General features: G+C 46.2%; 37 protein-coding genes. 2 read left to right on the plus strand and 35 right to left on the minus strand.

Annotated features, from left to right (window positions below; translation table 11 throughout):
- Nucleotides 1-698: 698 nt before the first annotated feature.
- The 35 genes from AC58QO_RS32910 to AC58QO_RS33080 all read right to left on the minus strand — a co-directional run bounded on the left by AC58QO_RS32910 (nt 699) and on the right by AC58QO_RS33080 (nt 43378).
- Nucleotides 699-1391: a GntR family transcriptional regulator gene (locus AC58QO_RS32910; protein ID WP_497273003.1), complete on the minus strand. Its 693-nt coding sequence runs from the start codon at nt 1389-1391 to the stop codon at nt 699-701.
- A 143-nt stretch (nt 1392-1534) separates the two neighbouring features.
- Nucleotides 1535-2572, minus strand: coding sequence for a DUF6786 family protein (locus tag AC58QO_RS32915; protein ID WP_497273004.1), 1038 nt, complete (start codon nt 2570-2572; stop codon nt 1535-1537).
- Nucleotides 2573-2638: 66 nt separating this feature from the next.
- Entirely contained in the window at nt 2639-3439 is an 801-nt protein-coding gene (locus tag AC58QO_RS32920) for an SDR family NAD(P)-dependent oxidoreductase (protein ID WP_497273006.1), read from the minus strand.
- Nucleotides 3436-4110: an SDR family NAD(P)-dependent oxidoreductase gene (locus tag AC58QO_RS32925; RefSeq protein WP_497273007.1), complete on the minus strand. Its 675-nt coding sequence runs from the start codon at nt 4108-4110 to the stop codon at nt 3436-3438. The genes AC58QO_RS32920 and AC58QO_RS32925 overlap by 4 nt, the downstream gene beginning before the upstream one ends.
- A gap of 14 nt (nt 4111-4124) precedes the next feature.
- On the minus strand, nt 4125-5366 hold the full coding sequence (locus tag AC58QO_RS32930; RefSeq protein ID WP_497273009.1) for a dihydrolipoamide acetyltransferase family protein: 1242 nt from the start codon (nt 5364-5366) through the stop codon (nt 4125-4127).
- 7 nt (nt 5367-5373) lie between these two features.
- Entirely contained in the window at nt 5374-5583 is a 210-nt protein-coding gene (locus tag AC58QO_RS32935; protein ID WP_497273011.1) for a tautomerase family protein, read from the minus strand.
- A gap of 27 nt (nt 5584-5610) precedes the next feature.
- Nucleotides 5611-6078: a VOC family protein gene (locus AC58QO_RS32940; protein WP_497273013.1), complete on the minus strand. Its 468-nt coding sequence runs from the start codon at nt 6076-6078 to the stop codon at nt 5611-5613.
- Between the two features lie 38 nt (nt 6079-6116).
- Entirely contained in the window at nt 6117-7097 is a 981-nt protein-coding gene (locus tag AC58QO_RS32945) for an alpha-ketoacid dehydrogenase subunit beta (RefSeq protein ID WP_497273015.1), read from the minus strand.
- A gap of 21 nt (nt 7098-7118) precedes the next feature.
- Entirely contained in the window at nt 7119-7946 is an 828-nt protein-coding gene (locus tag AC58QO_RS32950; protein WP_497273017.1) for an SDR family oxidoreductase, read from the minus strand.
- Between the two features lie 13 nt (nt 7947-7959).
- Nucleotides 7960-8871, minus strand: coding sequence for an SMP-30/gluconolactonase/LRE family protein (locus AC58QO_RS32955; RefSeq protein WP_497273019.1), 912 nt, complete (start codon nt 8869-8871; stop codon nt 7960-7962).
- Nucleotides 8872-8895: 24 nt separating this feature from the next.
- Complete coding sequence (locus AC58QO_RS32960; protein WP_497273021.1) at nt 8896-9972, minus strand: aldose 1-epimerase family protein; 1077 nt, start codon at nt 9970-9972, stop codon at nt 8896-8898.
- 18 nt (nt 9973-9990) lie between these two features.
- Nucleotides 9991-10938, minus strand: a complete 948-nt coding sequence (locus AC58QO_RS32965) for a thiamine pyrophosphate-dependent dehydrogenase E1 component subunit alpha (protein WP_497273023.1) — start codon at nt 10936-10938, stop codon at nt 9991-9993.
- A gap of 11 nt (nt 10939-10949) precedes the next feature.
- The gene (locus AC58QO_RS32970) at nt 10950-11717 is read right to left on the minus strand and encodes an SDR family NAD(P)-dependent oxidoreductase (protein WP_497273025.1); all 768 of its coding nucleotides are present in this window, start codon (nt 11715-11717) and stop codon (nt 10950-10952) included.
- A gap of 31 nt (nt 11718-11748) precedes the next feature.
- Nucleotides 11749-12531 carry an MBL fold metallo-hydrolase gene (locus AC58QO_RS32975; protein ID WP_497273027.1) on the minus strand — a complete coding sequence of 261 codons (783 nt, stop codon included), beginning with the start codon at nt 12529-12531 and terminating at the stop codon, nt 11749-11751.
- 26 nt (nt 12532-12557) lie between these two features.
- Nucleotides 12558-12983 carry a dimethylsulfonioproprionate lyase family protein gene (locus AC58QO_RS32980; protein WP_497273029.1) on the minus strand — a complete coding sequence of 142 codons (426 nt, stop codon included), beginning with the start codon at nt 12981-12983 and terminating at the stop codon, nt 12558-12560.
- Between the two features lie 12 nt (nt 12984-12995).
- On the minus strand, nt 12996-13967 hold the full coding sequence (locus tag AC58QO_RS32985; protein WP_497273031.1) for a C-terminal binding protein: 972 nt from the start codon (nt 13965-13967) through the stop codon (nt 12996-12998).
- A 31-nt stretch (nt 13968-13998) separates the two neighbouring features.
- Entirely contained in the window at nt 13999-14790 is a 792-nt protein-coding gene (locus AC58QO_RS32990) for an SDR family NAD(P)-dependent oxidoreductase (RefSeq protein ID WP_497273033.1), read from the minus strand.
- A 102-nt stretch (nt 14791-14892) separates the two neighbouring features.
- Nucleotides 14893-15741 carry a carbohydrate ABC transporter permease gene (locus AC58QO_RS32995; protein WP_497273035.1) on the minus strand — a complete coding sequence of 283 codons (849 nt, stop codon included), beginning with the start codon at nt 15739-15741 and terminating at the stop codon, nt 14893-14895.
- A 9-nt stretch (nt 15742-15750) separates the two neighbouring features.
- Entirely contained in the window at nt 15751-16632 is an 882-nt protein-coding gene (locus AC58QO_RS33000) for a carbohydrate ABC transporter permease (RefSeq protein WP_497273037.1), read from the minus strand.
- A 90-nt stretch (nt 16633-16722) separates the two neighbouring features.
- Nucleotides 16723-18147, minus strand: coding sequence for an ABC transporter substrate-binding protein (locus AC58QO_RS33005; RefSeq protein WP_497273039.1), 1425 nt, complete (start codon nt 18145-18147; stop codon nt 16723-16725).
- 525 nt (nt 18148-18672) lie between these two features.
- Nucleotides 18673-19308 (minus strand): thioredoxin domain-containing protein, encoded by a 636-nt coding sequence (locus tag AC58QO_RS33010; RefSeq protein ID WP_497273041.1) that lies wholly within the window; start codon nt 19306-19308, stop codon nt 18673-18675.
- A gap of 69 nt (nt 19309-19377) precedes the next feature.
- Nucleotides 19378-22167, minus strand: a complete 2790-nt coding sequence (locus AC58QO_RS33015) for a GH36 C-terminal domain-containing protein (RefSeq protein WP_497273043.1) — start codon at nt 22165-22167, stop codon at nt 19378-19380.
- Nucleotides 22168-22374: 207 nt separating this feature from the next.
- Nucleotides 22375-24519 (minus strand): hypothetical protein, encoded by a 2145-nt coding sequence (locus AC58QO_RS33020; RefSeq protein WP_497273045.1) that lies wholly within the window; start codon nt 24517-24519, stop codon nt 22375-22377.
- A gap of 264 nt (nt 24520-24783) precedes the next feature.
- The gene (locus tag AC58QO_RS33025) at nt 24784-25029 is read right to left on the minus strand and encodes a hypothetical protein (protein ID WP_497273047.1); all 246 of its coding nucleotides are present in this window, start codon (nt 25027-25029) and stop codon (nt 24784-24786) included.
- Between the two features lie 153 nt (nt 25030-25182).
- Entirely contained in the window at nt 25183-25329 is a 147-nt protein-coding gene (locus AC58QO_RS33030) for a hypothetical protein (protein ID WP_497273048.1), read from the minus strand.
- 15 nt (nt 25330-25344) lie between these two features.
- Nucleotides 25345-28314 (minus strand): alpha-galactosidase, encoded by a 2970-nt coding sequence (locus AC58QO_RS33035; RefSeq protein WP_497273050.1) that lies wholly within the window; start codon nt 28312-28314, stop codon nt 25345-25347.
- An 831-nt stretch (nt 28315-29145) separates the two neighbouring features.
- A complete protein-coding gene (locus tag AC58QO_RS33040; RefSeq protein WP_497273052.1) occupies nt 29146-31194 on the minus strand; it encodes an alpha-L-rhamnosidase-related protein in 2049 nt (682 codons plus the stop codon).
- A 99-nt stretch (nt 31195-31293) separates the two neighbouring features.
- Complete coding sequence (locus AC58QO_RS33045) at nt 31294-32841, minus strand: type 2 periplasmic-binding domain-containing protein (RefSeq protein WP_497273054.1); 1548 nt, start codon at nt 32839-32841, stop codon at nt 31294-31296.
- A 61-nt stretch (nt 32842-32902) separates the two neighbouring features.
- A complete protein-coding gene (locus AC58QO_RS33050) occupies nt 32903-33760 on the minus strand; it encodes a carbohydrate ABC transporter permease (RefSeq protein ID WP_497273056.1) in 858 nt (285 codons plus the stop codon).
- Complete coding sequence (locus tag AC58QO_RS33055; RefSeq protein ID WP_497273058.1) at nt 33754-34713, minus strand: ABC transporter permease; 960 nt, start codon at nt 34711-34713, stop codon at nt 33754-33756. The genes AC58QO_RS33050 and AC58QO_RS33055 overlap by 7 nt, the downstream gene beginning before the upstream one ends.
- 594 nt (nt 34714-35307) lie before the next feature.
- A complete protein-coding gene (locus tag AC58QO_RS33060; RefSeq protein WP_497273060.1) occupies nt 35308-36804 on the minus strand; it encodes a response regulator in 1497 nt (498 codons plus the stop codon).
- Nucleotides 36779-38569, minus strand: coding sequence for a cache domain-containing sensor histidine kinase (locus tag AC58QO_RS33065; protein WP_497273062.1), 1791 nt, complete (start codon nt 38567-38569; stop codon nt 36779-36781). Before AC58QO_RS33065 ends, AC58QO_RS33060 begins: the two co-directional genes overlap by 26 nt.
- Before the next feature lie 90 nt (nt 38570-38659).
- Complete coding sequence (locus tag AC58QO_RS33070; RefSeq protein ID WP_497273064.1) at nt 38660-39685, minus strand: GDSL-type esterase/lipase family protein; 1026 nt, start codon at nt 39683-39685, stop codon at nt 38660-38662.
- A 91-nt stretch (nt 39686-39776) separates the two neighbouring features.
- Nucleotides 39777-41450: a glycosyl hydrolase gene (locus AC58QO_RS33075; protein WP_497273066.1), complete on the minus strand. Its 1674-nt coding sequence runs from the start codon at nt 41448-41450 to the stop codon at nt 39777-39779.
- Nucleotides 41451-41650: 200 nt separating this feature from the next.
- Nucleotides 41651-43378, minus strand: coding sequence for an FAD-dependent oxidoreductase (locus AC58QO_RS33080; protein WP_497273068.1), 1728 nt, complete (start codon nt 43376-43378; stop codon nt 41651-41653).
- 128 nt (nt 43379-43506) lie between these two features.
- Here AC58QO_RS33080 and AC58QO_RS33085 point away from each other — a divergent pair, with 128 nt between their 5' ends.
- Nucleotides 43507-44400, plus strand: a complete 894-nt coding sequence (locus AC58QO_RS33085) for a helix-turn-helix domain-containing protein (protein WP_497273070.1) — start codon at nt 43507-43509, stop codon at nt 44398-44400.
- A gap of 132 nt (nt 44401-44532) precedes the next feature.
- Nucleotides 44533-46107, plus strand: coding sequence for an MGH1-like glycoside hydrolase domain-containing protein (locus AC58QO_RS33090; RefSeq protein WP_497273072.1), 1575 nt, complete (start codon nt 44533-44535; stop codon nt 46105-46107).
- The last annotated feature ends 320 nt before the right edge of the window (nt 46108-46427 follow it).

Consider the following 46427-nt stretch of genomic DNA (forward strand, 5'->3'; position numbering starts at 1 on the left):
TCATATAAGAAATACTTACCGTCGAATGAGAATCCCATTGTAACCAAAGAAATTTCGGAAATATTCGTCATCGAGGGTATGTGTTTTTTAAGACCAGATAAGTTCATGAATCTGTCCCTTTCCTTTGTGATGTTGATATTAATAATAGAAACTATTTCCAGTTAATTATACCACGAAAAATAAACTAACCATTCAACTATCCTGCCCGTTAGCGTAACAAGGCTGCCGTTCATCACGGCAGGCTTTCATCACGTGTTTTATTGCTCTATCAGTTCATCGTTAGTTCAATAGTTGAATGCTACTATATATACTCTATTATGGATTTGAATGCCTGATACTCTTGGCAAGAACATTACAATGAGCAGCCACATCGAGATATGGCTAGCTTCGTAAATGTCTTGTTTATTATCATCATAGAAATATAAAGGATGATATCCTGCGAATAGACGAGCTTACGTGAGGAATTTAAATCATACCGAGGGAGAGTGTGAAAAATGCTTTAACCTGATCCCATAATACAAAAAAACCGCGATTTACGCGGTGATTACTGAGATAATGCTTTTGTCAGCCCACAAAAGCTTCTCGTCTTATTGAAATGTCATTTCTCATAATTATATGTTCTTGTCCTCTTACAGAAAAAACAAGCAAGTGCCATCAAGGGAATTCTTTCGTACCATGATGACACTTAATTCTGCAGATCAAGCTTCACCTTCTGCATATATTTTATCCATGCGTACCATGATGATATCCTTGGACTTGGAGATGTGAGCAATAAGCTCATCCACGCAAGCCGGGTTTTTCTGAATGACCAAATCCGCTAATCTTCTGTGATCATTATAGAACTCTTCGAAACTACTACTTGTCATATTCGTAATTTCAAGTATCGCTTGAAAGACATTCGCCATCGAATTCCAAGCCACTAGCATTGGATTATTATCCAACATATTAATCAAACTACGGTGAAATTGGATATCCAAAAAAGACGTTTCCGAGCTTAAAATTTCTGTGGTAAGCGATTTTTTGCGATAAGCATCAAAGGTTTCTAGAATATCAAGCAACGGTCTGTAATTAAAGGAAGTGCTTAAAAGAATCAATTCAAGTACTCTTTTCTCGAGCATCAGCCGTAAATCAAACAGATCAATAACGTGCTGGACAGAGAATCCTACGACCTCCGTGCCTCCGTTAGATAAGTTAAGAACGAGACCTTCTTGAGCTAGAATTTGAAAAGCAGTACGGACTGGAGCTCGGCTAATGTCCATGCTTTTGGCTATCGTAGCCTCAATGAGCCTTGAGCCCGGTTTATATTTTCCAAGAATGATATCTGTTCGCAATCGTTTGACAATCTCTTTGGTATGCATAGCTCTCGCTAACGGTTCGTCATATTTATTCATTTTGTATTCTCCCCATGGACAAATTCAGACGTACGAATACATTTCATATTCTCATGTTAGCAATATCTGTTAACTATTGTCAACATTTTCAATGATTTGTACATCATTTTCACATTGTGCCAATTTAACAAAATGAACGCTTCTTAGGCAAAACAATGTCCTAGTAAAAATCTGGAAATCCTCGCAATAACATCTTTTTCCCCATGATAAAACCATACTTGGCTCTGATCATTGAGTTTTGAACCCTTATTTAAGTGGAAAGCTGGTGAATGATATTCCAACTCCCCGAAATAGCCTAGAGATCCATCATCTTTATAGCACTGTGCACAATACCCCGTATCCTGTTGGTCAACCAGGGTTACATCTGGATAATAACTCGAAGGATTCACTGTAAAATTGCGAACAATAAGTGAGCAATCATGCGCGTTATTTTCCATGTAATACCCTAACCTTCCTGAGGCATAGGCCGCTTTAACGGATATTTTACGCCGCTGGCTTCCGTTAAAACACATCTTTATCCCAGTTGGCATAGAAATCACGCCGTCTTTGTATTCATCCTGTACAAAATCTGTAAAAGTAGCTTGTGCATGCGTAGTAATCAAAGCTGTCCCTTCAAAAGGGACTTGCATAATGCTCCATAATGAAACGTTAATATCTTCGCCGGCATCCAAGCGTGTTATTTCATTCATCTGTTCGTATCCGATAAAGTTGTAAGCTAAAGGATCTTCTTGCCTAGGCAGCTCTCTTAATGGATCTGGAATTAAACGCAAGGTTTTCCGCATGTACAAATGTAATGAGGCATGAGCTCTAAAGGCATTAACTTCGCACGCCTGCCCAAGCGTTACTTCCTGATCTGAGACCTTAAGAAATTGATAGCAGCCAGGGTCCATGCCCCGCTGCACGTCATAGCTGCCTATTTGTTCAAGACTTGGAACATGGAACTGTATTTCGGGGCTTAACCAGATTCGATCCCCGCCCCTATTCCAAGCGTCCTCCGAGATTTGATGGATATCCGAATTCGTCCAAAGAAAATTTGGCCCATCCTGTTCTGCAAATACACCAATTACCCTTGCGCCATGCTCCAAGACAATAACTTGTGCTCCTGAAGAGGCACCCAAAATTTGATATTGAAGCTTAGCAAGTTCAAGCTGCTGTATAAGCGATTGTGCATCCATGATCATCTCGGGTGATTCCTTTCTAAAACAATTTCCTTATTCTCGTTCTACCTCGTTCCTATTCTTGTGAACTCACTGAGCCAGAAACCCACCATCTACCGCAAGCAGATGCCCCGTCACCATCGACGCTTCCTGCGAAGCAAGGAAAACCGTTGCACCGACGATTTCATGCGGCTGCCCCATCCTTTTCAAAGGGACTTTACCTATCGTCCGATTATGCAACTCCTCTTTGGTCGGTTTCCGAGTAGAGCCGCTATACAGCGTATCGATGTTCTCAGATAACGTTCCCATAGGCGTTTCGAACCAAGATGGTGTAATTCCGTTCACGGCAATATTAGCATCTGCCCACTCAACAGCGAGCGTACGTGTCAGTGCGGCGACTGCACCTTTACTCGCTGCATAGGCAATCGATTCTGGGTTTCCAGTACAAGCGAAGATTGAAGCCATATTGATAATGCGTCCTCCACCTTGGGCGATCATCACCTTGCCGACGGATTGACAGGCATAAAATAATCCATGTAAATTAATATCCAAAATGCGGTCAAAAACCGCATCATCGAATTCCTCACTAGGGTAACGATGCGTAATGCCTGCCGAATTCACGAGAATGTCGATAGTGCCGAATTGTGCCACGACCTTTTGCGTCAAGATTTCAACAGAAACATTCGAAGTAATATCCACCTGCTCGAATATAGATTTTCGTCCCAACTGATGGATGGCTGAAAGGGCAGCTTCGGTGTTTTTAGGGAAAACATCCGCTAGAACCACATCTGCACCTGCCTGTGCTAAACCAAGCGCCTGTGCTTCTCCCAGCATGCCGGCTGCGCCGATGACGAGTGCTACTTTTCCGGTAAGGTCAAAGAAAGGACTCATTGCGAAATGTACCCCCCATCTACTGCGATAATTTGCCCTGTTATCATACTGGAGGCATCCGAAGCCAAATGGAGAATGGTACCGACCAGCTCATTCGCTTCGGGTATTCGTCCAAGCGGCGTGACAGCATTGATTCTTGTCGGCGGGAATGAACCGCTGGGCAACGTTGAGGCAACAGCGTTCACGCGAATTCCCCGCCCTGCCCACTCCACTCCTAGAGTACGTGTAATCTGATGAATAGCCCCCTGACTTGCTGCAAAGGCCGCTGCACCTGGGGATGCCACCAAACCTGCGACGGATGTCAGCAAAACGATCGATCCTTTATGCTGTAGATCCAGCAGATGCTTGCCGACTTCCTTGGCGTAAAGGAACTTGCTTTTGACATTGTGCTGAACAAGCACCTTCCACTGTTCCCAAGGCATCTCAGCGGCAGGTGCTGCCGCAAACATGTCACCTACATGAATCATGGCATCAATATGCCCATTTTGTGCAGCCACAGCTGTAACTTGCTCCGCAATTTCCGCAGCAGATACCCTATCCGGTATCGCAGTTATGATCGCTGCTTTTGCGCCCTGCTGCTGAAAGGCATTAGCAACTACCTCGCTAATAGCACAGCCGCCAACCACTAGCACGATGCGATCCTGCCATTCGCTTTGCTCACTAGCCATCATTCCTAAGCCCTCCGTTACCATAATATCCAAGCATCACTTTGCATAATATCAGTGAATGTTCGTATAAACTTAGCAGCCTCGGCACCGTCCACAACCCGATGGTCAAATGTACCTGTAACTGTAATGGCCGAACGAACCTCCAGCTTCCCATCAATCACCATAGGTACCTGTCGAATACTGCCAATGGCGAAAATACCCGCTTCAGGCGGATTAATAATGGCTTGAAACTCATCCACATCCAGCATTCCTAGATTGGAAATCGTGAACGTACTGCCTTGAAGTTCGTTACTTTTGATCATTTTATGACGAACATTAGCAATAACTTGGGCACGTAATTTCGCTATTGTAGACACGCTTAATTGATCTGCGTTGTGAATGACTGGAACCACTAGTCCACCACCAGTGGACACCGCCAAGCCAATATGGATGTGCTCATGTTCGAGAATACTACAATTCTCCTCCATCGGATGGCCGTTGAATGAGGCATTGATCGTGGGATGCTTGCGTAACGCTTGTGCAGTCGCACTGATCACAAAGTCCGAAAATGAAAGACGAACACCGCTTTTCTCCAGACTAGCTTGAATCGCTTGTTTCATTTGCAAAAGCTTCGAAACATCAAACGTTATCTTCACACTAAACTGTGGAATCGTTATTATGCTCTCCACCATACGCCGAGCAATCGTTCGTCGCATTGTGTTTATCGGCTGCTCTTTGCTTAATTCTTCTGCATCCAATGGCTTAGCTAATGTTTGCTCGTTGAAGGCAACTTTCGCAACGCTTAGGTCTGAAGAATTCTCCACAACCCCCGTCAGCGCAGCCGCCCGCTCCAAATCGGCATACACAATTCGGCCTCTCGGGCCCGTCCCAGACAGTTTCGTATAATCGACACCTAGCTCTCTGGCTCGTCTGCGGGCTGCTGGCGAAATCGCAATACGCAGTTTATCTACATACGAAGATAGTGTTTCCGTATCCGTTGGTACTTCTCGTCCGAATCCCATTGTTGCCCCCATTTCAGCCTTCGATGACGCCAAGGTAGCAATCGACGCTCCCACCTTCACGAGGTCTCCTTCTCGCACTAACAGCTTACCAATGGTGCCATCCCCCGGCATTTCCAGCTCAACGACGGTTTTATCGGTCTCGACTTCCGCAATAATCTCGCCTTTCTTGACATAGATGCCCTCGCCTATGAGCCATTTTTGAATCCTGCCTTCCTCCATGGACAATTCCATTTTGGGTAGGGTGATTGATTCTTGCATAACGTCTTCAACCTCCGTCCCCATTCTTATTCCGTGTGTCCTGCACCAGCTCGCCAGCGATGCTGAAGAGATCATCTTTCAGCTCGATCAATTCGATCCGTACGTAATCCGGTGTGACCTGAAGCGAGTCGCACACGGCCTTCGTCACATTAGCAACGAGGCGCCGCTTCGTATCCAGATCACGTCCTTCAACCAGCTTAAGTGTTAGATAAGGCATAAGCAGTCCCTCCATTTCGTCTAGAAATTACATCGTTTGACGACGTGGCTGTACGATTTCTAAGGTAATCCCGTCAGGATCAAGGAAGTAGCACGTGAAACCGCCTTCGTTGCGCCCGGCCGTAATGGCAACAGGCTCCGATTTAAACCGAACGCCATGCTCCGTTAAGAAGGTATGCATACTGTGAATATCATCCACAATGAACGCCAAATGAGCAGCGCCGGTATGACAAGTTTGCACATCGAGCTTCTGACCAACTGGCGTGATATATTGATTCAATTCCAACAAATGTTTGGATGGTCCATGATCTACACCTGGAATGCCCAGCATTGCGGCATATAAATCGGCATCGGGATAGCCAACGAATTTCCGCGTATAATCATTGGATTGTCTTTGTTTATGCAGCAGCTCAAAACCCAATAATTCTGTATAAAATTGAATGGAGCGCTCAATATCACTGACGGTAAATGCGGTATGAAAATGACCAATAATCATAAAATGACATTCGCCTCCCTTCTATGAATGCCTGTTACTTAAACCTCTGTCCGCTGCTTCTTCACCATCTCCACTATATCCGCTACCTGAGGCAAGGTCTGCCTCTCCAGATTGCGATTAAATGGAATCGGAACGTCTTTCGTCGCAACCCTAAGAATCGGAGCATCCAAATAGTCGAAAGCTTCCTCTTGAATCAATGCGCAGACCTCTGCACCCCACCCAAAGGACCTATGGGCCTCATGCACAATGACAACGCGCATTGTTTTGCGAACGGACTTAAGTATCGTTTCTTTATCGAGCGGATCGAGCGTCCTTAGATCGATTACCTCTGCCGAAATACCTTCCTGCTCAAGTATTTGAGCTGCTTCCAGCGCATAATCAACCATCCTGGATATGCTGATCAACGTAACATCTGTTCCGCTCCGTTTCACATCGGCTAGACCAATGGGGACGATATAATCCTCTTCCGGTACATGCCCTTTCTTCGTGTACATCATCTTGTTCTCCACGAAAAGCACAGGCGCGTTCTCTCGTATGGCCGCTTTCAATAACCCTTTGGCATCGTAAGGAGTTGATGGAACGACTACCTTAATCCCCGGAATGTGCGCAAATAGCGTTTCCAGACTTTGTGAATGCTGCGCACCATTACCTCGGCCTCCGCCGCCTTGTGTTCGAATGACCATCGGGACACTCGTCTGTCCACCTGACATGTACTTCATTTTTGCCGCTTGGTTCAAGATTTGATCCATTGCCACTAAGGTGAAATCAATCCACATAATTTCAATGACAGGAATCAGCCCCGTCATGGCTGCACCGACCCCCGCTCCGATAAAGCCCGATTCCGAGATGGGGGTGTCGCGTACGCGCTCTTTCCCAAATCGTGCTGCCAAATCCTTCGTTACTTTGAAAATACCGCCGTAATCGCCAATGTCCTCTCCCATGAGAAAAATGCGGCTGTCACGGGACATTTCCTCGATAAGCGCCTCATTTAATGCTTGCGCCATTGTCAGTTCTCTCACGTGGATTCTCCCCTCACAGCCCTATTGAAACGCCATTGTCGTCCATGGAAAAATAGGCTTCTTAGGGCCTTCGCCGATTTCATAACCACCCGTAGCCAAAATCTCTGTCCCTGTTATAAAGCTCGCCCATTCACTGGCAAGAAACAGTACAACCGTTGCAATTTCTTCCGGCAAGCCGCCTCGTTCCATCCATTGCAATGTTTCGGAGTATGCCAAGAAAGCCTCTGGATCCTTCTGCATGCTCGTCGTTTTCTCAAACATTTCGGTGCAGATGTGCCCAGGCTTCACTTCGTTGACTCGCACACCGTTCCTAGCTTCATCGATCGCCAGTGATTTCGTGAGCAAGGAGACGCCGCCTTTCGTCGCACAATACGTTGCGGCCCCTTCATCGCCTGTAGTCCCCAGTACGCTGCCGATGTTGACGATATTGCCCTTCGACGTCCGCAAATAAGGCATCGCATATTTACATCCGGCATAGTAGGCGACCAGATTCGTTGCCAGAATTTCATTGAAATCCTCTACCGAAACTTCATCTATAGGACGCTGCAGCGGGAAATAACCGGCGCAATTCACCAGTACATCGATGTGCCCAAACTTTTCCACTGTGAAGTCGATGAGTGCTTTCACATTCTGGTGTCGAGAGACATCGCATTCATAAAATGTACAACTGCCAGGCCCTCTTTCCGTCAGATCACCCGCGACCTTCATCCCAAGATCGACTACGCGATCTGCACCGACTACGTGCACGCCTGCATAAACGAAAGCCTCCGCGCAGGCTTTGCCAATGCCCATCGAAGTTCCTGTAATAATGGCTACTTTCCCTTTCATGCCTTCTTCAATTGATCTCATCTGGATTCACTCCTCACTTGGAAATGGCAATATCCGCTACATGCTCAGGTCGACCTTGAACTCCGACTCGATACCGATAGACGGGTCCACCAATGTCTGAAGCATCAAAGTCATATCCGGCAGGCGCAACAGGCAACGTAACACTTTTCGCCGCTGTCGTGACATAGATATCCCTGAAGTCCTCGCCTCCAAAAACAAGCGAAGACGTCTGCTTAGCCGGCACTTGAATGACCCGATCCACTTGGCCCGCTGTGTTGTAACGCACGATACAGCTGCCATACCACTGTGCAGACCACACGAAACCTTCGCTGTCCACCGTCAGCCCATCCGGGATACCTTCATGCTCTGGCACTTGAACGAAGATGCGGCGATTAGAGACAGTCCCACTGTCCAAATTGTAATCATACGAATAAATCGTACGTGTAACCGTATCCGTATAATAAAGAATTTTATTATCAGGCGAGAATCCCAAGCCGTTCGATAGGTGAATCTCTTCATCCAGAATGCGAATGGAGCCATCCTTGTCAACGATAAACAGCTTACCTAGCTCATAGTCAGGACTGTCAGGCCCATAGAAAGTCGTGCCAAAAAGAAATCTCCCCTTCGCATCTGCTGTCGCATCATTCGATCGCAGCCTATGCCCTTCGAACTGATCGGCAAGCAACAGGAAACCGTCTCGTTCATTCCAGAGATACACGCCTTGATGCGTCGCACACACTAATCCGCCATCGCTATTCATGGTGAAGCCGCTGACATTTTTCCCTTCGCCAGCTTGAACGACGGAGCCATCCTTGGGATCGTACCTGAATAACTTCGCGGCTAGCATATCGGTCCACCAGAATTGCTCTTTCTTCTCATCCCAAATCGGACTTTCTCCGCAAAGATAAGCGGCATCCGAAATGATTTCGTAGTCTTCCTGACCCATGGCGATTCCCCTTTCTTCCATCCATTACTCAGAAAGCTTTTGGATAAATTGCTCAAATGCTCGAATGTCCGCTTCACCATCCAAGACACCTATCTCAAGCTCGAAGTGAAGCTTCTCAAAAGGAGCAATCACCTTCAGCGTTCCGTGTTCCTTCTCATAGGATCTGCCCATCACAAAACAGGTGGAGGGCATAATGCCGAGCGCGTAATCGCCAGAACGCATGGATTTCCACTCGATCAAATTCGGTAGTGCTGCTGCGTTATATTTGATATAAACGCCCAAGCCTAAGTGTTCGTTAATGACAGCTGCTCCGGTCTGACCATTCTGTTGATTGACTGTCGTATGTTTAAAAACGTGTTCCGTAAAGCCATCAATGGGTTCTGTAATTTGGTTATGTTGATCTAGTGCTGAATGGGAAAGTGGATCTCTGGCCACGGTTTCTGAAAGGGGAAGTAGGAGTCTGGCATCGTCGTCCAGAATGGGGTAACCGACATTGACATGATAGAGCAGCATTAAGCTTTGCTCTTCAAAGCCTTGGTTTTCAATCACATCATGAATGTGTATGGATTTCGCTGAGGTCTGAGTTTGAATCGTTCTCGATAAAACTAAATGTTCATTAAAGATAGCCGCTTCCGTCATTTCTCCGGAAAGCTTTAGGACATAATTGTCGTCAACCCACTCTGTGGCAGCGCTTACTTTATCAGCTGGCGTGTTTTTTAAATTACCGTGAAATACCTGATTTAAGCCGTTATCTACCACTGCGGTACCGACATTGCGTAAGCCGCACGTGTACAGCATGCCTCCTGAAATAGAACGCATGAATTCGGTTCCATTCATGTCGGCCAAGGCCGGAGATACGATGCCCGACTTCGGTACATAATTCAAGTTCATGCCTTTATACTTCATGCTAACGATATCCAGGCATTTGCTTTCGAGCACGGTGAATTCCAACCCCGTTCCGTTGGTCACCTGATGAGCTTTCACGCCATCCGCCTTGCCTCCGTTATACGTGAAGGGCTGTATGCTTGCCAATTGAGACATATGACCAACTCTTTTCAACAACGCCTTCCGGTCTAGTTGTTTTCCGAATAGTTCTGCCATCCTGCGCTCCTCCTTGATCTACACGACATCCGTGTAAATGTCCTCGTACTCAGGCTCTGGGCTATTACGTGCAGTGTCTGCGGCATCGCGCACCTTGGCTGCAATCTCCGAACGCCAAACATCCAGTTGGCTCACTGATAGGCTGCCATGCTCAAGGAGCTTTTCTCCAGCCCGCTTGATCGGGTCCTTCTCACGCCAAAGTTGAACCTCAGCTTTACTGCGATAGCTCTCGGAATCGCCGTACATATGGCCCTGCAAGCGATACGTATGGGCTTCAATCAAGGTAGGCCCGTTTCCGTTTCGCGCACGTTCCACTGCTGTGACTGCTTCCTTATACACGGCCTCCGGATCATTGCCATCGACGGACACGCCGGTTATGCCAAGTGAGATGGCACGACCAATGAAATCCTCTACCTTGACGGAATCACGAATCGGTGTCATTTCTGAATACTGATTGTTTTCACATATAAAAATCACAGGTAGATCCCATAAGGCCGCTAAGTTAAGCGCTTCGTAAAGCGCACCTTGGTTCATTGCGCCATCTCCGAAGAATGTGACAGAGACTCGATCCTCGTTCAGCATTTTGGCTGAAAGAGCACCTCCAACTGCGATAGGAACGCCAGCTCCGACAATGCCATTGGCACCAAGGATGCCAATCTCTGGAGCCGCAATGTGCATTGGACCGCCCTTGCCTTTACAGTAGCCTTCTGCTTTGCCAAGGATTTCAGCAAAGAGCTTCTGTGGATCAGCACCCTTAGCCAGATGCTGTCCACGTCCACGATACGTCGTCGTTATGTAGTCATCGGGTTTTAGGGCACTGCAGACACCTACAGCAACTGCTTCCTGACCGATATAGGAATGATACGATCCGCCGACAAGCCCTTCTTTATATAACTCAATCGCTTGTTCCTCAAATTCACGGATCAGCACCATCTTCTTGTACAAATCCACTAATGAATTCGCCATTGTGTCACCCTCTAATCCACTTGTTTTAGATAGAATTGAGTGCTCGAGCCGCCATCTACGGTCAGCACCTGACCTGTTACGAAATTCGACTGCTCGGATGCAAAAAAAGCAACAACCGTCGCCACATCGATCGGATACCCAATTCTTCCTGCCGGAATTTGCTTGCCGATTAGAGCTACGTCATGATTGGGATTCAAATGATTCTTCTCCACATCGGTTGCCCCAGGTGAAACAGCATTGACTTGAATGTTCAGTGGGGCTAACTCAAGCGCCAATTGCCGAGTTAAGGCATTCATCCCGCCTTTGGACGCCGCATAAGCCCCATACTTCGTCATTGTCGTTTGCGCATGAACGGAGCTGATATTAATAATTTTGCCTGAACCTTGTTTCACCATTTCTCTTGCACAGGCTTGTGCGCAAAAGAAGCTGCCCTTCAAATTCGTGTCTAGCGTCTCATCCCAGCTCTGTTCCGAGACTTCGAAGAAATCAACAATCGGCACGACAGCGGAATTATTGATCAGCACGTCGATCCGGCCGAATTCCTCTTTCACCTTCTCGACCATGGCTAGAATCTCAGAGACGGAAGAAACGTCAGCTTTTATTGCGACAGCCTTTCTTCCCAGGCTCTGAATCTCTTCCACAACCGCGAAAGCCTGCTGTTCACTGTTGCGGTAATTCACAGCCACATCTGCGCCGCATTCAGCTAAGTGGATCGCAATCCTTTTGCCAATACCAATGCCTGCTCCCGTTACTAAAACAACTTTATTGGACAAATCCATCGCTTACACCCCAATTGGTCAATATGACATGTTATAGGATAAAAATTTCGCCGGTACTTAGAAACATAGGTTTCGTTTGTGGTATTTGCGCATTTACTTCGTTCAGAAATAACAGCGGATCACCGCCTGAATTTCCAGGAAGCATCCAGAAATGACAAGGCACCGCATAGCGAGGCTTAAAAATCGAAACAGCCGAAACTGCATCAGTTTCGTTCATGTTGCCATATTTCCCATTAATCGGGGCAATTAAGAGATCCACTTCGAACTGGCGGGCTATGTCCTGAAATTCCGCTTCACGCAAGCACGTATCGCCCATATGGTAGACCGTTTTACCAGCAGATTGTACGATAATGCCGACTGCATCCGGCGCACTTTCGCCATGATCTGCGAAAACAGACGTAATCGTGATGCCATCCACTTCATACTGGGAGCCAATAACTAGCGAGTGACATCGATCCTCTGCAATGCCAAGCTCCCTCAGCATCTTGATCGAATATGGCGGCGCATAGAAAGGAAAATCATCCGAGGTAATCGATTTAATGCACGGAACGTCGAGATGATCTTCATGTTGGTGGGTTAATAGATAAGCGGAGATGGGAAGCTGTTCCAATTCATCTGGCGATAGCAATGAGGGCATCAAACGCTTAAACGAAACCCCGATCACTTCCTCACAATAGTCTGTAAGATAGGGATCAATGACTATATATTGGCCTTTGTCCGTTTTATAAATATAACTAGCTTGGCCTAATGCGCATACCGCAAATTGCCCAGGAAGCACCTCTAGTTTTTGAATTTGCTGCAATAGATTAATCATGGATTGCTCCTTTCCTTCAGGAGAGTCTATTCCTCGTGGATCGTTTTGTACGACTTGCCCCATTCGGCAATTCGTTGATCATACACCGGATTGGCACCTTTCTCCGGATGCTGTGACCACACGGTGAAAATGACTAGTTCCTCGGTATCGCTCTTATTCGCGATGGCATGCATCGTTCCTGCTGGAATATGAATGACATCTCCGCTGGAGACGTCGTACTCAACACCGTCCAATCGAACCATGGCATCCCCCTTCATAATGAGATAGACCTCATCGTAAGGCGGATTATGCTTATGGTCGGTATGCTTGCTCCCCGGCGAGATAAAGCCCATATTAATTTGCACACCTTTGGTCGCTGAGTTGGTCTGATCGATCAACATTTTGGACGTATAGGTTTTATCCACGAACAACGGTTTCACTTCAGCAGCTTTGACAACCGTACCTTTTGGCATCTCAAACACTCCTTATTTAGCGGATAGTTGTATGGAATTAACAATCGAAGGAACTGGCTTCCCATCTAGATAATCGATAACGCGTGTAACGAGCAAGTCGCGCAGCTTAACTTCGGCTTGCACCGAATACCAAGCAATATGGTTGGTTACAATCGCTCGGGGATGATGCAAAAGTGGATGGTCGCTTGATGGAGGCTCAGTCTCCATGACATCCAGCGCAGCGAAAGAGATCGTGCCTTCATCCAGTGCGACAAGTAAGTCCGATTCATTAATTATAGGACCACGGGAAACGTTTATGAGTGCGGGCTTGCGCTTTGTGAGCATCATGGAATCTTTATTAAAGAGGTGTCGCGTTTGCGCTGTTAATGGACAATGTATGGAAAGGATATCAGATACTTCCAGTAGATGATTGAAAGAAACCAACTGCACGCCTGCGGGCAGGTTTTCCTGTTTTAGATAAGGATCATAGATGACAATCTTCGTACCCATCGGTGCCATCGTTTGAATAACTTTCATGCCAATTCTGCCCGTTCCCACAACGCCCAGTGTGATATCCTTGATCGATTGAATCGGCTTCAAATCTTTCACTTTTCCCCATACTCCTTGCTTCGTTAAGAGAGCAGAAGTAAAGAGTTTGCGGTTCGCAGCCAGGATAAAGCTAACTGCATGCTCTGCCACCTCGTCCACGCAATAATCCGGAACGTTGATGACGGCGATTCCAGCATCCGTGGCTGCTTGCACATCGATATTATCGACGCCGACACCATATCGGCCGATGACCTTGATCCGAGGTAAACGGACAATGAATGGCCCTGTCACCTTTTCAAGATTAACAATAAGTCCTTCCACATCAGCCAGCTGATCGGCCAACTCCATCGGATCCTTGCACGTGTAGTAAGTAGTTTCGATGTCTGTCCCTTCGAATAAAGCCAGTTCCCGCTGATCTTCAAAAATATCAGCACCAATGATGGCAACCTTACGCACGTTCAGCTTCCTCCCATCTATAGATTCAAGATTATAATTTATGGTGAAAAGAGGGGATAATTTCCGGGCCATGGTAGGCCGAGTAACCGCCATCAACATAGAGAACGGAACCTGTAATGAAGCTGGCTTTGCTGGAGGATAAGAATATGGCAGCTTCGGCAATATTCTCAGGCTTTCCTAATTGACCTTGCGGGGTTCTGCGAATCATATCGTCCTCACTTAGCACACCTTCATCGAACGCATAGCGCATTCCCTCTGTCTCGATGTATCCTGGTGCTATGGCATTTACACGTACACCGTCATAGGCCCATTCGCACGCTAGCGTTTTCGTAAAGCTATCCACCGCTGATTTGGAGGTTGCATACGGGAGACGATTAGATATGCCGCCTAAACCATGAATGGAAGAAATATTAATGACCACGCCCGATTTCTTCTTCAGCATGATCTTGCCTGCTTCCTTCGCACACAAGAACATAGATTTAATGTTCGTATCAAAAACAAAATCCCACTCTTCCTCCGTAAACGTCACAATTGGCTTGCGAATTGTAGATCCTACATTGTTCACTAGAATATCCACAGTTCCAAAGGTATCTATAATAAACGAGAACAAATTTTCCACCTCAGCCTTGACCGAAACGTCTGTCTTACAGGTGACTGCCTTACCTCCCAGGCTTTCAATTTCAGCTTTCGTCTTGTTGGCAGCGGCCTCGTTCATATCCGCTACAACAACTGTCGCCCCCTCTCGGGCAAACGCCTTCGCGGCTGAACGACCGATTCCATTTCCGGATCCTGTGATCACTGCAATCTGATTGCTGAATTCCATTTCCTTCATTCCCTTCCGCGAAGATAAGTTATATTTGTATACAATTTATAAACTTATCGTACAATGTATTATTTTTGTCGTCAACATAATTCTTCTTTCACCTTATCCTTTAATACCAGCCGTGACCATACCCTCCATGATCTTCTTTTGCATGATAAAGAAAAAGATCGCTTGTGGCAGCAGGATCATGACCACACCTCTCATCATCGCCCCATAATCAGCTGAGAATTGGTCCTTGAAAAAGGCTAACGCCAGCGGAATCGTATACATTTCCTTGTTATGCAGCTGAATGGATGCAATGGGAAACTCATTCCACACGCCTAAGAAACTAAAGATGAACAAGGTTACAAGAACGGGCATAAGTAGAGGCGCCTCTACTCGAAAAATTAACCGAAATAGGCCGCAGCCATCAATGATTCCCGCCTCTTCCATTTCTAGAGGAATACTTTTCATCCCGCCTACCAGCATCAATGTCATAAAGGGAATACCACCTGCAATGTAAGGAAGCATTAAGCCCCAAATGCTATCAACACCAAGCACACCACCTGATATTTTGCCCATGAATAAAGCTAAATTGTAGTATGGCATCAGCAGTGTCAGCACGGGAATCGCACTTGCCGAAAGAAATAAATAATAGACGAGATCCGTAATCCGACTGGATTTATGGTATAAGCGCGCAATCGCAAATGAACTGAAGAACATGAGAGCAATCTCGATAAAGGAAGTAACTATGGCCAGCATTAAACTATTCATAAACAATCTGGCAATATGTGCTTTCTGGAAGGTATCCGCATACAGGGAAAAGTCGAATTTCTCCGGCATTACGAGCGGATTGCTGAAAATTTCACTGTTATTTTTGAAAGACAATACGACGCCCCAGAAAAATGGCACAATCATCACCAAAGAGACAAGGAGACCGAGTATAATCAACGGTATTTGATTTCTTTTCATCACATTCACCTAATCCCCAACCCTTTTACTAGAAAATGCTAATATTAAGATCGAGAAAAGCATCACGAACATAAATAAGATCGTCGCTAGCACAGAGCCTTTGCCAAAATCATATTGAGTGAAGCTTAATCGGTATAAGTACGTGGTGAGAAGATGAGATTGGTTATTCGGACCGCCATTCGTTAGTATGAGCACTGTTTGAAACGAGTTGAAGGCATTGATGACGATCATTACTGCGCATATTTTCATCGTTTCTTTTAGTAAGGGAATGGTGATGTAGATGGTTTTTTGAAAACGCGTTGCGCCATCCATGATGGCAGCCTCAAAGCTCTCTTTGGGTACCATTTTCAAGCCAGTCAGGAACAACAACCCGTAGAAGCCCACTGTTTTCCAAGTGTCGACGACGACGACGGAGTATGGTGTAAGATGTTTTCCGCCGATCCAACTTAATGCCCAACTGTCCAATCCGATTTTCTCCAGCGTCGCATTGATAAGGCCAATACCCGGATCAAGCAGGAACAGCCAAATAATCGCGATCATGACGCCTGATAATAAATAGGGAATGAACGTAGCTACTTTGACGAATGAGTTGCCTTTGAACCGTGCATTCAGTAGAAATCCTAGCAGGAGTCCTAACGGCATCAAAAGCACTAACTCACCGATAACCACAATAGCGGTGTTCCAAAACAGCTTATGGACGATCTCATCCTGCAAAATACGAGACCAATTATCCAAATAGACGAAGCCTTTATCTTCAAAAAATGTCTTACTTTTAAAACTGGTTATGAAGGTGTCGACGAGTGGAAACGCGGTGTAGAAGACAAAAATGATGAATACAGGAAAAATAAAGGCCGCCTTAATCCAGCTCTTACTGAACAAATACAATTTCATCCACCCGCTTCCGCAGCAGTATGCCCTGCACCGGCGCTTCACGTCACATGCTACGCCAGGCAGGGCGATATGATAAGCTAGTTTCCGTGTTTATTTTTTATGCGCTTTCCAATCTTTAATCGTGTCAGCTTGGATTTTATCGAGCTTTTTGAGCTCAGCCGGAATATCTGCTGTTTTCTTACTGCCATCGATTAAGGCATTAATAAGTCCGCCCTTCGGTGTGCCGAATTTGCTTCCATATGCCTCCCAATTCGCATCCCATGTCAAATGGAAGGAATAATCCGAGGTGAGGTCAATGTGTGCATTCGGATCAGCAATTAATTTTGCTTGGTCTTGAATGATTTTGCCATAATCAGACAGGTTTGCTTTAACCGTTCCTGGCAGGTTAGCGCCGGCTTTCAAGGAAAGCTTAAAGCCTTGTTCAGTAAAGCGGAATTTGTTCAATGCAACGATCGCATCCATTTTATCCTTATCTTTCGCTGTATTCGCCGAGACTGCATAGCCGTTCGTTACGCCTCCTGGGACGCGTTTCTGGTCGGCAGTCGAATTCGGGAATGTGATGCCCCATGTATACTCCGTATCCTTCTCAACTGGTGTACCTACAACTTTACCCAGTTGGTCTGATGGAATCGAAATCATCGCCGCTTTGCCTGATGTAAACAATGCAACGCCTTGCTCGAAGTTCATCGTACTATTGTGCTCAGGGAACGCTCCTAGCGCAGCTAGCTCACCGATTGCATTGTAAGCGCCAACAACTGGAGATTCAGAGAATTTCATTTCACCCGTATCAAATAGTTCTTTCTTCTTCTCATGGATGCCCCATTTCGTTAACCAATCCTCAAAGCCCCATGTTGGCCACGGATCTTTTGTTCCTTCAGCAATCGTGACAACGCCGTTTTTCTTAAACACTTGAACAGCTGCTTTCAGCTCATCAAAGGTTGTTGGAATTTTCACACTGTATTTATCAAATAAGGCCTTGTTGTGCAACCAAGCTTGCACTTGCATTTCTGCTGGGAAACCTACTATTTTATTATCTTTAGTTGTTAAATTCACTAAAGCCGCTGGTGTTAGCGCTTTCTTGAAATCGGCATCGTAATAAGCCGTTAAATCCGCGACAGATTTGCTTTGAGTAAACGCATCTGTTATTAGTGTAGCATTCCACCAGAACAAATCTGGCAATGTATTTGACTTCGCCATGATGGCCAGTTTTTCTTGATACGACTCATGGTCAAACACTTGCGTTTCAATCTTCACATTCGGGTTTTGCTTCATGAACTCCTTGATGACAATGCCCATCATATCTTTATCGCCGTCGCCGATAAAGGTGGCATATGTAAGCTTGACTTCCTTCGCTGGTGCTGGCGTTGCTGGAGCAGGTGTAGCCGTCGCCGCTGTCGTTGCAGGTGCTGGGGTAGCTGAAGCGGTAGTTTCTGTTGTTGTACTCTTGCTGCATGCCGATACAATAATCAGCATGGAAGCCAACATTGCAGTAAATGCAAATCTACTTTTCTTCATTTTTAAACCCTCCTGATTACTTTTATATAACCACAATAACATGAAGTTATTGGAATTATTAAGATAAATTTTAAATATTCAAATAATTAAATGTAAGCCTTTACATGATTGGTGAAATAGGAATACATGCTGTTAATTTGAGTTGGATCTGTGGTGGCATCTGGGAATGGAACTGAGTTGAATCTCGGATGAATGTTAGTACAACTGAGGTATATTAGATGGGTTGAATTGGGTTGATTCTTTGTTCGTTGAGGCACAAGTAGGATGATGACTTAGACTTGGAGGAGGAAATCTTCTAATGTCGACCGCGGCGGTTATGTAAGCTCTTTCATCTAAATTTAGTATACAATCTTATTTTATTGTAGTCAATGAATTTAATTTGTTTTAATTGTTAAAAATTTTGTTTACTTTTTATCATAAAGGTAGCCCCTTTCGCGTACAGAGTTGTACGTTTCCGCAGGCTTCAGTGACTCTCTCTTCACCCCCATGTGTAAAAAAACTTCAATGATCACTTACCCTTGCGCTTTACTTTCTGCTGCCTGAATCCAAAGCTTCTTTAATCGTCTTTTGAAAGGAGGTGTAATCATTTCCGATAAACTTCTTGCCATTGATCACAAAAGCAGGTGCCTCCGTGACTTTAAATTGTTCTGCAAAAACGGTATCCTGCTCCACTTCCTTGAGATAGGTACCTTTCTGCAAATCAGCTTGTAACACCTCTGTCTCCTTCAAAATCTGATTCGATTGGACGAGTTTCAGAATGAAATCAGCCGTTGCCCAATCGTTGTTGGCATCTTGCTGATGCTTATAGATGAGGTCCATATATGTCCAAAAAGCTGCAGCATCCTGATGATAAATCGATTCCCCAGCTAAAGCAGCTGGAACCGAGCCCTCAATAATCACATCATTCATGAAAAAGAATTGGACGATGCCTTTGTCGATATAATCTTTTTTCAGCAGCGGTAATAAACCTTCATTCACAGATTTGCAGGCTGTGCACTTGAAATCGCCAAACTCAATTATTTTGACCGGCGCACTGCTGTTCCCTAATGAGGGTTGGTTTTCATATGAAAATTTTGGCGCTTGAGAATTTGAAGCCATAACCGTAATGACGGTGATCATTGTAATAACCAAACAACCAGCAACAAGGAATATTCTTCGCATAGGCTCTCTCCCTCTGTAGCCCCCTCATCCACCAATTTGCCGTAGATGAGGAGGCTCCAACACTTCAAATTAATTAATCCAAATAATTTCAGAAGCGTAATCGCCTGTCATGCCTGTTACGTTGATGCCTGTGTTCATCAAGTCAGCGCCTGTCATGCTTGTGTTTTGTGAAGTTCTGTCTTGGAATGTCAATGTGTAAGTTGCTGCTGGGTTGAGGCCTTTGAATTTAATGACTTTGGAGGTAGGTGCGCTCGCACTCGGGTGGAACAGCAGCACAGAACCTTTGTTCAACGACGTATTAAAGAACTGCATGCCATCCCAGTTAATACCGTCTGCAATCGGCAGGATGTGATACACGTCAGCCCCTCTTAGGATTGGTCTTTGCTTTGATTTATAGAGGGCAATATTCGTCTGATAGACAGCAGGCTGAACCGTTGATGCATTCGCTGGGTTGCCATACATCCACGCTGATAGGAAGCCTGTGCGGAATTCGTAATTTGCGAAAGTTGGCGTATTGATCGTATAGTCCAGATTATCTGCTTTCATTTGAATCGGGTTAATCATAAAGGAATTGGCATAGAAAGCCCTCCTGTACTTCTCCACGGAACCTGGTGAGTTGCCGGAATCTTCCGTTGTCATGACCGTTTGCCGCTGAAGAAGATCAAAGGATTTCTTCGACCCGCCCGCGCTGCAATTTTCCCAACGGAAATTAGGACGGTTCGCAATCATATAATCTAGCACTTCTAAGAAGCCTTCGTGACTTAAATAATTGTTTGTGTTCTCCCATTCCATATCACTGCGCCAGTAGTCGTAATGATAGTTGTCATATCGCCATAACAAGGCTGCTTTCTGTGCATCTCTGCCCGCTTGCGTAGCCAAATCGTTATGTTGGAAGCGATTGCCCATATAGAGAGAGAACTGCATACCTTTATTATGAATCGTGGTACCCAAATTAAATCCATTGGGCCAATTCGTTGTGTTTGGCGTCCACGCCCATCCAAAGTGTGGATCCGTATAGACATCACTCGTCCACCAGGCATCCTCTTTCGCCAGCTCAACGCCCCAAGCATCGATGGGATCCGTCGTAAGGAAGGCATTGATGGAAGCTTCACTATAAAAATTCACATCGAATTCCACTAAGGGCTCATTCGCGTTAGCCTTTAGCGTCGGTGTCATTTTGTAATTCCAGAACCATTTTTTCATCGCATTACTGCCTGTGTCCGTGTCCCCCTTATATGTCCCATAGAACATCCCTGGTACGTTTAGAATTTTACCTGTTGGCTCGCTAAATGAACCTGAATCTCCCAGATAAAACTGATTGCGGATCTGGAGTGCATTACCCGCTGTCGTGTTAATAATTTGCCCAAAATCCATGGTATAACCGATATAAAGGCCATGTACGCCGCCTCGATCCAGCATTTCAAAAGGCAACACATATGGACCTGTGTTGAAATCATTCGCCACAGTGGAAGGCACATGCGTGCTTGCTCCAAACACATCCTGGTACACCCCTGAAGCACTTGGATTTACACTTGCGCGATCGTAACGGTTTAATGTAACGGTGTTATCCGCTGTAACTGCAAAATCACTAGCTAACACATCTGCATGGTTATAGGTCACATTGCTGCCTGTATTGTTTTGAACAGTCACTTGATTTTCAACAGGTCCTACGCCTGAACGTGCCCACCAGATTGACTTAAGTTCCAAAGCTGGCGAAGTGCTTGTAAATCGGAGGGTAACCTTCGTTCCGTCTGTCGTATTTACAGTCGCATCCTGATAAACCCAGTTCACCGTGTAGGCAGTTGATCCTACTGTCACCCGATTCATAAGGGGAACCACTGTCGTAGATGGCGTCCAGTTCCAGTTTTGGGTTGGATTTTTGAGAAGCGTAATCGCAGGTTGATTACCTGCTAGCGTTAAGGTGAGATTCGTATCCGATGTATTTAAATTCCAGGTCGGAGCAGCTGTTGGGGAACCGTAGATGAAGGCATCGATAGCTGAGTAATAATTCAACGTGTTGGCGGGATTCCTTGTATTGGTCACTACGATTCTAATTGTGTGGCTGGCATTTGTCAGCGACGTGTTACTGTACAGCACCTGCTGCATGCGGAGTGTGCTGGCGTACATATCAACCGAGGCGACTTTTACCCCGTCAATGTAGACGTCAGAGATGCCGCAATCCACATTCTTCGGACCTATCCATTGGATCGTTGTACCTGTAAACGAAAATTGCGCATAATTGCCGTTCGTGTTGGAATAATGCTGATCATTGCTGACATAACCAGCTGCTGCCGCTGAGGTCCATGCCCCAGAATACGTAATGCCTGCATTAGTGTTATTGATTGTTGTGAGCGATGTCGGCGGTGCGACGGAGTCATATTCAAATGCATCAATCGAGGAATAGTAGCCGGAAGATGACACATTTTTGGTATTGGTCACGACCACCTTAATAGTATGACTGGTATTGGTAAGCGACGTATTGCTGTATAGCACCTGTTGCTTAAGCCAGGAGCTTGCATACATATCTACTGATGCAACCAAGCTACCGTCGATGTATACCTGCGAAATACCGCAGTCCACATTCTTAGGACCGATCCATGCGATGGATGTCCCGGTAAACGTAAATTGCGCTTCATTGCCATTCGTGTTGGAATAATGCTGGTCACTATTGTAATAACCGACAGATACCGTAGCATTATCGTACGTCCAAGCACCTGTATAGGTGATTGCCCCACTGTTATCATTTACTTTCGTAGGGGCTGCTGAAGCCTTTGTCATCCCGAATGTTAGGACGATAAAAATAAAAGTTATGAATATTGCGAGCAATGTGACATTCCTCTGGCTTAATCGTATGTTCACTAGCCATTCACCTTCCCTTTTGGATGTATGGAGAACATTTCATCTCAACTCATCTTCCCACGGACTGAATTCAAGTTGTTACTGTTCCAGCACCATTCCCATAAGAAGCTAGAGTCTAATCCTACACATACGCCAGAAATGGAGCTTCCGATTAATCCCCTCCTCTCTACCAACCTAGTAACCACCCCCTTTCCAATGAAAATGATGCTACAGACTTTCTTCTACTTGAATCTTCACAATGCCATGCCCCATAGGTGGAATCACTAGATTCACATACACTTTCCCTTGCGAATGATGAAAAGCAGCCCCAGAACCCTCCAATTTCACCAGTCCATTTGGTAATCCAATCTCGGCAAGCCTGAATTGAAATTGTCGCTGCACTAGCTTATTTTCCAAATTAAAGATATTGATGACGCTTGCACCTGAATGGGTGTGAACATGAACCGTCTCTTCCAAACCATAGAACTGTCCCTGTGCATAAAATGGCTTTAAGGACAAATAAGTTTGCATCGCCTTCTTCTGAGCTTCCCATACCTTGTCATCCTTAGACTTCCCTCCAACACCCAAGTGACGGCACGTACTCGCATACCACCAGAACATAAGCGCATGCTCATTGTCTTTCCGCAAATCAATATGCAAATACATCGGAATGCTGTAAGCTAGATTAAAATAATAGAGCGCAGCTGCACGCTGGGTAAGGATATCGTCCATGGGATCAATCATGTACTCATAACCCCATAATTCGTCTAGACCGCCTGGCTTCGCATGCATGAAATACGTCGGAACATAGCGAGGTGTCCCAGGTCCAGTCATTGGATCATGCTGCTCAATGATCACTTCGGGATAGTCCTCATGTACACGCTGCGTGATATGTAAAATAGTATCCAAATGCTCTTGGTGTGTCATTGGCAGCGAATGACCGTGCGAAGGATCCCAGCAGTCCCCGCAAAACCAGGAGCCGTCAAACAACAAAAGATAGGCGCCATTCCGGCAAAGCTCTTTCAATCGCGTTATTTTCGTCTCCATATATAGCTTGCTTCCGCTGCACTGAACATCAATGAATAAATCATTGTGCGTATGGGTGACCCGCTCCCCATCCTTCTTCATCCTTCTTGCTTCCCAAGGGTACGCATCCGCATCGCCCCAAGGGGCTAAAGGGATGTGCAGCGCCAACTTCATCCCGTACGTGTCTTGAAGCCACGCTGCAAAACTGCTTTGTGAGCCCAATCGATCCTCAGCCCAAATGTTAGAGCTGAACGCGGTATCCCAACCCGGATCCAGATACAAACATTCACAGCCGAGCTCTTTCGCCTTCTCTGCCTCGATTTCCATATCCCGCTTCTGAAAATAGCGCTGCCGATTCTCGGGTGAATCCTCTGTCCACCAGAGCAAATTATCATAAAGCTCATTCCAATGTACAGGCGGAAGATATCCTTTAGGCGTGAGATGGCTTTGGCTCTCTGTAAACCTACGGAACGCAGAGTACGCGTCCTTCCAATCGCCATTCATCAGGTGATACCGGGTTTCCCCGAAGGAATAAGCTTCACCTGGCGCTAGCTGTGCCGCTCCTTCTGGATCTCCCAGTTTCCACCTTCCCGCGCCGCCGAAACGCAAGGTATTGGCCACACCTGTTTGGTCATCCCTATCTAACGGCTCAATCAACGACCATTCCATAGCATCAGGATTGTATTTGCTGATGAGCAGTGCATGGCCGTCCCGATACCAAGCCCACCCTTCTGCTCCCCATGTAGATGTGTATTGCAGATTGTAATCCGGGCTCCGCTGGGCCGAGAACCAGTTGGGCTGTGTCGCGATGTCCCACGCAGTATAGTCGCATAGCTCGCCTGTCTCAGGATGCCTACGGTAAGGCACATTACAAAACCGTTCTTGCCCCAAATCTACAAACGAACCACTGCCATCCTGAATTCGCTTCGTAAATCCGCAGGCGAAATCACCTGTATGCACCGTTTCGTCAGTAACATTACGTAGTGTAACCGTCTCTATAAGCACATCCGGCTCATGAAATGGCAACCGCCATGTCTGCATGATCTCAATAGACCCTGCTTTGCCGAACAGTACTACCTGACACGTTCCGTCTGATTCTGTCGTTATCAGCGGTTCCCCTAGCTGGACAGGCTGATGTGCAAAGCGCCACGAATAAGCACCGTCCGCGTACACACGGCCAGTTTGTAAATCTCGCATTCCACTAGGATTCATTGTTCCGTGAGTTGCAATTACAATCTCTATTCGACCATTGGTCAAAACCAATGAACCTTCTGTTGCTTCCTTGTGAATGCGAGGCGCATCTTCCCTGCCATGTACACGCCCTTGTCTTTCTCCAACAACATCCATCTCTTCTTCCTCCCATATGTGTAGCCACCGCGCAGAAATAAAGCGCAGCCTTATCCAAGCTACGCTTCACTTCCTAACAACGCGGATGTTTAAATTGATATGTTTCGCTTCGTTAATCCACAATGCCCAAACTGTCTAATTCACTGTCATAATTCGCAGGCAGCGTCGTTACTACAGCCGCGTCTGATTTCGCAAATGCCGCCATTTTCAGCAGCATGCGATCTGCGAGCGGATTGCCAAGGTTCCCGATCAGATCGAAGGTATTTACAGTGAGGAATACGTAATGGTTCCACTGTTATCATTCACCTGTGTACTGGTAAACGTGTCATACTCAAACGCATCTATCGAAGAATAAAACCCGCTGGATGCGCTGTTCTTCGTATTCGTGGCTACCACTTTAATCGTGTGAGAGCCGCTAGAAAGTCCGCTCTTCTGGAAAAGCACCTGCTGCTTCAACCAAGAAGATGCGTAGAGATCAACCGTGGAATCGTAGACGCCGTCAATGTACACATCGGATTTGCCGCAATCTACATTTTTCGGACCTTTCCATGTGATCGAAGTTCCCGTAAATGTAAATTGTGCAAAATTACTGACGGTATTGGAGTAATGCTGATCATTATTAACATATCCTGATGCGCCAGTCGTATCGTACGTCCACGCCCCTTAGTAGGTAATCAAACCACTGTTGTCATTCACAACGGTTGGTGATGCGTAGGTAGAAGCAGGCCTAAACAGCACCAGTGTGAACAGGATAGCGATCATAAACCCGAAACCAACAGCTCCGCTTTTCCTACCTTTCAGCATTCCCATGCGTGACTTTCCTCCTTATTTGATCCAAATAATGTCGGAAGCTTTGGCCGTACCTGTAAACGTAACGTTCAGGCCTGTCGTCATCAAGGTTGCACCGGTTGCTGTTGTGTTTTGAGTCGTTCTATCATAAAACTCCAGTGTGTAAGTCGTAGTCGGATTCAATCCTTTGAATTTAATGTTCTTGGTGTTTCCTCCCGCATTTGTCGGCATGAAGAGAAAAACTGCTCCCTTAATCGTATTGCTTGTGTTTGGATCAAAATATTGAACGCCATCCCAATTCGTGCCGTCCGGTCTTGGCAGGATGTGATACAGATTCGCATTTCGTACGAGCGGTTTAATATTCGTGTTATATAAGTTGTAATACTCATTCATGAAGCCCAGCGTATCTGTGGTAAAAGCGCCTGAAGCTCCTGCTGTAGATTCAGAGTTATGAGGTACGCCTAATAGGAAGCTTCGAAAAGCATAATCCTTATCTGTACCCGTTCCCCAGGTGCTATTGATGTCTCCTGGTTGCTGCAATTGCAAGGATGGAATGGCGTACGAAGAATCGTAGAACACTTTCCGATTGGATAAAGGATCATACACGTCCGTTGAATAGACAACACTGGATCGTTTAAGCGTTGCATAATCCTTCATGTTGCCGCCGGCGTTACAATTTTCATATCGGAAATCGGTTTTGTTAAGATTCAGATAATCCAGCAGCTCATAAAAGCCCGTGGCATTCCAGTACATTGTATCTGTCCCATATTTATGGCGATTGATCTGGTTGCTGGTATACGCAATCGGCTCAAAATCGTTACGGAACGTATCTACATGGAACGCGTTCATGACGGACAGAAGCTTCGTCTGCAGCCAAGCTACAGCCGATGTATTGCCGAGATCGACGGAGTTTCCATAGCCGTCGATGTTTCGATTTGAGAACCAGCTTGGTTGTGCATTAGGCCCCATGGAGGTAAGAGCGCCAGGATCATTGTTCAGTGCGTCGTGGAGCAGGAAATATAAAGTGAACTTGAGTCCCTTGGTATGCATGAGCGACCCCGAACCCGCCAAGCTTCCACTTGGCCAATTCGTGGGATTAGCCCGCCAATCCCCTTCGTGGTTGGCTACCCACCACCCGTAGTCCTGAACGATCGATTGAATACCGTAGCTTGTCGGTGTTGGGGACGAATTCAAGTAGGTTGTTAATGGAGCTTCATATTGTGCGCCATACGGATAGTACGCTGCATGCGCCGCTCCATTCGGTGCATTGACTTGCACAAACGGCTCAGCCGTGTTGTTTCGCATTTCGGCTGGAATGAGATAATTAAATTGCCACTTCTTAAAATTGTTGGAGCCATCATCCACCGAGCCGGCGTAGGTACCAATATAAGCTGTAGGTACATTAAAAACACTCCCGATGGGAATATCGGTTTTAAAATCATTATGGAGCCCTGCTTTAATTCTCGTTGTTACCGGAGAGGTCCCAGACGCCGTCACATTAATTCTGCCATGCGGCCATTCCCAGGCGACGTACAACCCGTGATTACCGCCATTGTCCAAGTAAACGAGCGGGATATTATCATCATCTCCAGCACTATTCGCTTTGGAATCTGTTAACGCGGAGTAATCAGAGCCATTGGTCAGCGTATGCTGATGAACACCTGTCGCATTCGGCGCCGCCGCATCTTTATTAAACCGCCATAACACAGGATCCGTGCTGCCCTTCACTCTGACATCCATCGATTCCTGCGGATAAACGGTAATCACACTTCCAGTATTATTCAGCACGGTCATCGTATGGGTGACAGGTCCAACCCCCGGCTTAGCCCACCAAATGGACTTGAGCTGCAGGGAAGGCGTCGTGCTATTATAGGTTAGTGTGACCTTTGTACCCGATGTCGTATCGACCGCTGCACTGGCATATACCCAGTTAGGTGTATACGAGGTCCCTCCAATATCTACTCGACTCATCAAAGGAAGCGTGCTCGCAGTCGATGTCCAGTTGTAATTCTGGGTCGGGTTTTTGAGCACTGCGATCATTGGACCGGCATCCGTTTCACTTAATGTGATTGCTGTGTCTGAAGTGCTGAGGTTCCATGTTGGTCCTGATACCAATGGGACAAGTTGAATATCATCGAACCAGATGGCATCGGTCGGACTATTGTCCGTGACGGAGCGAATGGTTATCGTTGTGTTGGAACCAGAGTTCCAAGTGTCCTCGCTATAGATCCATTGGCCTCCACCTCCACCGGCGGAAACTCCGATCTGCGTTTCGCCTGCCATGTCGTTCATATCCACATAAGCGACGCCATTATTATTATTCTTATAAATCCATACGGAAAGTTTATAGGTTGTATTGGCTAGAACGGTGACACTTCTGCTTGTTACGGAGGTTGTTGTGGCTGTTGATTTAAGGGAGTAGGAACCTTCGTGCGCTCTGTCGCTGGCTCTTGTGTGATTGGTTCCTTGTGACCAGCCTGTTGCTGACCCACCTGTGCCTGATTCGAAAGAAGCATTCGTAACGGCATTCACGACATTATCATATTCAAAGGCATCAATTGAGGAATAATAGCCGCTTGCTGAAGCATTCTTGGTATTCGTTACCACGACTTTTATCGTATGTGAACCACTGCTTAGACCTGTTTTACTATACAACACTTGCTGTTTCAGCCACGTTGGCGCATACATATCCACGGTAGAATCGTAAATGCCGTCAATATACACATCGGACTTACCGCAATCCACGTTCATCGGGCCAATCCATTTAATCGACGTACCTGTAAACGTAAATTGCGCATAATTAGTAGTTGTATTAGAATAATGCTGATCATTGCTGACATATCCACTTGAGCCTGTTGTATCGTAGGTCCATGAACCCGAATAGGTAATCGAGCCGCTGCTATCATTCACTTGTGTCGGTGCAGCAAATACCTTACCTACTGGTAAACTCAGAAAGGTAAGAAATACAGTCATCATCATAGTGATCGCCATTAACACACTTTTCATTCGCCTGTACCTCATAAATTATCCCTCCATGAAATGAGTGAACTTCTTTTTTATGTTCATTTTCTCCTTTCTCAGATTGTGTCACGCTGAAATGTAAGCCCTTTCAAAAATTCTAATTTTAGTATACAATTAAAAAATATTGTGGTCAATTGGTTTTAATTGTAGAACAAACATCATAATGGAATAGCTAACAGTCAAAATCTTTCATTAAAAAACCTTCAAGTTTTAAGCCGTTAAATAACGCTAGCTGGGGGTAGAACGTTTCTGCCCGTGCGACTTGTATCCCGAGAGCTATTCAGTTCATTCCCCCTACTTATTCAAACATGTTTGGGATGGTTTGGACATACAAAAGGTTAAATAGGCGTTCACCTAATAGAGTGAACGCCTACTTAATTTCAGAACTACCGTATAGGAAATGTCTCTCATTTGGTAAATCATTAGGTGCATGCAACGTCAAATATAGTTGCTGATCGAGTGTGCGAAACATCATGCTGTGCCCGCCATCTTCAAAGCTTGATCAAAGCTAAATCGCCATTTTAGAATGTAATGTCTTTGTCCGTTATTTCTCAATTATTAGGAGGTATACAAAAAAACGTATTCCGAAAAAACACCGTTTTTCTTTTCTAATAAAGATTACGGTTTGATTCCAATATCTTTTTTGTTTATCTTGCAGAACAACTAAATCGTTCCTACTTAGCTGAAGATAAATCCCTTTATTTTTACATCATAAACCTTATTAACAAACTCATCTGAAACAAAAGAATGTAGCCGCCTGAGAAAAGAAGTGAAAAGCCCTACTAAGATAAGTGAGGTAATTTGTTCTGGACGAATTTAAGAGTTTCTACAGACTTCAAGACAACTTCCATCACTGGGGATAGACAATTCTATGATACTCCCGTTATGTTGGTATCGCAGCACCCCTCCTCCACGTGTTGACCTAACCTTGATGTGAGTTGCGTTCATGGATACTTCTACTTCTTCGTTGCCAATCGGAAGCTTCCCCTTCATCCATTCAAGTCCACCAAGGTTCGGCTCCACAATGAAGGTCTCATAGCCTGGAGTTAGTGGTTGAACCCCGAGAAAGTATTTTCCGAATATATAAATGGGGCCAGCCCCCCAAGCATGGCAGAGACTTTTACCAAAAGGCATCCCATACATGCTGTAATGAGCATCAACGGATAGTGAAGGATCGTATTCCTCCCAGAAAGTTGTAGCCCCAAGATCAATCATATCTCCCCAGTAAGAGAGCACCTCACGGCAGACAAGCTCATGCTGACCACTTTCACATAACGCAGCCATTTCGTGAAAACGCATATAAGGAGTGCGAATTTGGGGAATATCGGGATTTAGAATGACTTGACTGATGACACTGTTGCGTTGTTCAGGCGAAAGATATCCATAGAGCAAGGCGAACATACTGGCATGTTTCGTCATTGTAGCCTGTGTAACACCGGATATTCGATGATGAAGCAAACCGCCTTTTGAATCATCCCAGAACAGTTGAAGAGTTAATCTTTTTATTTCTGCCCCTAGCTTTCCGTAAGTATCCGCCTTGAAATGATCGCCTAGAAGACTAGCAAACAAGCTCATAGCTTCTAGACTGCGTACCAGTAGGATCTGGACTGTACTGACAGCACCGCTATTATCGAAATCCGCCCAATCGACGAACACCCAATCTTGCGGTCGACCTTCAAGTAGCCCTTCCTCATTTCTCTGCTTTAGACAAAATTCAATTAAGCTGACAGCTCGATCATAATACTGATGAATGAACGCCAAATCTCCCGTATAGAGATAATAATCGTAAAGTGATATGAACCAATATAATGAATAATCGAGAATCGTATTTATATGCATGGTGAGAGGATCTTTACCTCGTAGTGCAACAAGCGTCCGACGTGTCACGTCCATGTCAAAGAAACTGTAATAGTTCATTAAGAACGATTGGTAGGCGTCTCCCGACCATACCCAACGATCTCGTTTTATGCCGTCAAGAAAAAACTCTCTTGTATTTAGATGCAGTGTGTAGAGCCCCATTTCATAAATCTCATTCAACTTAGAGTTCGAGCATTCGAATGAACTACGGTACTCAACAGGGACGTATTCGTAAAACATCGACACACGATCCCAGCTCACACTTGGATCATAATGAATCCAGACATATCGGAACGCTTTCGATTCGCTTAATGTATAAATGTTATTCTCTAAGTTATTCGTAGCTTCCTCGACATCGATTTGATCAAAGCTATAACAATCCGAAGTGGAAAGCGCCTCCATTTCCGTTTCGCCATAATATATTCGCATAGTTCCTGAACCGATTAAATGATGAAAGCGCAAATATCCAAATGTTTCACGGCCGAAATCAATAAATGGAAATCCGTTTCGCAATTCCTCCTTCCTTGGCTCCTGCGGTGAAACATTCAGACTAAAACACGAGGGTCTATTCTCAATAGAAAGAAACTTCCAAGAAGCCGCATGAACCCAATCGTTTTGGTATGATGTTACTTCCCAATTCGAACCGGTCCGTATATTCGCACCTTCAATAAACAAGGCGGGCATTTCAGAGTCGTTATATATGCTGACTGTGATCTCATGCCGCCCAGAAGGCAACGTAAAGACTTTTTGATTCCAACGGAAGTTATCCATTCCGTCCAAATAGAGTGAGAACACTCCCTCAGCTTCGATCGTAATCGTTTCCTCATGTGGTAAGTCATAGATATATCGAAACTTGACATTTGAGTAGTGCCGATCCATCCTCCAGAAAGTCGGGTACATGACTCCTCGCGACCTACGTCTAACCGATATCTTCTCATGTAGACGAATTTCGAATTCTCCGGGATACCAAATCCAGGTTGCAGCCTGTTGTTTTGAAATACTTTCCATTCATAGCCCTCCCATCGCTTACAAAATTTGACTTATTCTTCAACCATCCACGGACAACCCCTGGGTAATTTCCCAGGGGTTGCGGTCACCTCTTTTAAACTACTTCACGTAGCCCAGTTCCTTCAATTGCTTTGATGCCTGATCCATTAGAAGCTTGTATTTGAATGTGTCCTCCAGTTTCTTCAAGAAGCTGTCATATTCGCTGATTGGCGTCTTGCCGTACAGGAACTTCACAAATTCCTCATCGATGAAACGCTCGGCATCCGCCTTATTGTAGCCTGCCGGCAAATCGATGAAACCGTTCAACACTTTGATGCGAGGAGCCGCCGCATTGCCCGCGATGTCTTGTGCCTGCTTAGCAAACTTAGTGGACAGATATTGCTGCTCCGGGCGTCCTGTAAATTGATATACCCAAACATAGGCTGCTTCTGTTGCCATTAAGTCCGTCGGCACGACTTTGTCGCCGGTTACATTATAATGTTTGCCGTTCAGACCGTACTGAACCAACCGACCGCCATCTGTCGTAGATACATAGTTCAAGAGGTCGAAGATTCGTTGTAATTTATCCTTATCCTTTTCCATCGTTTTAGGGATGGCTACAAGTCCAGAAGTAGCACCAATATCTTCGATTCCGTCGAAAGCGCCTCCAGGACCTTTCACAGTCGGAATCTGCACCCATTCCGCATTCGGATTAGCGGCTTTGATCTGCTTCTGGAACTCTTCTTTCATGATGCCCGACCATGCAGTATAAATGATGCCAGCCATGCCTTTAAAAGCTTTCTCCTGAGCGGTCTGCGCCTTATTCGTGTAGAATTCTGGGTCCATTACACCGCCGTTTGCGAACTTCTGTACCGCTTGAATGGCATCTTTCATACCAGGGGCATATAAGGAGTTGACTAATTGACCGTCCTTCGCGTAGAAATTCTTCGGACCCGGTATGCCAAATGCACCAAAGATAGGAGCTAACGCGGGAACACCGTTGCCTGTGATTCCAATGGTGTCCTTCTTACCGTTACCGTCCGGATCCTTCTCGACGAAGGCTTTCGCCGTGTCATATAGCTCATCCATCGTAGATGGCATCTTCAGGCTCAGTTTGTCTAACCAGTCCTTGCGGATATAGAATACATCTGCAGCGAGGTTCGGAGCTTTGGAGAAGCCGTATACTTTGCCGTTAATGGTACCCTTCTTGAATGAATCATCGCCAAGGAACTTCTTCACATCGCCGAGTTTATCCATGTAAGGTGTTAGATCCAGGAGAAGTCCCTTATCCGCATACTGCTGCAGATGATTTCGATCATTCAACTCCATGATGTCCGGATAGTCGGCGGCAGCGATCCTAGTGTTGAGATTATTTTTCAAGTCATCGCTATTCGCCGGCAAGTTCAGAATGAGATCGATATTCAGCTTCTTATCCAGTTCCGTCTTGACATAGTCCGCTGCTGGGTCTGGCATTTTGTTCCCCCAGCCTACCTTCATAACTTCTAATTTCACCTTCGCGGGAGCTTTGGTTGGCGCTGCTGATGCCGCTGCCCCTTGTGTTGGTGCTGCAGAAGATTCAGCAGCTTTGTTACTGTCATTGCCACATCCTGCGAGGAGGGCTCCTGCGGTTAGGACTGCGGACAAGCTGATGGCTGTTCTCTTTTTCATGTTCATATGAATCCCCTTTCAATCGAATTGTACTATAAATACCGGGCTTTGAACCGGATATTTAACCTTTGATAGAGCCCAAGAGCATGCCTTTGGTAAAATATTTTTGGATGAACGGGTAAATCGCGATGATGGGCAGACTGGCAGTCATCACAACGGCCATCTGCAAACTGACGGTCGGGATGGTGACCTCTGATTGGGAGCTGACATTCTGTGAGCTGAGCAGCATTTCCCGTACAATGACTTGGAGCGGCTGCAGATTTTTTTTCGTCACATACATAATGGCTTGAAAGATCTCATTCCAGTGGCCCACCAGATAGAACAGACCAACGGTCATCATGGATGGAAGTGATAGTGGCACAACAATTTGCAACAGCACCCGCCATTCCATTGCCCCATCTATTCTTGCGGATTCAAACAGTTCTTCCGGTAAACTTTCGAAAAAACTCTTCATGATAAGGATATTAAAGGTCCAGATCGCATTTGGGATAATCATTGCCCAGAGGGAATTCAGCAATCCTAAACTCTTGACTACCAGATAGGTGGGAATGATCCCCCCGTTGAAGACCATAGTAAAAATGATCCCCAGCAGGATGATGGATCGCCCTGGTACGTTTTTGCGGCTAAGTGGATACGCTAGGAGCGTGGTTAGGATCAAGTTAACTGCCGTACCGACTACCGAAATGAAGATGGTGTTCAAGAAGGCTCGGTGCAGCATGGATTCCTTCAGCAGCGTCTTGTATGCCTCAAAGGTAATGGATCGCGGGATGATCATGTACCCGTGTTTGATCACTTCTTCATAGGGGGTGAGCGACACGGATACCACGTAAAGGATCGGGAATAAGGCGGCCAAGCCCACTAACAGAAGTGGAATTAGAATGATTGTGTCGAACGTCCTGTCTTTCCAGCTTCTTACCATATGCTGCCGCCTCCTTTCTTAGCAAGCTGGTTGGCTAAGATGACAAGCGTGAAACCGATAACCGATTTGAATAATCCGACTGCCGACGCCACACTGTAGTTCATCTGTTCCAACCCTGTCCGGAATACCCAAGTATCAATGATGTCCGCTACTTCGTAGACCTGCACGTTGTACATAATGTAGATCTGCTCGAACCCAGCGTCGAAAATGTAGCCCAATCTCATGATGAGTAGCAGGATGAACACGGTTCGGATGCCCGGCAGGGTGATGTGCCAGATCATTCGTAACCGACCAGCTCCGTCCACCTTTGCCGCTTCATACAGCGTTGGGTCGATACCCGCTATGGCGGCAAGATAGATGATGGCTCCCCACCCCAGATTCTGCCAGATATCCGTTGTGACAAGGACGCTGCGGAACCACTCATTAGAGCTCAAGAAGGGAATAGCCTTGCCCCCGTAATCCACGATTAGCCGATTAATTAATCCTGTCGTCTCCGAGAAGAGAGCGAGCGATATGCCGTAAATGATGACCCAAGAAAGGAAATGCGGCATATAACTCAAGGTCTGTATAAACCGCGTGAACCAGGGAATCCGGCATTCGTGCAGCAGGATGGCCAGGATCACCGGCGGCACCAAACCAAATGCCATCTTGTAAATGCTGATCAGGAACGTGTTCGCGATAAGTTGGGTGAAGTATGGCGAATCAAAAAAATATTGGAAATGCTTGTACCAAGGATCAGCCCAGGGACTGTTCATGATTCCGCCAACGATGTCGTAGTCTTTGAAGGATATCACCAAGCCATACATAGGCAGGTACTTGAAAATGATGTACCAAGCAAGTCCGGGAAGCATCATCATGTAGAAGGATCTCGCCTTCAGTATGGAGCGCCACAGCATGGAGGACTTCGGAGCGGTCCCGGCTGTGGTGGAGAACTCCGATTGTTTGGGGATCATTCCGATCACCTCTTTCTCTTGATTGACTATGAACTTATCTTACACGCTCCACGGAACACCAAGAATGAACAAAATTGTGGTTAGACTCCACAAAATTATGCGTTTTCATAATGAGGGCTCTAGATGTGTGTCGATTGGAAGCAACCTTGAGAATGACTAGACATGACTTCGCGTCCAGCCCTTAAGCCACTTATGGTTGCGAGTTAGTCGATTTCGTCTGGTTATCCGCTTTTTCCATTAGCTCGGGTCGGATCACTCACTCTCCGCCTATTAGTCCGAAATCGCAGAACTACACACACTGTCCACATTCATAAATCTCAAATAGTCCTATATAGCCGAACTAAATCACCATAAACAACCCTCACATATGAAAAATGGGTAGTTAATTCGGCAGAATCGGACTATTGGTCTTTTTAAACAAGTAAACCTCGTCTTAGTCCGGAAAATCGGACTAACACCGTCCTAGAAGATCTGTCTTAGCAGGTGGATTGAGGCCATGCAGAAATGGACAAGCGCTATTCTCCCCCACAAAGCAAACAAAGCCGGTCCAGAATGTCTACTCGACACCCAGACCGGCTTTGTGGACCGCTCCTATTATTGACTCCGGAAATCATTCGGCGTACTTCCGGTCCATCGTTTGAACATTTTGAAGAAATAGTTCTCGTTGGCGAAGCCCACCCGCGAACAGATTTCTCCTACGGGAAGGTCCGTCTCCTTCAAATAAAATTTGGATTGCTCGATGCGAGTTCGCTGAATGTAATGGATCAACGTTTCGCCGATCTTCTTTTTAAAAAGGGCGCTAACGTAATGTTCATCCATGTTCACGAATTGGGCCAAACTCTTCAGGGTAATATCCTCCGTATAATGGTCTCGGATGTACTTCAGAATTCGGTTAATCTCAGAATGATCCGTCAGTTTGGTCAGGTCCTGCTGCCATTGGTCATGGTGCATTCGGATTCGGAGTATCATGTTCTCCAGCAAAGCCATATGGCTATGTGAGGGAGGTACGACTCCCTGACTTCCGGCAGAACGGGCCGTTATGCGAGACATAATGATATCGAGACGTTTAGCTGTTTCGAGGACAACGGCGGCGGGTAACCTTCTCTCAGCCATCCGCTCCCAAATGTCCCGGATCATGCCAATGGCCCCATCGATCTTAGACATCTCAAAGCTCCGGATAAATTCCCTTTCATGGCTCCATTCCAACCCCATGGCTGAAAGAAGACGGCCAGACGGCACCTGAGGACGCTTGGAAGATGAACTGTCGCTGTACCACTGGTTGTCCCACTTCAGGAGCAGCTCCCCCCAGGTTTCCATCACCGAAAATCCTGGCTGATGGCTCTTTCGAAGGACCACAGGGCGGTTTCGTGGCCAAGATTCCTTCTTCCCGGTGCTAGGCCTTCCTCCCCATACGAATACCGTCAGAATTCCTGACCGGATGAAGGAATGGATCTCCGCACCTTCCGTCTGTTCGTGCAAGTAAGTTTGCAGCCAGGACGAATCCGTATTCCCCCCTTCCTGCCAGGTCATGTAAAGCTCGAGAGATCCCAAAGCTGACGGGGTGAAGTCCAACAAACGGACTTCTTCCAAAGCCCGCTCCCGATCACATTCGGATTCGAAGTAGCTATGAAACAGTTCCCATATCCGCCCGTATAAGTGACGATGTTCGTGCAATTGGAGCTGTTCTTGGTTCCTCTGCTGATCGGCCTTCCGGGAGAGCACCCTTGCTGCTTTTTGCAAGGATTCCTCCAGGGTAGATGCTTTCATCGAGCCTTTGAGAATATATTGCAGCGCCCCGAGTTCCAAAGAATGTCGGGCGTATTCGAATTCGCTGAAGCAGGTCAGCATGATGAATTCCGTGTCCAGACCCTCCTGTCGGACATGGGAGAGGAGCTCAATTCCATCCATCACGGGCATGGCAATGTCGCTAATTACGAGATCCGGCCGGAGGTCCTTCATAAGGTGCAGTGCTTCTTCCCCATTGCTGGCTTCGCCATCAATCGTGAACCCATTTGCCTCCCAATCGATCGTCTGACGCAGTATTTTTCGAGCGAAAGTCTCATCCTCAACCAGTAGAATCTTCCACATCATTTTTACCTCCCTGCATCAACGGATTAGAAAGAAGCAGAGGCAGGGTCATAGCGACCCTGGTCCCCCCTTCGACCGGTGTGATCTCCAGACCTCCTTGCTCCCGGAACAGAAGCTGGAGCCGCTCTTTCAGATTGCTTAAACCGATTCCTTTGCGTTTGCGAGCCGAAGCCGACTTGCGAGCCTGCTCTAGACCCACCCCGTTATCCTCGATGATCATAATCAGGCGTTTCTCCTCCGAGCGGACGAGAACTTTCAAGTTACCGACTCCGGATCTCGGCGCAAGGCCATGCTGAATGGCGTTCTCCGCTAAGGGCTGTAGGGAGAGCTTCGGGACCAATGCGTACTCCAGCTCACCATCGACACTGTAGTTCACCTGGAATTTCCCCTCAAACCGTACATTTTGGATATAGAGATAGGCCTCCAACAACTCGAGTTCGTCCTTCAGATAAATCATTTCCACATCTGAACGGAGGCTAGATTCCAAAAGCAGGCACAATGAGACGCACATTTCCTCTACGGCTTGAGCATTTCCCTCGTGTGCAGTCCATTTCATTGTATTGAGCGTATTGAGAAGGAAATGAGGATTCATCTGCGCCAAAAGCATTTGGAAGCGCAACGCTTCCCGTTGCCGCTCTTCCACCTTTAGCTTCCGCACCATGTCCCCCATTTCTTGAATCATCTGGTTAAAGCTTTGGGCCAGCGACAACAGCTCCCCACGGTGCTGCTCCTCGGGAATCTGAACATTCAAGTTGCGCCGGACCGTATCCTTCATTTTCTGCTCAAGCTGGTTTAGAGGACGTGTGATGGTGGATAGAATGAAAAACGTAATCACGATAAAGATGGCCGTAATGAGCAGGAACGACACCAGAAATCGCTTCTTCAAAGCAGACAGATCCCCAAAGAAAATATTTAAGGGAAACTTACTCACAATGATCCAATCCATCGACCGGATATTTGCAGCATTCAATATGGAAGTGCCTGATTGGTTGATATAGCCTTCCTTCCGGCTCAACTGCGCTGGATCATGGACCCCCAGATCCTTGCCCGAGGTCTGAAAAACCGATTGGCCAGCAGAATCCAGTATGTAGTAGTCCTGCAAAATAGGGAAAGTCCGAATACTCGTACGGAGCCAATTTTCGAACTCTATACTAAAACGGAGCTTTCCTGCGGGCTGGTTCTTCCCATCGTGGATGACCATATAGATGCTTGCCACCTTGCCAGAGGAATCGCTATTAACTTTACCTAAATCGGCATAGGGGTGAATCTCCCAGACGGTTTGATTAGGCTGGAGGGTCAGCTTGCGAAAGCCCTCCTCACTCTCCACATCCGCCGCCTTCCGAACGGAGCGTGCTGCAAAGGACGTATACAGATTCCCATTGTTGTCGATGAAAGTGAGATTGATATAAGCTCCGGCCTTGGGAAACAAGGCTAAAATCGTATTAAAAATGCTGCCGGCATCCTCCTCGTTCTGCTTACTATCCGGCAAAGGATTGCTTAGCAACCTCCAAACCCTTTCGTTATTCTCCATTTGCAAGGCTGACAAAACGAGTGTAGTACGCATCGTTTCGAACTCTTGGGCCAGGTTGTCCACCTGTGCTTGGTTCTGGACACCGATCTTACTCTTAATCAGATTCTCGATTTCGGAATAGTTCCAGATCTGAAGAATGGTGTAAGGAAGCAAGATCAGAAGCGCGAACGACAGCAGCAGCCTGTTTCTAAGCCGGGCAGGCGCCCAGCGGAGTATGGCGTTCCAAGCTTTCTTCATAGTTCATCCCCCCTTACACCAATATAGAAAAAAGAAGGCGCTTTCGCAATGAGAAATCCTCGATTGCGGCTAGCTAAGCCGTCCCTCTGCTTATTTGCCCAGAATACCTCGCATTTGCTCCGCTAATCGACTTCCGATCTCGATCATACCTTGATGGTTTGGATGCAAGAGATCGTGGGACAGTCCGTTCCATTGGGTCAAAAGCTCTGTACCGTCAACGTAATATAGATTGGACAAACCCGATTCATTTACAACTTGGCGTAATGTCTCTCGATACTCCTGCGGCGTGGACACCGGGTTTCGCTCTGGCCACGCCAAGCCAAAGTCATTAAAGCTGTGAAACAGCCCGATGCAAATAACCGGCTTGCCCGGGTTTCGTCCTGCAATGGCATCTGCCATATAGGCCGCCTTCTCTCTAAATTCCGCTGCGGATACTCCCTGGTTCAGCATATTGACGGAAATACAGAGGGAGGCGATGTCCCAATCCTTCCGGTCAGCGATATAATCGGCCAGCGCGGGTTCGCAATGAGCTGATCCCGCTGCTCCTAGATTCAACAAATCCATTCCCAGGTTTGTTGCGGTTTGCATGACATAAGTTACATCGGGCACAAAAGCATGCCCCCCGTAGGTAATCGAAGTACCATAGGCTAAGTACCTAAGTTGTGGCAGCTCCTCCAGGGACGGTGGACGAACATCTTTTCCTTCGATGCCGTGGATGCAAATCCGGGTATCGTGGAGGAGGATTCTCCATACATGTCGAGGGTAGCGAAGTGCGCCAGGTTGAATCGCCTGATGGGTCAGCAAATAGGGAAACTTAGGCTCCATCCGGACTACGGTCGGTTCCGAAGTCAGTGTTACGAATCCGAATGGAAAGTCCCCGAAATACAGGTACGCTTTGCACGGACCGTCTGGACTCGACAAGGTGACATCAACGGGACTGCTACCCTCACTGACGAAGCGAATCTCGCTGCATCCCGCCCTCTTGTATTCACTCTGTGTTGTCTCTCGAAGCTGCAGTGCAACACTGCGGGGAATCCGCTCCAGCATAACGGCGGAACTTCCTGGAACGGGAACAACCTCTTCAATATTGTGAAGCATGACTTGCTGCAGAATCATGATTAACTCATCTCTCTTCCTTTTTACAAATTCCGAAGAGGCGGTATAGAACCGCCCCTCGCTTGCAACCCGCTCCTAGATTCAGAGCCCCTTACTTAAATATTCTCACATTATCGACATAAAGGGTACCAGTAGCCCCAGAGGCAATGCCGAACGCTATTTTGGCCACATTAGCCGCAGTTGAATCCCGGAAGCTGAATTGATTGGCCACTTTCACTCCGTTGACATACAAATCATACTTTTTAGTTGTTGTATTCACCACTGCCTTCACATCATAGAATTTCCCATATGTGATCGGCTGGAGACTCATATGCGTTGTCCCGTTGTAAGCAGTCAAGTACCCGTTATTTAAACCGATATGTACAGCGACTTTGCTTGGGCTTGAGCTATCCACCACCAGGAAATCTTTCCAACTGGCATCTTCTGTGCGCAAACTAGCTTTGAAGGTCACAGTACCGGTTTCTGGCGTGAACGATTTTTTGGCACTCGCCCCACCGGAGGTAAGGGTTTTATCGATTTTGACGCTTCGATCCTGTCCATCGATTCCCACAGATTTAACGGCTGCCACGGCAACGGTACCTCCCGTGGTATCGATCGTCCAGTTTTCCGGGGCTCCGCCTACCGGTGTGGCCGGGTCGGACGCATAGCGGTTAAACGCATCTTTGAAGATAAACGTTCCCGGGTCAATCATCCTTCCGAATGCTGGAACCTCATCTCGCGTAATAGTTACGGGATTAGCATAAAATTGTCTGAGAAGATAGGGATCATTACCCGGTCCATTGCCGTTAGGGAATCCGTAGAACTGATTATCCATCCAACCGGTAGACCAAATTTGAAACCATGTATAATCCCAGCTCGCTTGGACCGCACCTTCATATGGAAGCAGGCCCACTTCGGACAAACCATATCGCTTGCCCGCCATGACAGATGTTAATTCACTGTTCGCATTCGCATATTTCGCATCATTACGGTTTTGGACATAGATATCAGCTCCACCTAGATCAACAAAAGCCGACCCTGGATAATATTTATTGGTAACAGCGCTATTATCGTCCCGGGCCGGAGACCACACCCAGATCAGGTTGTTTAAACCATGGTAATTGGTAAACCGCTCATACATATTCTGCCACAATTTCTTGTAGCTGTCCGCTGTTTTCCCTCCCCACCAAAAGCCGATGTTCATCTCATGGTAAGGTCTCCATAACACTACGACGCCTTGGTCCCTCATCGTCTTGAGATAGCCTGCGATCAGATCGATGTGACCCAGCCACTTGTTGTATAATGGCGTACCTGGCATATTCATCAAGTCAAAATCCGCTTGGGACATCGTACTGATGACACTGTTCCATCCTCCAGCATCTGGTGCGGGGTCCAAGGGATTCGTCTCATGCCAGCTTATCGTGACAAGTCCTCCCTTTTTCCAATAATCAATGGCATGCTCTGTCATCGTATCACGCCAAGTCGCGATATCGGTACTCGACACGGTGAAACCCATATCCATAGCCAGCATCGCAGGGAATTTGCCGGTCAAGTAGCCGAGGTGGTCGATTTCGTTATATCCGTATTGTGTGCTAACAATCTGCGAGGAAATGATCTGATTGTTGCCATACACCGTATCAAAGTAATTCAGAACATCCTTCGCAGCTTGTGTCGCATTCGAATTCGCCGGGGTTGCGGCACTAGCTTTCGTTTCTCCCAGCCATTGCGGAGCGAGCAAGGTCAGTAGAAGTACGGATGCTAAACACTTTGCCAACGATTTTTTCATAAGTTTATTCCTCCTTTTATTGTGAGAACTTTCATTTCATACACCGCATGAACTTCCTAATCACTACCTCCTTTTTGTTTCATTGTACACAATCGCCCAACTCGCAATAATGAACAAATTTATGGTCGGACTCTACAAAATTATGCCCTTTGTAAGAACACCAGTCCCGTGTGCCAATTAGACACACGGGACTGGTATAGTTACGATCTAATCTCCCACGAAAAAATGTGAACCTGCTCGGAACCCCAAGTACATAAAGGGATTAGACGTAACGCATGTGTTGTAATATCTATCTTCAATTTCCGCAGCCTCTGGTAATTTCGGGTAACTGTTAGCAATTCCCTCCAGCTGCCGTCGCTGTCCAGGACTTCTACCCTGAAATCCTTTAACATCGATTGGGGAACATGATAGGACGTATTGTTCAGCGGATAGCTGTTGGGCATGTTTCGGATTTTCCGGTTCAGATTGCTGTCCAAAACCAAACGTAGCTCACCGATCGGTTGAGGCCGTTCCAAACGGTATTCGATCCAGTCCCCTACCCTACCTGTCCATCCGTTATCCACCTCGCCGATCGTCCGGTCATATCCATTTCTTAGCATCTCGGCATTCCCGTTGGATGCGGTTAAACTGGCCATCTGCGCTAGCAAAGATGGCGTTCTTCGGTGCCAAGGCAGATAGCAATCATCTTCCATCAGCATGTCCTGCAACTCTCGTATCTTCTGGCGGTAGATTTCCCTTGGCGTCAGCTTGTCCTTGATCGCAAGCGCCGCCGCAGTTCCGATCGCTTGCCCCAGAAGGGAACAGGTACCCATAACCCGGGTTGAGCTCAATGCAGCATGAGTCGCACTAATATTTCTGCCTGCAAAAAATAGATTGCCAATATTTCTGGAATACAAGCTCCGGTAAGGAATGCCGTATGGAGATGGCGCTCGATGATAAATCGTCGGATGACCGTCCTTATAGTGGAAGCCGGCAGGGAAGTGATCATCCATGCTCCAGCCGCCGTAAGCCACCAGATCGTCAAATTTCCCTTCCTCTTCGATATCGTTCTGCGTCAGCATATAATCGCCGACATAACGGCGGCTTTCCCGTTTGCCTGGCACGAAACCAATCCAATCGATCACCCAGTTTTCCACGCCGTGATCGCCATGATTTTTCATATGATCCCATACACCAAACACAATCTTCAAGAGCTCATCCTTAATTTCTTCAGCATCATGAATGGAATCGCGATCTCCTCCTAGCTCAATCCACCAGAAATTTGTCCGTTTATCATGCTGTCTATGGGGAAGATCTTCATCACTGGTGTAGGTATTGGCCCATGAAGGTGGGGTGAACGGCTGTGGCTTATCTGTTTCACGGATTTGAAACAAGCAGCTTATTCCCATGGTCATGCTATCCGCATGCTCAGGCTCAATCGATTCATTGAACTCGCTTGCCGCTTCCCTTCCAATTCGAAACTCCGCGCCAGTCAGCGGTGCCAGTATACCGTCGCCTGAACAATCCGCAAAATAGGCTGCTTGTATGGTATGCCACGTTTCAGTTGTGATTTGCCAGCCTTTGACAGACTTGATGATATTCCCATCCATTTCTGCTTTCATACAGCTGCAGTTCAGCAATAGGGTAATGTTCTCTTCAAAACGTACTTTCTCGTACAGCACGCTATCCCATATGGAATAGTTTGCCGTGTGATTCCGGGAGAGGTTCTCCATCTCGAACTCTTCCAGCAAGCCTGTTTCACGGTTATTGAGTCCAAGTGCGCCACCGATATTCATTCGAATCTCAGAAGAAGCGTTTCCTCCTAGTACCGGCCGATCCTGCATCAAAACGACTTTAGCTCCATGCCTTGCAGCGGCAATCGCCGCACACATTCCTGCTATCCCCCCACCAATAATGCACAAATCAGTTTTGTGAATTTTATCTTTCATACGAGAGCACCCTCCTTTTGACTACATTCTATTGCAGGTTAGAGGGTTATTACCTTGAAATTTCTGCAAAACACTCTTGAAATATCGGTACACGCGGTATAGAATTCGTATGAAAGGTGGTGGTTGTGATGGAAAACCCCAAGTATAAAGCTCTTTTTGACTACCTGACCCATATCAGCCAGCAATATCAATTGCAAATTTGTATTCTTGATTATCAAGGAGTGACCACCCAAGATCATGAATTTGCTAATATGCTGCACCCTTTTTTACTCCATCGCAATCCTTATTGTTTATATATTAAACAGTCCAATAAACGACTTTTTGACCGATGTTTGTGCAGAAAAGATGTTGCGGAGAAAGGCGAAAAGCTCAAACAACCTTTCTATGGCATGTGTTACGCGGGAGTGGAAGAATTCGTCGTTCCTATCTTTCATCATGACGATTTGGTACTTACCATTTTTGCAGGTTCTTTTCGTACCCGTCAGAAGACAGCCCTATATCGGATGAAGAAAATCGCTAAAGCACACAACTTAAGCTACGAGACCATGCTTGAGCATTATTATTCTTCCTTATCTCCGGAAGCTCTCCAACCGGAACTTATCAATTCTCTTTTATCGATTGCAGCGCAATATTTGACATATATTTTTGCCGATGCAAGTAGTCAATTCCCACCAAGCAGTGTCAACGCGAAGAAAAATACACAATCGGATCATATTCTAATCCATGCTTTGGAGTTTATTCACAACAATTACTGTGAACAGATCTTTGTTGCCCAGATCTCCGAACACTGCCACTGCAGTGAATCCTACATCAACCATATGTTTAAGAATAAGATGGGCGTAACACTGAACCACTACATGAATCAATTACGAATTGACCGTGCAAAAAAATACCTGATAGAAGCCGATGCACCTATCAAAGAGATTGCTATGAATGTTGGTTTTAATGATCCCAATTATTTTAGTAAAGTATTTCATGACCTGTCAGGGTGCTCCCCTACGCAATATAGAAATAGAGCCTGATATAACTTGCCGACGCTGAGCAGGTTATTTTTTTGCATAATTTTTAAGTTTCCATGCAGATATTTCAAGGGAATCACAGGATTTCCCGTTATATAATTCGATCTATAACTATGATTGAGTGAGGGAAATCACATGAACAGAAAAGTGAACATCGATTATGCCAATTTGCCTGAAACCCAAGTGATTTACGCTACAAATAACGATTCTCTGCAAAGGCTGTTTGACCGTAGCGAAGAAATGATAAAGAAGAATATCACCCCTTTTTTGAACAAAAAAGTACTTGTCGAGGGCTCCTACTATCCAAATGTATGGTTGGAAACCCAACCCATGGGTGGGGAAATGGTTGCGAAACGCAATATCGAGGTTGCTCTCAACAACCAACTGATCTTCATGGAACATCAACGAGAGGATGGCAGGTTGCCGGGAATGATTTCTATCGTGGATGGGAAAATCCACCCGGATTATGCCTGGTTCCAGGGATACTGTTTCCCTGTACCAGCTTTTAACATGTACTACTGGATGAAGAAGGATCAAGGTTATCTTCAAACACTTTACGAAGTCTTGGAGGCATTCGACAACTATCTCTGGAAAACCCGGGATTCTAATGGGGATGGCTGTCTGGAAACCTGGTGCGTATGGGATACCGGAGAAGATCACTGCACACGTCTTGATGGAGCACCTGATTCATGGGAAGGGGACACCCCGCCGCATGGAATCGGCAAAGTTCCTTACGCATCCATGGATGTCATGGGCTTTTCCTGCAACGGGAGAGATGTACTTGCCCTCATATCCAAGGAGTTAGGGAACGGTAAAGAGCGTTATTGGCTGGAAAAAGCAGGTGAGGTGCGGGTCAAGATACAATCTTATCTCTGGCTTCCTGAAAAAACGGCTTGTTATGACCGAGATTGCAATAATGAATTTATGGATGTTTTGGTTCACAATAATCTCCGGGTCATGTATTATGGAGGATTCACCCAAGAGATGGCAGACCAATTTATCGCCAACCATATGTTAAATCCAAAAGAGTTCTGGACGCCAATGCCGCTGCCTTCTATCGCTGTCAATGATCCGCTGTTCCGTAATATTCCGAGTAATAATTGGAGCGGACAGCCACAAAGCTTGACCTATCAACGAGCTATTCAAGCGCTGGAAAATTACGGACATGTTGTGGAAATAACCCTGTTAGGCAGAATCTATTTGAGCGTGATGGAAAAGGCTACCTTCTTCCCACAGCAATTTGATCCATTTACGGCTGAACCCAGCGAAGCCAAGGATGGGTATGGCCCCTCCATTCTCTCCGTATTGGAATATGTTGCGCGATTATATGGCATATCCATCAGACGTGATGAAGTGTTTTGGGGCGGGCTACAGGACGGAACATATGAACGAACATATATTCAAAAATGGGACCAAGACCGGTATACGCTCGAAAGCCGCATCGGCTTCTTCTGTGGCTATATCAATGACAAAGAAATGTTCCGTGCTAGCCATGGAGTCAGAATCATCACCGATTTGCAGGGGCTCATCAAAGCAATTATCGGTATCGAACCGGAACCAGTAGCCATCCATCTGACCATTGAAGATCAAAGCTATGATTTTACGGTCAAGCCCAATGAAGTTTATGGCATCGAGAACCAAAGAATAATGCGAATTAAGCAAGTTGCTTTTGATTATATGAAAACGAGCAATCCGTATTCTGTCAAGTAGCTGGGATGTTCTTGGCAAGTAATATCTCCCCTGACTGCAGATTTACGGATTACTTCGCCGCTCCATCTAACGTATATTAAGTCACTTATAAAAAGAATAAAAAGTAGGATTACTCCAAGAGTAAGCTTTCTCATTGATAAAGTTGCCCCCTCTGGGATTTTCTTACCCTTAGACGTTTTGTCCCCCATCTTAGTTCGTTATCCTGCCCATTAACATTCCTGTAGGTGTTAATAGATTGAATTTGCAGAAAAAAGAACGCCTCGCTACGATGAGTATGTACTGGGTTGCAGCCCTCAGAACTCACCTTAGGAGGCGTTATC

The organism is Paenibacillus sp. J31R30 (genome assembly GCF_059692115.1).

What these genes read in the sequence shown, in the direction of transcription:
- AC58QO_RS32910 (WP_497273003.1), bottom strand. Translation starts at nt 1,391, where the DNA reads ATGAATAAATATGACGAACCGTTAGCGAGAGCTATGCATACCAAAGAG.
- AC58QO_RS32915 (WP_497273004.1), bottom strand. Translation starts at nt 2,572, where the DNA reads ATGATCATGGATGCACAATCGCTTATACAGCAGCTTGAACTTGCTAAG.
- AC58QO_RS32920 (WP_497273006.1), bottom strand. Translation starts at nt 3,439, where the DNA reads ATGAGTCCTTTCTTTGACCTTACCGGAAAAGTAGCACTCGTCATCGGC.
- AC58QO_RS32925 (WP_497273007.1), bottom strand. Translation starts at nt 4,110, where the DNA reads ATGATGGCTAGTGAGCAAAGCGAATGGCAGGATCGCATCGTGCTAGTG.
- AC58QO_RS32930 (WP_497273009.1), bottom strand. Translation starts at nt 5,366, where the DNA reads ATGCAAGAATCAATCACCCTACCCAAAATGGAATTGTCCATGGAGGAA.
- AC58QO_RS32935 (WP_497273011.1), bottom strand. Translation starts at nt 5,583, where the DNA reads ATGCCTTATCTAACACTTAAGCTGGTTGAAGGACGTGATCTGGATACG.
- AC58QO_RS32940 (WP_497273013.1), bottom strand. Translation starts at nt 6,078, where the DNA reads ATGATTATTGGTCATTTTCATACCGCATTTACCGTCAGTGATATTGAG.
- AC58QO_RS32950 (WP_497273017.1), bottom strand. Translation starts at nt 7,946, where the DNA reads ATGAGATCAATTGAAGAAGGCATGAAAGGGAAAGTAGCCATTATTACA.
- AC58QO_RS32955 (WP_497273019.1), bottom strand. Translation starts at nt 8,871, where the DNA reads ATGGGTCAGGAAGACTACGAAATCATTTCGGATGCCGCTTATCTTTGC.
- AC58QO_RS32960 (WP_497273021.1), bottom strand. Translation starts at nt 9,972, where the DNA reads ATGGCAGAACTATTCGGAAAACAACTAGACCGGAAGGCGTTGTTGAAA.
- AC58QO_RS32965 (WP_497273023.1), bottom strand. Translation starts at nt 10,938, where the DNA reads ATGGCGAATTCATTAGTGGATTTGTACAAGAAGATGGTGCTGATCCGT.
- AC58QO_RS32970 (WP_497273025.1), bottom strand. Translation starts at nt 11,717, where the DNA reads ATGGATTTGTCCAATAAAGTTGTTTTAGTAACGGGAGCAGGCATTGGT.
- AC58QO_RS32975 (WP_497273027.1), bottom strand. Translation starts at nt 12,531, where the DNA reads ATGATTAATCTATTGCAGCAAATTCAAAAACTAGAGGTGCTTCCTGGG.
- AC58QO_RS32980 (WP_497273029.1), bottom strand. Translation starts at nt 12,983, where the DNA reads ATGCCAAAAGGTACGGTTGTCAAAGCTGCTGAAGTGAAACCGTTGTTC.
- AC58QO_RS32990 (WP_497273033.1), bottom strand. Translation starts at nt 14,790, where the DNA reads ATGGAATTCAGCAATCAGATTGCAGTGATCACAGGATCCGGAAATGGA.
- AC58QO_RS32995 (WP_497273035.1), bottom strand. Translation starts at nt 15,741, where the DNA reads ATGAAAAGAAATCAAATACCGTTGATTATACTCGGTCTCCTTGTCTCT.
- AC58QO_RS33000 (WP_497273037.1), bottom strand. Translation starts at nt 16,632, where the DNA reads ATGAAATTGTATTTGTTCAGTAAGAGCTGGATTAAGGCGGCCTTTATT.
- AC58QO_RS33005 (WP_497273039.1), bottom strand. Translation starts at nt 18,147, where the DNA reads ATGAAGAAAAGTAGATTTGCATTTACTGCAATGTTGGCTTCCATGCTG.
- AC58QO_RS33010 (WP_497273041.1), bottom strand. Translation starts at nt 19,308, where the DNA reads ATGCGAAGAATATTCCTTGTTGCTGGTTGTTTGGTTATTACAATGATC.
- AC58QO_RS33020 (WP_497273045.1), bottom strand. Translation starts at nt 24,519, where the DNA reads ATGGATGTTGTTGGAGAAAGACAAGGGCGTGTACATGGCAGGGAAGAT.
- AC58QO_RS33030 (WP_497273048.1), bottom strand. Translation starts at nt 25,329, where the DNA reads ATGGGAATGCTGAAAGGTAGGAAAAGCGGAGCTGTTGGTTTCGGGTTT.
- AC58QO_RS33035 (WP_497273050.1), bottom strand. Translation starts at nt 28,314, where the DNA reads ATGAAAAGTGTGTTAATGGCGATCACTATGATGATGACTGTATTTCTT.
- AC58QO_RS33040 (WP_497273052.1), bottom strand. Translation starts at nt 31,194, where the DNA reads ATGGAAAGTATTTCAAAACAACAGGCTGCAACCTGGATTTGGTATCCC.
- AC58QO_RS33045 (WP_497273054.1), bottom strand. Translation starts at nt 32,841, where the DNA reads ATGAAAAAGAGAACAGCCATCAGCTTGTCCGCAGTCCTAACCGCAGGA.
- AC58QO_RS33050 (WP_497273056.1), bottom strand. Translation starts at nt 33,760, where the DNA reads ATGGTAAGAAGCTGGAAAGACAGGACGTTCGACACAATCATTCTAATT.
- AC58QO_RS33055 (WP_497273058.1), bottom strand. Translation starts at nt 34,713, where the DNA reads ATGATCCCCAAACAATCGGAGTTCTCCACCACAGCCGGGACCGCTCCG.
- AC58QO_RS33060 (WP_497273060.1), bottom strand. Translation starts at nt 36,804, where the DNA reads ATGATGTGGAAGATTCTACTGGTTGAGGATGAGACTTTCGCTCGAAAA.
- AC58QO_RS33065 (WP_497273062.1), bottom strand. Translation starts at nt 38,569, where the DNA reads ATGAAGAAAGCTTGGAACGCCATACTCCGCTGGGCGCCTGCCCGGCTT.
- AC58QO_RS33070 (WP_497273064.1), bottom strand. Translation starts at nt 39,685, where the DNA reads ATGATTCTGCAGCAAGTCATGCTTCACAATATTGAAGAGGTTGTTCCC.
- AC58QO_RS33075 (WP_497273066.1), bottom strand. Translation starts at nt 41,450, where the DNA reads ATGAAAAAATCGTTGGCAAAGTGTTTAGCATCCGTACTTCTACTGACC.
- AC58QO_RS33080 (WP_497273068.1), bottom strand. Translation starts at nt 43,378, where the DNA reads ATGAAAGATAAAATTCACAAAACTGATTTGTGCATTATTGGTGGGGGG.
- AC58QO_RS33085 (WP_497273070.1), top strand. Translation starts at nt 43,507, where the DNA reads ATGGAAAACCCCAAGTATAAAGCTCTTTTTGACTACCTGACCCATATC.
- AC58QO_RS33090 (WP_497273072.1), top strand. Translation starts at nt 44,533, where the DNA reads ATGAACAGAAAAGTGAACATCGATTATGCCAATTTGCCTGAAACCCAA.